48 protein-coding genes and 1 pseudogene (2 of these 49 only partly in view) are annotated in these 56,127 nt (G+C 71.6%); 24 read left to right on the top strand and 25 right to left on the bottom strand.

The window, feature by feature from the left end; translation table 11 throughout:
• Positions 1-622: the 3' portion of a GntR family transcriptional regulator gene (locus tag MTQ01_RS09720; protein ID WP_247488635.1), read on the top strand. 2 nt of this gene lie to the left of the window's left edge; the window shows 622 of its 624 coding nt (coding positions 3-624); only part of the start codon is in view: it crosses the left edge, with 1 base visible at position 1; the stop codon is at positions 620-622.
• Positions 623-1,057: 435 nt separating this feature from the next.
• A complete protein-coding gene (gene aceE / locus MTQ01_RS09715; protein ID WP_247488633.1) occupies positions 1,058-3,748 on the top strand; it encodes a pyruvate dehydrogenase (acetyl-transferring), homodimeric type in 2,691 nt (896 codons plus the stop codon).
• Between the two features lie 102 nt (positions 3,749-3,850).
• On the opposite strand, the gene MTQ01_RS09710 is transcribed toward aceE, so the two are convergent.
• A complete protein-coding gene (locus MTQ01_RS09710) occupies positions 3,851-4,060 on the bottom strand; it encodes a methionine/alanine import family NSS transporter small subunit (protein ID WP_247488631.1) in 210 nt (69 codons plus the stop codon).
• Positions 4,060-5,598 (bottom strand): sodium-dependent transporter, encoded by a 1,539-nt coding sequence (locus MTQ01_RS09705; RefSeq protein WP_247488628.1) that lies wholly within the window; start codon positions 5,596-5,598, stop codon positions 4,060-4,062. The genes MTQ01_RS09710 and MTQ01_RS09705 overlap by 1 nt, the downstream gene beginning before the upstream one ends.
• A 139-nt stretch (positions 5,599-5,737) precedes the next feature.
• On the opposite strand from MTQ01_RS09705, the gene MTQ01_RS09700 reads away from it, so the two are divergent.
• On the top strand, positions 5,738-6,808 hold the full coding sequence (locus MTQ01_RS09700) for a YafY family protein (protein ID WP_247488626.1): 1,071 nt from the start codon (positions 5,738-5,740) through the stop codon (positions 6,806-6,808).
• Between the two features lie 105 nt (positions 6,809-6,913).
• Here the strand turns inward: MTQ01_RS09700 and MTQ01_RS09695 are convergent, their stop codons facing one another.
• Positions 6,914-7,837 carry an SDR family oxidoreductase gene (locus tag MTQ01_RS09695; RefSeq protein ID WP_247488624.1) on the bottom strand — a complete coding sequence of 308 codons (924 nt, stop codon included), beginning with the start codon at positions 7,835-7,837 and terminating at the stop codon, positions 6,914-6,916.
• Positions 7,838-8,040: 203 nt separating this feature from the next.
• On the opposite strand from MTQ01_RS09695, the gene MTQ01_RS09690 reads away from it, so the two are divergent.
• The 5 genes from MTQ01_RS09690 (at position 8,041) to MTQ01_RS09670 (ending at position 13,855) form a co-directional block, all read left to right on the top strand.
• Complete coding sequence (locus MTQ01_RS09690) at positions 8,041-8,565, top strand: DUF4240 domain-containing protein (RefSeq protein WP_247489180.1); 525 nt, start codon at positions 8,041-8,043, stop codon at positions 8,563-8,565.
• Positions 8,566-8,836: 271 nt separating this feature from the next.
• On the top strand, positions 8,837-9,739 hold the full coding sequence (locus MTQ01_RS09685; RefSeq protein WP_247488622.1) for a TIGR01777 family oxidoreductase: 903 nt from the start codon (positions 8,837-8,839) through the stop codon (positions 9,737-9,739).
• Between the two features lie 292 nt (positions 9,740-10,031).
• Positions 10,032-11,384, top strand: coding sequence for an FAD-dependent oxidoreductase (locus MTQ01_RS09680; RefSeq protein WP_247488620.1), 1,353 nt, complete (start codon positions 10,032-10,034; stop codon positions 11,382-11,384).
• A gap of 316 nt (positions 11,385-11,700) precedes the next feature.
• Complete coding sequence (locus tag MTQ01_RS09675; protein ID WP_374207672.1) at positions 11,701-12,783, top strand: phosphatidylinositol-specific phospholipase C domain-containing protein; 1,083 nt, start codon at positions 11,701-11,703, stop codon at positions 12,781-12,783.
• A gap of 148 nt (positions 12,784-12,931) precedes the next feature.
• A complete protein-coding gene (locus MTQ01_RS09670) occupies positions 12,932-13,855 on the top strand; it encodes a polysaccharide deacetylase family protein (protein ID WP_247488615.1) in 924 nt (307 codons plus the stop codon).
• A 147-nt stretch (positions 13,856-14,002) separates the two neighbouring features.
• Here MTQ01_RS09670 and MTQ01_RS09665 read toward each other — a convergent pair whose 3' ends face one another.
• A complete protein-coding gene (locus MTQ01_RS09665) occupies positions 14,003-14,368 on the bottom strand; it encodes an arsenate reductase family protein (protein ID WP_247488613.1) in 366 nt (121 codons plus the stop codon).
• Positions 14,369-14,492: 124 nt separating this feature from the next.
• Here MTQ01_RS09665 and MTQ01_RS09660 point away from each other — a divergent pair, with 124 nt between their 5' ends.
• Together MTQ01_RS09660 and MTQ01_RS09655 are read left to right on the top strand one after the other, a co-directional pair.
• Positions 14,493-15,707 carry a serine hydrolase gene (locus MTQ01_RS09660; protein WP_247488611.1) on the top strand — a complete coding sequence of 405 codons (1,215 nt, stop codon included), beginning with the start codon at positions 14,493-14,495 and terminating at the stop codon, positions 15,705-15,707.
• A 300-nt stretch (positions 15,708-16,007) separates the two neighbouring features.
• Positions 16,008-16,760: a CPBP family intramembrane glutamic endopeptidase gene (locus MTQ01_RS09655; RefSeq protein WP_247488609.1), complete on the top strand. Its 753-nt coding sequence runs from the start codon at positions 16,008-16,010 to the stop codon at positions 16,758-16,760.
• Here the strand turns inward: MTQ01_RS09655 and MTQ01_RS09650 are convergent.
• The gene (locus MTQ01_RS09650; protein WP_247488606.1) at positions 16,690-17,646 is read right to left on the bottom strand and encodes a LysR family transcriptional regulator; all 957 of its coding nucleotides are present in this window, start codon (positions 17,644-17,646) and stop codon (positions 16,690-16,692) included. The genes MTQ01_RS09655 and MTQ01_RS09650 overlap by 71 nt on opposite strands.
• A gap of 93 nt (positions 17,647-17,739) precedes the next feature.
• On the opposite strand from MTQ01_RS09650, the gene MTQ01_RS09645 reads away from it, so the two are divergent.
• The 4 genes from MTQ01_RS09645 (at position 17,740) to MTQ01_RS09630 (ending at position 21,862) form a co-directional block, all read left to right on the top strand.
• Positions 17,740-18,462 (top strand): succinate dehydrogenase cytochrome b subunit, encoded by a 723-nt coding sequence (locus MTQ01_RS09645; protein ID WP_247488604.1) that lies wholly within the window; start codon positions 17,740-17,742, stop codon positions 18,460-18,462.
• A gap of 1 nt (position 18,463) precedes the next feature.
• Positions 18,464-20,518 (top strand): fumarate reductase/succinate dehydrogenase flavoprotein subunit, encoded by a 2,055-nt coding sequence (locus MTQ01_RS09640; protein ID WP_247488602.1) that lies wholly within the window; start codon positions 18,464-18,466, stop codon positions 20,516-20,518.
• On the top strand, positions 20,515-21,258 hold the full coding sequence (locus MTQ01_RS09635) for a succinate dehydrogenase/fumarate reductase iron-sulfur subunit (RefSeq protein WP_247488600.1): 744 nt from the start codon (positions 20,515-20,517) through the stop codon (positions 21,256-21,258). Before MTQ01_RS09640 ends, MTQ01_RS09635 begins: the two co-directional genes overlap by 4 nt.
• A gap of 151 nt (positions 21,259-21,409) precedes the next feature.
• Positions 21,410-21,862, top strand: a complete 453-nt coding sequence (locus MTQ01_RS09630) for a VOC family protein (RefSeq protein WP_247488597.1) — start codon at positions 21,410-21,412, stop codon at positions 21,860-21,862.
• Here the strand turns inward: MTQ01_RS09630 and MTQ01_RS09625 are convergent.
• The 4 genes from MTQ01_RS09625 to MTQ01_RS09610 all read right to left on the bottom strand — a co-directional run bounded on the left by MTQ01_RS09625 (position 21,822) and on the right by MTQ01_RS09610 (position 25,285).
• Positions 21,822-22,652 carry an alpha/beta hydrolase gene (locus MTQ01_RS09625; protein WP_247488595.1) on the bottom strand — a complete coding sequence of 277 codons (831 nt, stop codon included), beginning with the start codon at positions 22,650-22,652 and terminating at the stop codon, positions 21,822-21,824. The genes MTQ01_RS09630 and MTQ01_RS09625 overlap by 41 nt on opposite strands.
• Before the next feature lie 198 nt (positions 22,653-22,850).
• Positions 22,851-23,219, bottom strand: a complete 369-nt coding sequence (locus MTQ01_RS09620; protein ID WP_211039263.1) for a hypothetical protein — start codon at positions 23,217-23,219, stop codon at positions 22,851-22,853.
• A complete protein-coding gene (locus tag MTQ01_RS09615) occupies positions 23,216-24,235 on the bottom strand; it encodes a sigma-70 family RNA polymerase sigma factor (RefSeq protein ID WP_247488593.1) in 1,020 nt (339 codons plus the stop codon). The genes MTQ01_RS09620 and MTQ01_RS09615 overlap by 4 nt, the downstream gene beginning before the upstream one ends.
• 252 nt (positions 24,236-24,487) lie before the next feature.
• Complete coding sequence (locus tag MTQ01_RS09610) at positions 24,488-25,285, bottom strand: VOC family protein (protein ID WP_247488592.1); 798 nt, start codon at positions 25,283-25,285, stop codon at positions 24,488-24,490.
• Positions 25,286-25,726: 441 nt separating this feature from the next.
• Here MTQ01_RS09610 and MTQ01_RS09605 point away from each other — a divergent pair, with 441 nt between their 5' ends.
• Positions 25,727-27,349 carry an FAD-binding oxidoreductase gene (locus MTQ01_RS09605; protein ID WP_247488590.1) on the top strand — a complete coding sequence of 541 codons (1,623 nt, stop codon included), beginning with the start codon at positions 25,727-25,729 and terminating at the stop codon, positions 27,347-27,349.
• Positions 27,350-27,368: 19 nt separating this feature from the next.
• Here the strand turns inward: MTQ01_RS09605 and MTQ01_RS09600 are convergent, their stop codons facing one another.
• Positions 27,369-28,310 carry an alpha/beta hydrolase gene (locus tag MTQ01_RS09600; RefSeq protein ID WP_247488588.1) on the bottom strand — a complete coding sequence of 314 codons (942 nt, stop codon included), beginning with the start codon at positions 28,308-28,310 and terminating at the stop codon, positions 27,369-27,371.
• 260 nt (positions 28,311-28,570) lie between these two features.
• Between MTQ01_RS09600 and MTQ01_RS09595 the strand changes: the two genes are divergently transcribed.
• Positions 28,571-29,551 (top strand): helix-turn-helix domain-containing protein, encoded by a 981-nt coding sequence (locus MTQ01_RS09595; RefSeq protein WP_247488586.1) that lies wholly within the window; start codon positions 28,571-28,573, stop codon positions 29,549-29,551.
• Between the two features lie 93 nt (positions 29,552-29,644).
• Entirely contained in the window at positions 29,645-30,535 is an 891-nt protein-coding gene (locus MTQ01_RS09590; RefSeq protein WP_247488584.1) for a helix-turn-helix domain-containing protein, read from the top strand.
• Between the two features lie 29 nt (positions 30,536-30,564).
• On the opposite strand, the gene MTQ01_RS09585 is transcribed toward MTQ01_RS09590, so the two are convergent.
• Complete coding sequence (locus MTQ01_RS09585) at positions 30,565-31,047, bottom strand: MarR family winged helix-turn-helix transcriptional regulator (protein ID WP_247488582.1); 483 nt, start codon at positions 31,045-31,047, stop codon at positions 30,565-30,567.
• A gap of 109 nt (positions 31,048-31,156) precedes the next feature.
• On the opposite strand from MTQ01_RS09585, the gene MTQ01_RS09580 reads away from it, so the two are divergent.
• The gene (locus tag MTQ01_RS09580; RefSeq protein ID WP_247488580.1) at positions 31,157-31,948 is read left to right on the top strand and encodes an SDR family NAD(P)-dependent oxidoreductase; all 792 of its coding nucleotides are present in this window, start codon (positions 31,157-31,159) and stop codon (positions 31,946-31,948) included.
• A gap of 99 nt (positions 31,949-32,047) precedes the next feature.
• Here the strand turns inward: MTQ01_RS09580 and MTQ01_RS09575 are convergent, their stop codons facing one another.
• Positions 32,048-33,079: a right-handed parallel beta-helix repeat-containing protein gene (locus MTQ01_RS09575; RefSeq protein WP_247488578.1), complete on the bottom strand. Its 1,032-nt coding sequence runs from the start codon at positions 33,077-33,079 to the stop codon at positions 32,048-32,050.
• A gap of 250 nt (positions 33,080-33,329) precedes the next feature.
• Here MTQ01_RS09575 and MTQ01_RS09570 point away from each other — a divergent pair, with 250 nt between their 5' ends.
• Complete coding sequence (locus MTQ01_RS09570; RefSeq protein WP_247488575.1) at positions 33,330-34,703, top strand: glutamate decarboxylase; 1,374 nt, start codon at positions 33,330-33,332, stop codon at positions 34,701-34,703.
• Positions 34,704-34,940: 237 nt separating this feature from the next.
• Positions 34,941-35,405: a flavodoxin family protein gene (locus MTQ01_RS09565; protein WP_247488573.1), complete on the top strand. Its 465-nt coding sequence runs from the start codon at positions 34,941-34,943 to the stop codon at positions 35,403-35,405.
• A gap of 195 nt (positions 35,406-35,600) precedes the next feature.
• On the opposite strand, the gene MTQ01_RS09560 is transcribed toward MTQ01_RS09565, so the two are convergent.
• Positions 35,601-36,071, bottom strand: coding sequence for an ATP-binding protein (locus tag MTQ01_RS09560; RefSeq protein ID WP_247488571.1), 471 nt, complete (start codon positions 36,069-36,071; stop codon positions 35,601-35,603).
• Between the two features lie 25 nt (positions 36,072-36,096).
• Here MTQ01_RS09560 and MTQ01_RS25280 point away from each other — a divergent pair.
• Together MTQ01_RS25280 and MTQ01_RS09550 are read left to right on the top strand one after the other, a co-directional pair.
• Positions 36,097-37,115 (top strand): annotated as a pseudogene (locus tag MTQ01_RS25280) (Scr1 family TA system antitoxin-like transcriptional regulator).
• Complete coding sequence (locus MTQ01_RS09550) at positions 37,112-37,300, top strand: DUF397 domain-containing protein (protein WP_247488569.1); 189 nt, start codon at positions 37,112-37,114, stop codon at positions 37,298-37,300. The pseudogene MTQ01_RS25280 and the gene MTQ01_RS09550 overlap by 4 nt, the downstream one beginning before the upstream one ends.
• A 61-nt stretch (positions 37,301-37,361) precedes the next feature.
• Here the strand turns inward: MTQ01_RS09550 and MTQ01_RS09545 are convergent, their stop codons facing one another.
• The 8 genes from MTQ01_RS09545 to MTQ01_RS09510 all read right to left on the bottom strand — a co-directional run bounded on the left by MTQ01_RS09545 (position 37,362) and on the right by MTQ01_RS09510 (position 48,110).
• The gene (locus MTQ01_RS09545; RefSeq protein ID WP_247488566.1) at positions 37,362-37,679 is read right to left on the bottom strand and encodes a hypothetical protein; all 318 of its coding nucleotides are present in this window, start codon (positions 37,677-37,679) and stop codon (positions 37,362-37,364) included.
• A 43-nt stretch (positions 37,680-37,722) separates the two neighbouring features.
• Positions 37,723-38,577: an immunity 49 family protein gene (locus MTQ01_RS09540; protein WP_247488564.1), complete on the bottom strand. Its 855-nt coding sequence runs from the start codon at positions 38,575-38,577 to the stop codon at positions 37,723-37,725.
• Positions 38,578-38,666: 89 nt separating this feature from the next.
• Entirely contained in the window at positions 38,667-39,416 is a 750-nt protein-coding gene (locus MTQ01_RS09535) for an immunity 49 family protein (protein ID WP_247488562.1), read from the bottom strand.
• Between the two features lie 241 nt (positions 39,417-39,657).
• Positions 39,658-39,855: a hypothetical protein gene (locus MTQ01_RS09530; protein WP_247488560.1), complete on the bottom strand. Its 198-nt coding sequence runs from the start codon at positions 39,853-39,855 to the stop codon at positions 39,658-39,660.
• A 55-nt stretch (positions 39,856-39,910) separates the two neighbouring features.
• Complete coding sequence (locus tag MTQ01_RS09525; protein WP_247488559.1) at positions 39,911-40,759, bottom strand: immunity 49 family protein; 849 nt, start codon at positions 40,757-40,759, stop codon at positions 39,911-39,913.
• Positions 40,756-45,798: a toxin glutamine deamidase domain-containing protein gene (locus MTQ01_RS09520; protein WP_247488557.1), complete on the bottom strand. Its 5,043-nt coding sequence runs from the start codon at positions 45,796-45,798 to the stop codon at positions 40,756-40,758. Before MTQ01_RS09520 ends, MTQ01_RS09525 begins: the two co-directional genes overlap by 4 nt.
• Positions 45,799-45,995: 197 nt before the next feature.
• The gene (locus tag MTQ01_RS09515) at positions 45,996-46,457 is read right to left on the bottom strand and encodes a hypothetical protein (RefSeq protein ID WP_247488555.1); all 462 of its coding nucleotides are present in this window, start codon (positions 46,455-46,457) and stop codon (positions 45,996-45,998) included.
• Between the two features lie 153 nt (positions 46,458-46,610).
• Positions 46,611-48,110 (bottom strand): ATP-binding protein, encoded by a 1,500-nt coding sequence (locus tag MTQ01_RS09510; protein ID WP_247488553.1) that lies wholly within the window; start codon positions 48,108-48,110, stop codon positions 46,611-46,613.
• A gap of 125 nt (positions 48,111-48,235) precedes the next feature.
• Between MTQ01_RS09510 and MTQ01_RS09505 the strand changes: the two genes are divergently transcribed.
• On the top strand, positions 48,236-50,860 hold the full coding sequence (locus tag MTQ01_RS09505; RefSeq protein WP_247488551.1) for an NACHT domain-containing NTPase: 2,625 nt from the start codon (positions 48,236-48,238) through the stop codon (positions 50,858-50,860).
• A 65-nt stretch (positions 50,861-50,925) separates the two neighbouring features.
• Here MTQ01_RS09505 and MTQ01_RS09500 read toward each other — a convergent pair whose 3' ends face one another.
• A complete protein-coding gene (locus MTQ01_RS09500) occupies positions 50,926-51,852 on the bottom strand; it encodes a PaaX family transcriptional regulator C-terminal domain-containing protein (protein WP_308294377.1) in 927 nt (308 codons plus the stop codon).
• A 305-nt stretch (positions 51,853-52,157) separates the two neighbouring features.
• Here MTQ01_RS09500 and MTQ01_RS09495 point away from each other — a divergent pair, with 305 nt between their 5' ends.
• Positions 52,158-53,831 carry an acyl-CoA dehydrogenase family protein gene (locus MTQ01_RS09495; protein ID WP_247488549.1) on the top strand — a complete coding sequence of 558 codons (1,674 nt, stop codon included), beginning with the start codon at positions 52,158-52,160 and terminating at the stop codon, positions 53,829-53,831.
• Positions 53,832-53,945: 114 nt separating this feature from the next.
• On the opposite strand, the gene MTQ01_RS09490 is transcribed toward MTQ01_RS09495, so the two are convergent.
• The 3 genes from MTQ01_RS09490 to MTQ01_RS09480 form a co-directional block, all read right to left on the bottom strand.
• The gene (locus tag MTQ01_RS09490; RefSeq protein WP_247488547.1) at positions 53,946-54,596 is read right to left on the bottom strand and encodes a GNAT family N-acetyltransferase; all 651 of its coding nucleotides are present in this window, start codon (positions 54,594-54,596) and stop codon (positions 53,946-53,948) included.
• A gap of 258 nt (positions 54,597-54,854) precedes the next feature.
• Positions 54,855-55,766, bottom strand: coding sequence for a LysR family transcriptional regulator (locus tag MTQ01_RS09485; RefSeq protein ID WP_247488545.1), 912 nt, complete (start codon positions 55,764-55,766; stop codon positions 54,855-54,857).
• A gap of 300 nt (positions 55,767-56,066) precedes the next feature.
• Positions 56,067-56,127 carry the 3' end of a glycine C-acetyltransferase gene (locus MTQ01_RS09480; RefSeq protein WP_247488543.1) on the bottom strand. The gene runs 1,148 nt beyond the window's last position, so only the last 61 of its 1,209 coding nucleotides appear in the window; the start codon falls outside the window, past its right edge; the stop codon is at positions 56,067-56,069.

The following is a 56,127-nucleotide window of genomic DNA, read 5'->3' as shown; positions in this document are numbered from 1 at the left end:
GACACCGCCCGTCGTCCACTCGCTGCGCGAGCAGATCCACGAGCACCTGGTGGAGGGCATCGTCAGTGGGCGCTGGAAACCGGGCGAGCGCATCGTGGAGCGCCGTGTCGCGGCCGAGTTGGAGGTCAGCCAGACGCCGGTGCGCGAGGCTCTGCGCGAGCTGGAGGCGCTGCGCATCATCGAGTCGGTGCCGAACAAGGGCGTACGGGTACGGGCGCTGACCGCCGCGGACCTGGAGGAGATCTACCCCGTGCGGGCCGGGCTGGAGCAGATGGCGGCCGAGCTGGCCGCGCCGAGGCTGGCCGAGGACGTCTCGGTGCTGGAGCCGCACGTCGCGGCGCTCTACGAGGCGGACGCGGCGGGAGACGGCGAGGCACAGGTGCGCCACACGGTCGCCTTCCACCGCGAGCTGGTGCGGGCCTCGGGCAACAGCGTGCTGCTGCACACCTGGGAGTCGCTGGGCATCGAGGTGTGGACCGCGCTCTCGATCCGCTGGCTCGGCACCGTGCAGGAGTCCTACGCCGAGGAGCACGAGCAGGTGGTGGCGGCCTTCCGCGGCAAGGACCCGAACGTGGCGCGGCTGGTGAAGGACCACGTGCTCGGCTGCGCTCCGCGCGCCTGAGGCGCCCGCCCGCCGGCCGGCCGCCCGTCAGCCGGCCGGCCGCCCGTCAGCCGGCCGCGCAGGCCGTCAGCCGGCCGCGCAGGCCGAGCCCGCAGGTCCGGGGCCGGGCTCGGGCCCGTCGGCACCCGCGCGCACCGCACCCCGGTGTGCCGCGGTGGTGCCCGCTCGCGTCCCGCTCCACACAGAAGCAGAAACGGGCACTCGCACCCCTCCGCGAGTGCCTGTTTTCATTCGCTTTGCCCCTGCACTGCGTGCCCTCCACTTGGGCACGCCATGCCAATTTCGCTGCTCAGACAGGGTTTTACTCTTCCCCCTCTTTGATCGATCATCGATCGGGATTACAGTCACCAGCGCGGGGCCCACCCCTGTCCTGCCCCCGCTCGGCAACACCTGCCAAGACCACCCCTCACCGTCCCCATCCCGGAAGGCGGCCTCATGACCGACCCCGTAACGACGCGGGCGAGCGAGCTCGACCAGCTCCCGGACCGCGACCCCCAGGAGACCGCCGAGTGGCGCGAGTCCCTGGACGCCGTAGCCCGGGCCGCGGGTCCGCAGCGCGCCAACTACCTGGTGCGCAGGACCGTGGAGCACGCCCGGCTCAGTGATCTGGGTGTGCCGCCCCTGCTGGAGTCGGAGTACGTCAACACCGTCCCCACCGCCGCCGAGCCGGACTTCCCCGGCGACCAGGCGATGGAGTCGCGCATCACCGCGTGGAACCGGTGGAACGCCGCGGCGATGGTCACCCGCGGCTCCCGGTACGGCGTCGGCGGACACATCGCCACCTTCGCCTCCGCCGCCTGGCTGTACGAGATCGGCTTCCAGCACTTCTTCCGCGGCAAGGACGACCTCGCCGGCGGCGGCGCCTCGGGCGACCAGCTCTACATCCAGGGCCACGCCTCCCCCGGCATCTACGCCCGCGCCTTCCTGGACGGCCGGCTGAGCGAGGCTCAGCTGGACAACTTCCGCCAGGAGTCCGGCGGCAACGGCATACCCTCCTACCCGCACCCCCGGCGGCTGCCGTGGATGTGGGAGTTCCCCACCGTCTCGATGGGCCTCGGCCCGCTGTCGGCGATCTACCAGGCCCGGTTCAACCGGTACCTGGAGCACCGCGGCATCAAGGACACCTCCACCTCGCACGTCTGGGCCTTCCTGGGCGACGGCGAGATGGACGAGCCCGAGTCCACGGCCGCACTGGCCCTCGCCGGGCGGGAGGGGCTGGACAACCTCACCTTCGTCATCAACTGCAACCTCCAGCGCCTGGACGGACCGGTCCGCGCCAACTTCAAGATCGTGCGCGAGCTGGAGACCCAGTTCCGTGCCGCCGGCTGGAACGTGGTCAAGTCGCTGTGGGGCAGCGCCTGGGACGAGCTGTTCCGGCTGGACACGAACGGCGCGCTGCTGCGGCGCCTGCGCGAGGTGCCCGACGCCCAGTTCCAGACCTACGCCACCCGTGACGTCGCCTACATCCGCGAGCACTTCTTCGGCGCCGAGCCGGCGCTCGCGGAGCTGGCGAAGCTCGTCGGCGACGACCGGATCGTGGAGTGCTTCCACACCTCCCGCGGCGGCCACGAGCCGCGGAAGGTGTACGCCGCCTACCGCGCGGCCCTGGCCCACAAGGGCGCGCCGACGGTGATCCTGGCGCAGACCGTCAAGGGCTGGACCCTCGGCCCGGGCTTCGAGTCCCGCAACGCCAACCACCAGATGAAGAAGCTCTCCGGCAAGGAGTTCCGCGCCATGCGGGACCTGCTGGAGCTGCCGATCCCGGACTCCGCGCTGGACGAGGACCTCGTCCCGTACGCGCATCCGGGCGCGGACTCCCCCGAGGTGCGCTACCTGCAGGAGCGCCGGGCCGAGCTCGGCGGCCCCGCGCCGGCCCGCAAGGTGCATCCGGTGGCGCTTCCGGAGCCGGCGGAGCGGTCGTTCAAGTCCCTGGAGAAGGGCTCGGGTTCGCAGGAGATCGCCACCACGATGGCGTTCGTCCGGCTGGTCAAGGACCTGATGCGGGACAAGGAGACCGGCCGGCGCTGGGTGCCGATCGTGCCGGACGAGGCGCGGACCTTCGGCATGGAGGCGCTGTTCCCCTCGGCCGGCATCTACTCGCCGCTGGGCCAGACCTACGACCCGGTCGACCGCGACCAGTTGATGTACTACAAGGAGGCCAGGGACGGCCAGATCCTCAACGAGGGGATCACCGAGGCCGGCGCCATGGCGGACTTCACGGCCGCCGCCACGTCGTACGCGACGCACGGCGAGCCGATGATCCCCTTCTACATCTTCTACTCGATGTTCGGCTGGCAGCGGACGGCCGACCAGTTCTGGGCGCTGGGCGACCAGTTGGGCCGCGGCTTCGTCGTCGGTGCGACGGCCGGGCGCACCACGCTCACCGGTGAGGGCCTCCAGCACGCCGACGGCCACTCCCCGCTGATCGCCTCGACGAACCCGGCGGCGCTCTCCTACGACCCCGCGTTCGCGTACGAGATCGGTGTGATCGTGCGCGAGGGTCTGCGCAGGATGTACGGCCCGGACACCGGCGAGGACCAGAACGTCTTCTACTACCTCACCGTGTACAACGAGCCCAAGCCCCAGCCCGCCATGCCCGAGGGCGTGGAGGAGGGCATCGTCCGCGGCCTCTACCGCTTCAACGAGGGCGAGGCGCAGGCGGAGACGCCCAAGATCCAGCTGCTGGCCTCGGGCACGGCGATCCACTGGGTGCTGGAGGCACAGCGCCTGCTGGCCGAGCAGTGGGGCGTCAGCGCGGACGTCTGGTCCGCCACCTCCTGGGGCGAGCTGCGCCGCGACGCGATGGAGTGCGACGCCGCACTGCTGCGCGGCGAGGAGCGGACTCCGTACGTGACCAGGGCGCTGGAGGGTGCGCCCGGTCCGGTGCTGGCGGTCAGCGACTGGATGCGGCAGGTGCCGGACCAGATCAGCCAGTGGGTGCCGCAGGAGTACACCTCGCTGGGCACCGACGGCTTCGGTCTCTCCGACACCAGGGACAACGCCCGCCGCCACTTCGGCGTGGACGCCCAGTCCATCGCGGTGGCGGCGCTCGCCCAGCTCGCCCGTCGCGGCGAGGTCAAGCACGAGACCGTGCGGAAGGCGGCCCAGGAGTACGGGCTCGCATGATCGCCCGCGCGCACGCGCGAGCAGCAACCACACCACGGTGAAGGTGCCCCGGAACTCGGTGAGTTCCGGGGCACCTTCGCGTGTGCGTGGGGTGTGCGGCGGTCAGGGGCGCGGATGTGCGCCGTACCCCTTCGGCCCGTCGTACCCCTGCGGCCCGTCGCTGCCCTGCGGCCCGTCGTGGCCCGTGCCTCCCGGCTCCTCGTCGGGTTCGGGCTCCTCGGGGTGGCTGCGCAGTTTGAGGATGGCGGCGACCATGCCACCCCACAGCAGCAGGATGGCGAAGACCATCATCATGATCGCGCTGGCGCCCATCAGCTACCACTCCGCTCGTTCTTCTCGACGTCGGCGACGGAGACCGGCGGCGGTTCCGGTTCGCGCCGCCAGGGGATCAGCGACACGAGGATGCCGAAGAGCAGCGCACCTCCGGCGACTCCCCAGCCGGCCGCAAGGACGAAGCCGTCGCTGTACCCCTCGTAATTCTCGTTGAGTTCCTGGCGGACCGAGTCGACGAGGAAGACGGCCAGCACGATCGGCGTGATCACCCCGAGGCAGAAGCGCCACCAGCGGCCGAGCTGGATCGCCGAGGTGGCGTCCGCCTCCTCCTGCTGCTGCTTGAGCCTGCGCAGGATCCAGCCGACGGTGATCAGTACGACGAGGCCGGCGAGCGCGATGCCGTAGCGGTTGATGAACCGGTCCGCGATGTCCAGGAAGTAGAGCCCGCCCTCGCGCGGGTACACGAGCAGCGAGGCGAGCGCGGTCGCACCGCCGACGATCGCCACGGTGCGACCGCGCCCCCAGCCGGTGCGGTCCTCCACCGCGGCGATGATGACCTGCACGATGCTGATCAGCGAGGTCAGACCGGCGATGACCAGCGAGGTGAAGAAGAGGAAGCCGAAGAACGCGCCCGCGGGCATCTGCGAGATGATCGTCGGGAACGCCACGAAGGCCAGTCCGACCCCGTCGCTCACCAGCTCCTCGATCCGCAGCCCGGACGCCTGCGCCATGAAGCCGAGGGTGGAGAACACCCCGATGCCGGCGAGGAGTTCGAAGGAGCAGTTGGACAGGCCGGCCACCATCGCCGATCCGCTGAGATCGGAGCGGCTGCGCAGATACGAGGCGTAGGTGATCATGATGCCGAAGCCGACCGAGAGCGAGAAGAAGATCTGCCCGTAGGCGGCCACCCACACGTCCCCGTCGGTCAGCGCGTCCCAGTCCGGGGTGAAGAAGGCGTTCAGCCCCTCCACCGCGCCGTCCAGGGTCAGGGCCCTGACCACCAGGATCAGGAAGAAGACGACGAGCATCGGCATGAAGATCTTGTTCGCCATCTCGATGCCGCGCCGCACCCCGAGCGCCAGGATGACCAGGGTGATCACCCAGACCACCAGCAGCGGCCAGAAGACGCCCGAGACGAACCCGCCGAAGCTGCCCGGGGTGTCCGCCCGCTGGAGGAAGGTGTCGAAGAGGAACCCGTCCGGGTCGTCGCCCCACTTCTCGCCGAAGGAGAAGCCGATGAAGCGCACCGCCCACGCCAGGATCACCGCGTAGTAGGTGGCGATGACGAAGCAGATCGCCACCTGCCACCAGCCGATGAACTGGGCGGGTTTGGCCATCGCCCGGTACGCGGCTGGCGCGGACTTCCGGTAGCGGCGGCCGATCGTGTACTCCAGGATCAGCAGCGGCAGTCCGGCGGACACCAGGGCGATCAGGTAGGGCAGGACGAAGGCGCCGCCGCCGTTGCGGTAGGCCTCCGCGGGGAATCTCCAGATGTTCCCGAGCCCGATCGCCGAACCGATGGCGGCGATCAGGAATCCGTAGCGGCTGCCCCACTGTTCGCGGGGTTTAGTTGCCATAGTTTGCATCCTTGCTGACTGGCGGTGGCTGCACGTCAACTGCGTTGTCGGTCCGTCACATCCCCCGCCGGCGTTCGGTTCAGCGCAAGAGGGTAGTTGGTGGGCGAACGCTGTCAGCGGCTGCCCGCACAATGGGGCGATGCGTGCTTCTCGGCTCATCAAGATGGTGCTCCTGCTTCAGACCCGCCGCCACCTGACCGCCGCCGAGCTCGCGGCCGAGCTGGAGGTCTCCGAGCGCACCGTGGCCCGGGACGTGGCCGCCCTCTCCGAGGCGGGTGTGCCGGTCTACGCCGACCGGGGCCGACTGGGCGGGTACCGGCTGGTGGGCGGGTACCGCACCCGGCTGACCGGCATGGGGCGCGAGGAGGCGGAAGCGCTCTTCCTCTCCGGAGTGCCGAGCGCGCTGCGCGACCTCGGGCTCGCCGACGCCGCGTCGGCCGCGGCGCTCAAGGTGTCGGCAGCACTCAACCCCGAGCTGCGCGACGCCCGTACGAACATGGCGCAGCGCTTCCATCTGGACGCCCCCGGCTGGTGGCGCGAGCCCCAGGCGCCCGAGCTGCTGCCGACGCTCGCCGAAGCGGTGTGGGACGACCGGCGGGTGACGGTGCGCTACCGCAGGCGCCCGCCGGAGCCCGGGACGCCCGAAGCGGGAACGCCGGAGGCGGGTGGGGCGGGAACGCCGGAGGCCGGGACGCAGCGCGCCGGCACGCCGGAGGCGGGGAAGGAGGTGGTTCGGGAGTTGGAGCCGTACGGCCTCGTGCTCAAGGCAGGGGTCTGGTACCTGGCCGCCCGGGTCCCCACCGCGGCGGTGCGGATCTACCGGATCGACCGGATCGGCGGGGTCACGGTCGGTCAGACGGTGTTCGACCGTGACGAGGAGTTCGACCTGCCCGCGTTCTGGGCCGAGCAGTCGGCGGCCTTCGCCCGTTCGGTGCTGCGCGAGAGCGTCACCCTTCGGCTCTCCGAGGCCGGCGCGGCGCGGCTGCCGCATGTGCACGGCGACCGCACCGCGGTGGCGGAGGCTCTCGCCGCGGCCGGCCCCGCCGAGGGGGGTCGGCTGACCGTCACGCTCCCGGTCGAGACGATGGACGTGGCGTACGGGCAGCTGCTGGCGCTCGGCCCCGACGCGGAGGTGCTCGCACCGCCGCGGATGCGGGAGCGGATGGCACGGGCCGCGCGGGCCACGGCCCGGCTGTACGAGTGCGGCTGACGCACCCGTACACCCGTTCCGTGGCCCGCGGGCGCGGACGCCGCCGGGACGCACGGTCCGCGCGTCCCGTCTGCGCGTCCCGTCCGCGCGTCCCGGGGGATCGGCTCAGCGGTAGTCCTCCGGGTCGGTGGTCGGGTCCTTGTCCGCCGCCAACAGGTAGCGCCAGCAGTCCGGTTGGGAGCCGTCGGTGTCGGTGACGCCGTACTCCCCGGCAAGGTCGCCGCTGGAGAGCGAGGCCCGGTTGAAGCGCGCCTTGCGAGGGTCCGCCGCCAGGGCGGCCAGGCCGCGGGCGACGTAGGTGGGGCTCTCGGACACGGCGAAACCCGCGTCCTGCTCGATGCCCTCGCGCCAGTTCTCCTCGGTGACCTTGAAATGCGTGTCCAGCATCGCCTCGGAGCGCAGCCAGCCGGGGCTGACGCAGACAGCGGTGGCGCCGTGGCGGGCGAGTTCGCTGCCGATGCCGTACGCGAGGCGGATGGGCGCGCACTTGGCCAGGTCGTAGTAGACGTTCTCGCGGTAGTGGTCGGCGTTGTACTCCGCGGTCCCGTCGGTGACCTCCACGAGCAGTCCGCCCGGGTGCCGGATCAGCAGCGGCAGCGCGTAGTGGCTGGTCACCAGGTGTGCTTCGACGCCGAGCCGCAACTGCCGCAATCCCGCCTGCAGATCGTGCTCCCAGACGGGGGTGTCCCAGGAGAGCAGGTGGTCACCGCCCCAGAGGTCGTTGACCAGGATGTCGAGCCGGCCGTGTTCGCGGTCCACGCGGGCGAGCAGGTCACGCACCTGGTCGGCGACGAGGTGGTCGGTGGGTACGGCGATCCCGGTGCCGCCCGCGGCGGTGACCAGCTCGGCGGTCTCCTCGATGGTCTCGGTGGCCCGGCCGACCTCGCTGACGCGGGTGCGGGTGGTGCGTCCGGTGACGTAGACGGTCGCTCCGGCGCGGCCGAGTTCCACCGCGATGGCGCGGCCGGCGCCCCGGGTGGCGCCCGCCACGAGGGCGATTCTGCCGGTGAGGCTGGGTCGGGAGGTCATGTGTGCTCCGTCCGGATACGGGGCGTCGGCCCCGGTCGAGGTGTGGTTTCCGCACTGCGTCCCCCACGCTCACACCGCATCCCGACATCTTGTGTCCGGATTTCCGGCGGGTCGCGGCGCGGACGGGTCGCGACCCGCGGCGGACCGGAGGGACGCCTCCGCGTGCGGGCCGGTGCGGGAGGGCCGATGCTGGTGCCGTGACGATGCACGAGGACGAGTTCTGGGAGCTCATCGACGAGGCGCGCCGGGCCGCCGAGGGCGATCCGGAGGAGCATGCCGAGATGCTGGTGGAACAGCTGGTGCAGCTGGACCCCGACACCGTCACCGACTTCGCCCGGCACTTCGAGGCGCGGTTCCTGCGTTCCTACCGCTGGGATCTGTGGGGTGCGGCGTGGGTCCTGCTGGACGGCGCGGGCGACGACGTCTTCGACTCCTTCCGCTGCTGGCTCATCGGCCAGGGGCGGGCGGTCTTCGAGGGGGCGCTGCACGACGATCCGGACGCGCTCGCGGACCTGCTGGGCGACTTCGACGAGGAGTTCGACGGCGACGGCGACGAGATCGGCTTCGCCGCCGACGACGCGTACGGCATCCTCACCGGCGACGAGCTGCCGGACCTCGCGCTGCCCGAACCGCCGGACGAACCGACGGGCACCGCGCTGGACTTCGAGAACGACCGGGTGCTCGCCGAGCGCTACCCCCGGCTGTGGAAGCGCTTCCGCGGCACCTGACCCTCCCGACCGCCGCCGCCACGTACCTCGCCGCCAGGCACGCCCCGCCCGTACGCCTCCGCTCGTACGCCTCCGCCCGTACGCGCCGTCCGCCCGTACGCCTCCGCCCGTACGCCGCCTCCCGGACGCGCACCGCCCCGTACGCCGCTGCCCCGGCGCCGCACGGGGCGGTGCGCGTCCGGCGCCCCGCGTCGGTGCCGCCTCCCCCGCCCGTGCGGCGCCCCGTGGGCAGGGCCTCGCGCCGGGCCGGTGGTTGCCGCAGTATGGGGCCATGCGTATCGCGATCACCGGTTCCGGCGGACTCATCGGTTCGGCCCTGCGCCGTTCCCTGCTCGACGACGGGCACGAGGTGGTGCGGCTGGTGCGCCGCCCGGCCCGCGAGGGGGACGAGGTGGAGTGGCACCCGGGCTCGCAGGGCTCGCCGGGGCGGGTCGACACCGCGGGCCTGGTCGGCTGCGAGGGGGTTGTCCACCTCGCGGGCGCGGGCATCGCGGACAAGCGGTGGACGGACGCGTACAAGCAGGAGCTGCGGGACAGCAGGGTGCTCGGCACGACGACGCTGACCCGGGCGCTGGCCTCGCTGGACGTTCCCCCGCGGGTGCTGGTGTGCGGCAGCGCGATCGGCTGGTACGGCGACACCGGCGACCGCGCGGTGGACGAGAGCGACGGCGCCGGCAGTGGTTTCCTTCCCTCGCTGTGCGAGGAGTGGGAGGCCTCGGCGGCGCCCGCGAGCGAGGCCGGAGTGCGAACCGCGTTCGCGCGTACGGGACTTGTGGTCGCCCAGGAGGGCGGTGCGTGGGGCCGGCTGTTCCCGATCTTCCGGGCGGGGTTGGGCGGGCGGTTGGGCAGCGGCCGTCAGTACTGGAGCTTCATCGCGCTGCACGACCACCTCGCCGCGCTGCGGCATCTGCTGGAGACCGACGGCCTGTCCGGGCCGTTCAACCTGACCGCCCCCGATCCGGTGACCAACCGCGAGGTCACGGCGGCGATGGGCCGGGTGCTGCGGCGGCCGACCGTGGCGATGGTGCCCGCGGTCGCGCTGAAGGTGGCGCTCGGGGAGTTCTCCCAGGAGGTGCTGGGCTCCCAACGGGTCGTCCCCACAAGGCTGTTGGAGTCCGGCTTCACCTTCGCCTTCCCCGGTGTGGAGGACGCGATCAGGGCCGCGCTGAAGTAGCCGCGAACTCCCGGCCCGCGCACGGGGGTTGCGGCCCGGACCGCACGGGCGGTCCGCGCCCGGTCGCGCACACGGAACGTGTCCGGTCGTACGAGCTGTGCGACCGGTGTGCGACCACGCGCCGCCCGGCGTGCCCCCGTCGCCGCTCCCGACCGCCGCTAGGGTCGGGGCCGATTCGGGTATTTCCTGCGCCGGTTGGGGGCATGAGGGGTGTGTCCGGCCAGTCGCGCCGAGGTGGCGGGACGGCCCGGAGCCGCTCGTCCGCCAACGGCACTCACCTCGGGGAGGGCATGTGCTCAGTGCCGCGCCAGCGACTGCGTCAGGACGGTCCGCGGACTGCGACGTCGTCATCATCGGAGCCGGGCTCGCGGGTCTCGCCGCCGCCGTCCACCTGACCGGCGCGGGGCTGGCGGTCACTGTGCTGGAAGCCGGCGAGGGCGTCGGCGGTCGGATGACGACGGACCGGATCGACGGCTACCGGCTGGACCGGGGCGGCCAGTTGCTCTGCGCCGACAGCCCCGAGCTCGGGGCGCGTTCGGGACCGGCGCCGCTCGCCGCTCTCTCGCTGCGGCCGTTCGCGCCGGGTGCGGTGCTGCGCGGGGCGGAGCGCAGCGTACGGATCAGCGGCAGCCACGCGCTGCGCGTCGGAGGTGGCACGGGGGGCGCACGCACCAGAGCGCGCGCCCTGGCGGGTGCGCTGGACTCGGCGAGGCTGCGCCACCAGCTCTCCCGGCTCGCCTGCACACCGTTGGCCCGGCTCGAACTGCGGGAGGAGCTGCCGGCCGGCCGCGCGCTGACGGCACGCGGTGTCCCCGGTCGGACGGTCGACGGCCAGCTGCGTCCGCTGGTGTCGGCGCTGCTCGGCGACCCCGACCTCGGGACGTCGAGTCGCGTGGTGGACCAGGCGCTTCGGGCCTTCGCCCGCCGCGGTCTGTGCCTTCCCGCGGGCGGCGCGCAGTCCGTACCCGAGCTCCTGGCCCGGTCGCTGCCGGCCGGCACGGTGCGCACCGGGGTGCGCGCGGTGTCGGTGGCGGTCAACGCCGTCGAGACCGAGGCGCACGGCCGGCTCGGCTGCCGCGCGGTGCTGATCGCCACCGGTGCCACCGACGCCGCGGAGCTGCTGCCCGGCCTGCGCGTACCCGACTTCCACCCCGTCACCGTGCTGCACCACGCGGCCGATTCGGCGCCGCCGGGCTGCGACGCCCTGCGCACCTCGCTGCTGCTGGACGGAGAGCGGCGCGGGCCGCTGACGCACTCCTCGGTCGCCTCGGCCGTCGACCCCTCCCGCGCACTGCCCGGTCGCACCCTGGTCACCTCCGTGGTGCTCGGTCGCGCGGCGCACGAGCCGGTGGCGGCGCTCGATCGAGCCGCACGACCCCAACTCGCCGCGCTGCACGGTGCGTCGGCCGGAAGCTGGGAGCTGCTGGCCGCGTACCAGGACCGCAGGGCGGTGCCCGCGATGCCCGCTCCGCACGACACCGCACGCGCGGTACGGTTGCTGGCCGGCCTGTACGTGTGCGGCGACCACCGGGACACCAGCACCGCGCAGGGGGCGCTGCGGTCCGCACGCCGGGCCAGCGCCGCGATCTGCCGCGACTTCCGGCTGCCGGCGAACGCGCAGGCCGCCCTCCGGGTGGTCGCCTGAGCGGTCCGCGGCACGGCGGGCGAACGGGACGGGCCCGCCGTCGCGCCGACGGCCGCCTCCCGACGGGCGTCGACGCGACGGGCGCCCCGCGGGACGGCAGCCGCGGGGGCGGCGGGCGGTGTCTCGGGGCGCACTCGCGCGCGGGCGGTGTCGGGCACCTCCCGCGAAACGGCGTCTCTCGTACGCCCTCGCAGGACGCCCTCGCGGGACAGCCCGCGCGGGCGGCGGTCGCCGGGGGATCTCCGGGAGTTCATCCCGCACGGGTGGCAGATCCATCCAACTGCCTTACGCTGTGCGGCGATTGAGTCGCTCCCCCATGCGAAGGCGGTCCCCCGTGCGTCTCTTCCGCTCCAGATCCCGTACGACCGCGCTGCTGTCCACCGCCGCGCTCGCGGTGGTCGCCGCGACCGCACTGCACTCACCGGCCGGCGCCGCCCAGGCCGACCCCGGCCCCTACTCCGCCACCACCGGCGTGGGGGTGCACAACGCGTACGAGAAGGCGACGTTCCCCTACGTGGGGCAGGCCCTGGACTCCGGCGCGGGCCTGCTGGAGTTCGACGTCTGGACCAACAACTTCGGCGGCGGCTGGCGCGTCTCGCACGACAACCCGCTGGGCAACAACAACAACTGCACCAACGCCGCCACGCCCGAGGAGCTGGAGAACGGCGACCGCGACCGGGATCTGGCGGGCTGCCTGACCGATCTGCGCACCTGGAGCGAGGCCAACCCCGGTCACCGGCCGATCCAGTTGAAGATCGAGATGAAGGACGGCTTCAACGCGGTCGGCGGTCGCGGCCCCGCAGAGTTCGACGCCCTGGTCGCCGAGAAGCTCGGCGACGCGGTCTACCGCCCGGCCCAACTGCTCGGTGCGCACGCGACGTTGGACGAGGCCGTACGCACCGACGGTTTCCCGTCCCGGGAGGCGCTGGCCGGGAAGTTCCTGATCCACCTGATTCCCGGCACCGTCGAGCAGGGCAACCCCTTCGACGACCTGTGGACGGACGAGGAGTACGCCCGCCATCTGCACACCGCGGCCGGGGAGGGGAACCTCGACACGGCCACCGCGTTCCCCGCCGTGCTCGGGGCGGAGGCCGGCGATCCGCGGGAGGAGCGGTACGAGGCGGCGCTGCGGCCGTGGTTCGTGGTCTTCGACGGCGACGCCTCCGCCTACGCGGGCGGGGAGATCGACACCGCCTGGTACGCGGAGCGCAACTATCTGCTGGTGGCGACCTCGGCCCACGGGGTGGCGCCGGCGATCGACGCCCGGGAGCCGAGCCGGGAGGAGGCCGCGGGGCGGGTCGCGGAGCTGGCGGCGGGAGCGCACGCCACCACCGTGACCTCGGACTGGGCCGCGCTTCCCGAGGTGCTCGCCACCGTGCTGCCGCGCGGCGGCAACTGACGGCGCACGGCCGAAACCGGCGCGCCGAACACCGACACCCTAGACAGGGCCCCCGGGTTCGGCGCGCTGGGAAGGTCTTACGAGTGCAGTGGCCGGGACACGGTTCGCGGGGCGGGAGCGTGTCGGCGGGGCGTGAGAGCAGTAAGTCATGCAGTACGACAAATCAGCTCTGACGCGCCGTACGCTGCTCAGCGGCGCCACCTGCCTCTGTGTGTACGGCGCCTACCGTGCGCTGCTCGCCCCACCGGGCCCGACCGACGCCGCGCCGGAGGTGCCGGACGCGGCGGACGCTCCCGGCGCGGCCGCGGATCCGTCCCGCTCCCCCTCGCCCTCCGCCGGCGGTTCCGGTGCCCCGCGCGGTACCGGAACCGCCGACGCCCGGGGCACGCCGGACACGTACCGGATGCGCCCGCTGGCCGGTGACGCCCGGATGCCACGGGCCGAACGGCGTCTGCGGCGCTCCGCCGTGCCGCGCAAGCAGGCGCATCTGACGCTCGCCGACCCCGGCCGCAGCATCGCCCTGACCTTCGACGACGGCCCGCACCCCGTGCAGACCCCCGCGATCCTGCGCATTCTGCGCCGCCACGGCACGCTCGCCACGTTCTTCGTCATCGGGGAGAACGCCGAGTGGAACCCGGATCTGGTGAAGGCGATCGAGGCGGACGGCCATCTGATCGCCAACCACTCCTGGAGCCACCCCGAGCTCCCGAAGCTCTCGCGCGCCAGGGTGCGCAAGGAGCTCGGCCGCACCTGCGACCTCATCGAGCAGGCCATCGGCACCGCGCCCCGGTTCGCCCGCGCGCCCTACGGCGCCTGGCACGCGCCCTCGTTGCAGATCTGCGCCGAGCTGGGGATGGAGCCGATGGGCTGGTCGGTGGACACCCTGGACTGGAAGTCTCCCGGCACCGCCACGATCCGCCGCCGGGTACTCAACGGCGCGCACCCGGGCGCGATCGTCCTGGCGCACGACGGCGGCGGCGACCGGTCCCAGACCGTCGCCGCACTCGCGTACTACCTGCCGCGGCTGATCGAGCGGGGCTACTCACTGGTGCCGCTGGCCGAACCGCTCTGACGCCGCGGTCGACGCGGCCGGCACGCCCCGGGCACGGGCGCCGACCGGCCGCGCACCGCCGCGGGGCACGGGGCGCGAACCGTGGTGTGCCGAGCCGGGGCGCGGGGGACGCCCGACACCGTGCCCCGGCCGCGGGCGGCGCACCGGCTAACCGCTGCGCCGCATCGCCTCGCGCACCGCTTCCTCGCTCCGGCCGACCACCGCGCTGCCGTCGTCCGCGGTGATGATCGGGCGCTGGATCAGCTTGGGATGCTCGGAGAGCGCGGCGATCCAGCGCTCGCGTTCGCCGGGCTCGCGGGGCCAGTCGCCGATGCCCAGCTCCTTGCCGATCGCCTCCCCGGTCCTGGTGATGTCCCAGGGTTCGAGGCCCAACCGGTCGAGCACCGCCCGCAGTTCGTCCTCCGTCGGCGGGTCGTCGAGGTAGCGGCGCACGGTGTGCTGCACGCCCTCCTCGTCCAGCAGCGTCAGCGCGGACCGGCACTTCGAGCATGCGGGATTGATCCAGATCTCCATCCCCCCAACCTAGAGCCACCTGGAGGGGTGGTGCTGGCACCCCGTACGAGCGGGTGGCCACCACCATCGTGCGCCGGCCCGTCCGGCGGCAGGCTGTTCGCAGAGATCTTCGGGAGAGGAAGACATGACCAACACACGTATGCGCAGGCTCGGTTCGGCTGCGGCGCTGGCCGCGATCGTCGTGACGACCGCCACCACGGGAGCCGCCCACGCCGAGAACGGGGCCGCCCGGGACGCGTCGGCCGGAGCTTCGAAGGTGCTCCGGAAGGAGGCCCGACGCGCCCTGGAACAGGGGGAGTTCGTCTCGATCACCGCGGGTCTGCGGGACGGCCGCAAGCACAGCGAGACCAACCAGGGCCTGCGGGATCTGGACGGGGACGCCGCACCGCCGTCCGGCGCGAGCTACCGGATCGCCAGCACCACCAAGACCTTCACCTCCACCGTCGTCCTCCAACTCGTCGGCGAGGGAAGGCTGTCGCTGGAGGACACGGTGGAGGAGTGGCTGCCGGGGCTGGTCCGCGGCAACGGCAACGACGGCAGCGCGATCACCGTGCGCAACCTGCTCCAGAACACCAGCGGACTGCACAACTACACCGCCCAACTCCCCCTCGGCGACGCGGAGTCCTTCGAGCGGGACCGCTGGAAGCAGTGGACCCCGCGCGAGCTGGTCGGCCTCGCCGTGGCACAGAAGCCGAGCTTCCCGCCCGCGGCCAAGGACGACCCCGAGCCGGACTGGGAGTACTCCAACACCAACTTCGTACTGGCCGGCATGATCATCGAGGCGGTGACCGGCAACGACTGGCGCACCGAGGTCACGGACCGCATCATCCGCCCGCTGGGCCTGAAGGACACCTACGCCCCGGGCCGGGACACCGGCATCCGAGGGCCGCACTCCCGCTCGTACCAGCGGTTCGCGGACTCCGGGGAGTGGACGGACACCACCGAGTACTCCGTCACCTGGGGCGACTCGGCCGGTGAACTGATAAGCACCCACCGGGACCTGGACCGCTTCTTCACCGCGCTGCTCCGCGGGAAGCTGCTCGCCCCGGCGGAGCTGCGCGCCATGCGCACCACGGTGCCGATGCCGGAGGAGTTCACCGAGATCTGGCCGGGCGCACGGTACGGGCTGGGTCTGATGTCCCACCCGCTGAGCTGCGGCGGCAAGTTCTGGGCGCACCACGGCGACCTGGTCGGCAACACCGTGCGGCTGGCGTTCACCGACGACGGCCGGGTGGGAGTGGCCTCCACCGCCAACGGCATCAGTGACGCCACGCTCGTGGCCGGCGACCGGGCGATCATGCGGATGCTGGACCGCACCGTGTGCGAGGCCCGCGACTGACCTCCGGGCGGGCGGGGGTGCGTACGGTCGGGACGTCGGCGCCGAGCCGGCGGTCCGGCCGTACGCGCATGTCCCGGCGCTCCGTGTGGACGGGAGCCGGGACACGGCGTCGAGGGTCGGGGTACGGGCGCGGCGCGGACTTCGGCGGGGCTCGCCGGGGCGGGCTTGGGGCAGGGCTCGCGGCGCGGGCTTGGGGCGGGGCTCGCCGGGGCGGGCGCGCCGCGGGTCGCCCGGCTCACGGACCGGCGACGGGCCGGGCCGCTCCCCGGCCCGGGCCGGGGCTCTTCTACGCTCGCGGACATGAGCCTGTCACTGCACCGCTCCCCCGGCACCGCGTTCGGCATCGCCGTGGGGGTGCTCGCGGGCGCACACGTGTTGGACCACCGGCTCGGCCCGCCCGCCCATGTCCCGGTCTCGCTGGCCTCGACCGGGCTGCTGCTGCTCACCGCCCGCGGCGCGGGCCTCAGCGCCGCCGAACTCGGCCTGGGACGCGCCCGGTTGGGGCACGGGCTGCGGTGCGGCGCCACCGCCGCCGCGGGGGTGGGCGCGCTCTACGCCGCGGGTGCGCTGCTGCCCGCGACCCGGCCGCTCTTCGCCGACGGCCGGGCCGAGGAGCGGCTGCCGGGTCTGCTGCGGCAGATGCTGCTGGAGGTGCCGCTGGGCACGGTCCTGCTCGAGGAGGTCGGCTTCCGCTGCGTGCTGCCGGCCCTGCTGCGACGCTCCTGCGGTCCGCGCCTGGGCGAAGCGGTTCCGGTGGCGCTCTTCGGGCTGTGGCACGTGCTGCCCTCGGCCGCGCTCGCCGCCTCCAACCCGGCGCTGGCCGCCGCCTCCACCGGCAACCGGGCCCCCGGCGGGGACGGCGTCTCCCGGACGGCGGCGGCCTCGGGCTCGGTGGCCGTCACGGCGGCGGGCGGTGCGGTGTTCGCGGCGCTGCGGCGGCACACCGGCAGCGCGCTCGCGCCGGCGCTGCTGCACACGGCGTTCAACTCCCTCGGGTATCTGGCCGCTTGGTCCGTGAACCGGCGCTCCCGTCGCCGGACACGGAGGAGTTGACCGAGGCGGGAAGCCGTTCGGCGAGGATGCGGGAGAGTTCGCGCGCGGCGCGCGGGGGCGAGACGTCGCCCCGGTGCGCGACCGACACCGAGCGGTGCAGTCCGGGCGCGGCGAACCGGGTGACCCGCAGCCCGGAGCGGTCGGCGACCATGTGCGGTACGACCGCGACACCGAGCCCGGCGCGCACCAGGCCGAGCACCGCGTCCATCTCGCCGCCCTCGACTGACAGCACCGGCTCGAACCCGGCGGACCGGCACGCCCCCAGGGTCAGTTCGCGCAGATCGTAGCCGCGGCGGAACATCACCAGCGGCAGGTGCCGCAGATCCTCGACCCGGATGCGGCGACGACGCACCGGCGCGGCCTCCTCCGGCGCGGAGACCACCACCAGCTCCTCGCGCAGCAGGTCGGTCGTGGTGAGCGCCGGGGCCTGGACCGGCAGCGGTGTGATGACGAGCGCCAGGTCCAGCTCGCCGGCGGCGAGCACTCGTACCAGGTCCTGCGATCCGCCCTCGCGGACCTGCAGTTCGACGCCGGGATAGCGGTCGTGGAAGGCGCGCAGCACGTCGGGCACCAGGCTGGCGCACAGACTCGGCGGCGCCCCCAGCCGCACCCGCCCGCGCCGCAGCCGGGCGACCTCCTGCACCTCGCGGCGGGCGGTCTCCGTGTCGGCGAGGATGCGGCGCGCCAGCGGCAGCAGCGCCTCGCCGGCGTCGGTGAGGGCGATGTGGCCGCGGGCGCGGTGGAAGAGCTCGGTGCCCAGCTCCCGCTCCAGCGCCTTGATCTGCTGCGAGAGCGAGGGCTGGGCGACGAGTTCGCGTTCGGCGGCCCGGGTGAAGTGGCGGGTGTCGGCGACCGCCGTGAAGTAGCGGAGCTGGTGCAGCTGCATACCGGCAGCCTAGCGCCGCGATAGGTGTTGCCTATGGAGCGCAGACTTTCCATGTCTTGGACTGATGCACCCGCCGCTCCCTACCTTCGTTCCATGGCACAGGCGACTGCGAGGCGACACAGCGGCAGACAGGCGTCGACCGTGGACCTGCTGTGGCGGTCGACGATCGGCAAGAAGCTGGTGATGGCCGTCACCGGCGTGATGATGCTGCTCTACCTCGTCGGCCACATGCTGGGGAATCTGAAGATCTTCTTCGGGCCGGAGGAGTTCAACGGATACGCGCACTGGCTGCGCACCCTCGGCGAACCGCTGCTGCACTACGAGTGGTTCCTGTGGCTCGTGCGCCTCGCGCTGCTCGCCGCGGTGGTGCTGCACGGGATCGCCGCCTACCAGCTCAGCCGCCGCGATCTGGCGGCCAGACCGAAGCGGTACGCGCACCGGGGCGGCTCCGCGCGCCGCGGCGGCTACGCCGCCCGCACCATGCGCTGGGGCGGCGTGATCCTCGCGCTGTTCCTGGTCTGGCACATCCTCGATCTGACCACCCACACCGTGAACCCCAACGGCGAGGCCGGCAAACCGTACGAGAACGTCGTCGCCACCTTCGGCACCTGGTACGGGAACCTCATCTACGGCGTCGCGATGGTCGCCGTCGGCCTGCACGTGCGGCACGGGCTCCGCAGCGCGGCGCACAGCCTGGGCGCCGCCACCGCCGGACGCGACCGGGCGCTGCGGTTCCTCGGCGACGGCCTCGCGCTCGTGCTCACCGCGGGTTTCCTCTCCGTACCCCTCGCCGTCCAGATCGGAGTCGTGAGCTGAGATGACCACACCACCAGGGGCCGACACCGGCCGGGACGCCGCCGAGCGGGACGGACACGGCGAGCAGCCGCCTCCGGCCGACGCCGACGCGGGGCGCGCCGCCCCGTACGCCGACTACCGCGTGGGCGAACCGCTGGTGGACCGCAGCGCACCGGAGGGGCCGATCGCCGAACGCTGGGACCGCCGCCGTTTCGAGGCCAAGCTGGTCAACCCGGCGAACCGCCGCGGTCACACCGTCATCGTGGTCGGCACCGGTCTCGCGGGCGGCGCGGCCGGTGCCACCCTCGCCGAACAGGGCTACCGCGTACTGCAGTTCTGCTACCAGGACTCCCCGCGCCGCGCGCACTCCATCGCCGCGCAGGGCGGCATCAACGCCGCCAAGAACTACCGCAACGACGGCGACTCGGTGCACCGCCTCTTCTACGACACCGTCAAGGGCGGCGACTTCCGCGCCCGCGAGTCGGGCGTGCACCGCCTCGCGCAGGTCTCGGTGGAGATCATCGACCAGTGCGTGGCGCAGGGCGTGCCCTTCGCCCGCGAGTACGGCGGTCTGCTGGACACCCGCAGCTTCGGCGGCGTCCAGGTCTCCCGCACCTTCTACGCCCGCGGGCAGACCGGGCAGCAACTGCTGCTCGGCGCCTACCAGTCGCTCTCCCGGCAGATCGCCGCCGGACAGGTGGAGATGCGGGCGCGCACCGAGATGCTGGACCTGATCGTCATCGACGGCCGTGCGCGCGGCATCGTCGCCAGGGACCTGGTGACCGGGCGCATCGACAGCTACCTCGCGGACGCGGTGGTGCTCGCCACCGGTGGCTACGGCAACGTCTTCCACCTCTCCACCAACGCCAAGAACTCCAACGCCACCGCGCTGTGGCGGGCACACCGGCGCGGCGCGTACTTCGCCAACCCCTGCTTCACCCAGATCCACCCCACCTGCATCCCGCGGGCCGGCGACCACCAGTCGAAGCTGACGCTGATGAGCGAGTCCCTGCGCAACGACGGCCGCATCTGGGTCCCCGTCCGGGCGGGCGACGACCGGCCGCCGCGCGAGATCCCGACGAGCGAGCGGGACTACTACCTGGAGCGCCAGTACCCGGCGTTCGGCAACCTCGTACCGCGCGACATCGCCTCCCGCGCCGCCAAGAACGTCTGCGACGAGGGCCGCGGCGTCGGACCGGGCGGTCAGGGCGTCTACCTCGACTTCGCCGACGCGATCGCCCGGCTCGGCCGGGAGGCGGTCGCGGAGCGCTACGGCAACCTCTTCGAGATGTACGAGCGCATCACCGCCGAGAGCCCGTACGAGACACCGATGCGGATCTACCCGGCCATCCACTACACGATGGGCGGGCTGTGGGTCGACTACGACCTCCAGACCACGGTGCCCGGCCTCTTCGCGATCGGCGAGGCCAACTTCTCCGACCACGGCGCCAACCGGCTCGGCGCCTCCGCCCTGATGCAGGGCCTGGCGGACGGGTACTTCGTCCTGCCCTCGACCCTCGGCGACTACCTGGCGCGGCTGCCCCGCGACGCGGAGTTCCGCGACATCGACCGCGACCATCCGGCCGTGCACGCCTGCGTCGGCGAGGTCACCGACCGGCTCTTCGCCCTCCTGTCCAACAACGGCGACCGCAGCCCCGAGTCCTTCCACCGGGAGATCGGCGAACTGCTGTGGGAGGAGTGCGGGATGGCGCGCGACGAGGCGGGGCTCAAGCGCGCGCTGGAGCGCATCCCCGCGCTGCGCGAGGAGTTCTGGCAGCGCATCCGGGTGCCGGGCAGCGGCCGGGAGCTCAACCAGTCGCTGGAGAAGGCGAACCGGGTCTCCGACTACCTGGAACTGGCCGAACTCCTCTGCCTGGACGCCCTGCACCGCACCGAATCCTGCGGAGGCCACTTCCGCACCGAGAGCCAGACCGAGAGCGGGGAGGCGCTGCGCGACGACGAGTCGTACACCTACGCGGCCGGCTGGGAGTTCACCGGCGTCGGCCGGGCGCCGGTCCTGCACCGGGAACAGCTGAACTTCGAGTACGTCCACCCGACCATGCGGAGCTACGCGTGAAACTCCATCTGCGCATCTGGCGCCAGCCCGGTCCCGACGCCCCGGGCCACATGGCCCGTTACGAACTCGACGGCGTCTCCCCCGACATGTCCTTCCTCGACATGCTCGACACCCTCAACGAGCAGTTGATCGCCGAGGGTTGCGAGCCCGTCGCCTTCGACCACGACTGCCGGGAGGGGATCTGCGGGGCGTGCGGCGTGGTCATCAACGGCGAGGCGCACGGCCCCGAGCGCACCACCACCTGCCAACTGCACATGCGCCACTTCTCCGACGGCGACACCATCGACGTCGAGCCGTGGCGGGCGGCGGCCTTCCCGGTGGTCAAGGACCTGGTGGTGGACCGCTCCGCGATGGACCGGGTCATCGGCTCCGGCGGCTACGTCAGCGTGCCGACCGGCAGCGCACCCGACGCACACGCCACACCCGTGCCCAAGCCCGACGCGGACGAGGCCTTCACCCACGCCGAGTGCATCGGCTGCGGCGCCTGCGTGGCTGCCTGCCCCAACGGTGCGGCGATGCTCTTCACCGCCGCCAAGGTCGTCCATCTCGCCTCACTGCCGCAGGGCAGGGTCGAGCGCGAGAGCCGGGTGCTGGACATGGTCGGCACGATGGACGAGGAGAGTTTCGGCGGCTGCACCGTCACCGGCGAGTGCGCCACCGCATGCCCCAAGGGCATCCCGCTGACCTCCATCGCCGCGATGAACAGGGAGTACATGCGCGCGGTGCGCAAGCGCCACTGATCCCCAACCGGCCCGTGGCGCAGGGGTGTCGGGCCCCGTCCCGGCCGCCGGGCGCTCCAGCGCCGTGGCGAATTCCCGACGCGAGGGGTGGCGTTGTCATAGGTCTGCGGCACGCTGGCTGCACACGAGGCGGCCGATGTGAGGGAGAGCGATGGCGACCAGGCTTCAGGTGACAGTGGACTGCGCGGACCCCGGTCGGCTGGTCGCCTTCTGGGCGGAGGCACTCGGCTACGTCCCCGCGCCTCCGCCGGAGGGGTTCGCCGACTGGTACGCGTACTACCGCAGCATCGGTGTGGCGGAGTCGGAGCTGCCCGACGACGGGGATCTCACCGATTCGGTCGTCGACCCCTCGGGAGTTGGTCCGCGCCTGTGGTTCCAGCAGGTGGCGGAGCCCAAGTCCGGCAAGAACAGGCTGCATCTGGACCTTCGGGTGACCGACGGACGGCGGGTCCCGCTGCCCGAGCGGCGGCGGGAGGTGGACGGCGAGGTGGCGCGGCTGCGTGCGGCCGGCGCCCAGGTGCTGCACACCCTGGACGCCGAGGGGCTCGACCACTACGCGGTGGTCATGAGCGACCCGGAAGGGAACGAGTTCTGCGTGTGCTGACGATCTCGGTGGGCAGCGCGGCGAAGTCCGGGCCGAACGTGCCGCCCTGACCTCCCGCGGAGCCGCCGTCCGCACCGTCCGCACCGACGCTGCCGCTGCCGTTCGCGCCGCTGCCGCCGCCGTTCGCGCCGATCATTTCGGCGACCAGGCGTCCGACCCATTCGTGCCACACCGCGCTGCGGCGCAGCATGGCGTGGTCGCTGCCGGTGATCTGGATGCCGTGCGCCAGGGCGCCCTGCTCCCGGGCCCGCTCGACGAACGCCCAGGACGCCAGCGGGTCGGTCATCCGGTCGCGATCGGAGTGGAGCAGCACGGCCGGTTTGCCGGCGAGATGCGCGGTCGGCTCGTATTCCGGGCACCAGGGAGCGAGCGCCACCACCCCGCGCACCGCCGGGTGGCCGGCGATGTGCAGTGCTGCCCGGCCGCCCATGGAGTGGCCGAGCAGCACGACGGGCAGGTCGCCGTACCGGGCGAGCAGGGTGTCGAGCGCGGCCCGCGCGTCCTGCGCGGGGTCGGCACGTCGGCCGTTCCAACCGCGGCACCGGTACCGGGCCTGTGCGACGAGCGCGGGGACGCCCGCGGTCGCGCGCACGACGGTGGAGGCGAACGGGCGCAGTCTGCGCGAGGGCAGGTTGAGTGCCGTCGGCGGTCCGAGCCCCCGGGCCCGGCCGCCGTGCAGCATCAGCACCAGGGCGCGCGGCTCGGCGGGCGCGCGGTAAATCCTCGGCGGGAGGTGCTCGGAGGCCGGAAGGCTCGCCGACTCCCCCTCCGCGGGCTTCTCGACGGTCACACGCTGCTCACTCTCGCTGTCGACGGGCTCGGATGCCGCGGGGCATCCCGCGCAGCTCTCCGGGCCTGCGCCTCGTCCCTGATTCGTAGCCGACCGCACCGAGGATGGGTCGGTGCTCACGGCGCGCTCGGCAGCCGCGACGGGGCGGCTGCGGGCGGGACTGCCGTACGGGCCGCGATGCCGTACGGGCCCCGCGGCTCAGCCGCGGCTGCGGTGCACCAGCCCCGCGAGGGTCAGTGAGCCCCAACCCACCGCCACCGCCACCGCTTTGGCCCGGTTGCCCTTCGGGAGGGTGCCCGCGAGCAGCACGGCGTCACCGAAGTCCGCGGCCAGGCGGACCGCCGCCGCCGTGCGCAGCGCGGGGCCCTCGGGGGCGAGGGCCAGCGCCGCGCCCGAGGCCGCGTCGCGGAAGCCCAGCGGTCTCAGCGAGGTCGCGGTGTGGTGGGCGACCTCGCCCCTTCGGTCGACCAGCCCCGAGGGGCGGGCGAGGAGCTGTGGGCGGAGCGTCACCGCGAGGCCGTACGCGGCGGTCGCCACTCCCACGGTGCGCAGCAGTGCTGTGTTCATGGACGCTCTTCTTCCCCCGCACCCTGCACGGACACCTCCTCGATGAGCTCGGGCAGCCCGAACTTCTCGAAGAGCGCCAGATCGAAGAAGGCCACCACATGGGCGACCTCGGCACCCTCGAGCGTGAGCACATGGAGGTTCCACGGACGGAACGGCTGCCCCGCGCTCTCCCGCAGATACATCGCGAAGGCGTGCTGGCCGTTCAGCTCGGTCGCTATCAACCGCATGTCGCCGGGGCCCGCCGGGCAGTTCCGGCGGATCAGCTCACCGATGTGCACAGGACCCCTGAACCAGCTGAGGAAAGGAGGCATCTCCCACACGGCGTCCTGGGTGAACAGCCCGACGATGGCGTCGATGTCCTTCTTCTCGAAGGCCGTCACATAGCGGTCGAGCAGCTCCCGCTGGGCCGGGGTGGTCGGCTCGTCGACGGTCTCCTCGCTCGGAGTCACCGACTTGAGCTGAACCCGCGCCCGCTGGAGCGCGCTGTTGACCGAGGCCACGGTCGTGCCCATCAGCTCCGCCACCTCCGCGGCCCGCCATCTGAGCACGTCCCTGAGCAGCAGCACCGCACGCTGGCGGGGCGGCAGGTGCTGGAGCGCGGCGACGAAGGCGAGCCTGATGGACTCGCGCGAGGTGACGATGGCGGCCGGATCGGCGCCGTCCGCGCCGACCATCGCGTCCGGCACCGGCTCCAGCCAGGGCACCTCGCGCTGCTCCGTCAGCTCGTCCGCGGGCTGGGCGTCCGGGGTGCCCAGGCCGGTCGGCAGCGGACGCTTCTTGCGGCTCTCCAGGGCGTCCAGACAGGTGTTGGTGGCGATGCGGTGCAGCCAGGTGCGCATGGAGGACCGGCCCTCGAAGGCGTCGTACCCCCGCCAGGCCCGCAGATAGGTCTCCTGCACCAGATCCTCGGCGTCGTGCACCGAGCCGAGCATTCGGTAGCAGTGAGCGAGCAGCTCCCGCCGGAACGGGTCGGCCAGCCGTGGGAACTCCTCCCTGATCTCGTCCTGTTGAGTCATCGACAACCCTCTCGCTCGACCCGGCTGCGGCACGTTTCGTCATCGTGGCAGAGACCACTGACAATCCCGCCGCAACCGGACGGCACCCGTTCGGTCCGCCCTGCCCACTCTCCAGCTCACACCCGCACCGCCGGCTCCGCCACCCGGGCGACCCGCGGCGCCGGGGCATGGGCCGAGGCCCCGGTGCCGGGGGCGGGAGGCGTCAACGGGCAGGCCCCGCGCGGAAGGCGTCACGGGCGCAGGGGTGCGGCGCTACGGCGAGGTGCGGGGCGAGAGAGGCGGGGCTTCGCGTTCCTCGCCGCTGAGGACCCCGCACACCGCTCCCGCCGGGTCGGCGAAGACCGCCAGTCGCCCCGCAGCCGACTCCGTCGGCGGAAGAAGCACCGAAGCGCCCTGTTTGACGGCGGAGTTGAGCACGGCGTCGCAGTCGACGACGGCGAACCACGGCTGCCACTGCGACCGGGCGCCGGCCGCCCGGCTCTCCGCGGGCAGCTGGACGATGCCGCCGTGCGCCGCCCGTCCGACGGCCGCGACCGAGCGGTGGAGCCCGCCGCAGCCGCCGCTGTCCCGCACCTCCCAGCCGAGCACCGCCCGGTAGAAGGCGGCGGCGACGTCGGCGTCGGTCGAGCAGAGCTCGACCCGGGTCAGTGCCCCGGGCTCGTCGACCGTCTCCAGGCCCTCCCCGCCGGAACCGCCCAGCGTGAAGCGCCCGCCCGTCGGATCGTGGACGACGACGGTGTCGGTGACGGCTGTCGCCGCGGGGACCGGGTCGGCGGTTCCGCCGTTCGCCCGCACCGCCTCCAGCGCCGCGGCCGGGTCGGGCGCCCGGAAGCGTACGGTCCACCGGTCCCGCCGCGCGGACCGCCGGTGTTCGGTTCCGGCGACCCGGAGGCCGTCCAGGGTGAAGCGGCCCGCCTCCTCCGCGCCCCGGCCGGTCCGCCGGTGCCGCCAGCCGAACAGCTCGCCGTAGAAGGCCGCGGAGGCTGCCGCGTCCGAGGTCTCCAGGGCGATCCAGGCGGGCGCGCCGGGTGCCCGTTCGGTCCTTAACATGCTGGCCACTCCTTGTCGGCCGCGGTCGCCGCGGCCCGGCTTCCGGCCCGTTCGGCGCTGTGGGTGCCCTGCCGGCTCGGTGTGCCGACCGGCTCGGGTCGCCGGTCAGCCGTGGGCCGTGCGCCGGTGAGAGCCGCGCCCCGAGCCTCAGGCTAGGTACGGCCCGTCCGCCCCGCCTGTCGAGCGGCCACGGGCCGGGCCGGCCGCGACGGGACCACCGGGAGCCGGCGGACGGATGCGCGCCTCGCCCGAGCGCGGGCGGGCTCCGCGCGCGGGACGGCACGGGTGCGGACGGCGGCACCGGGGGTTCCCACGGACCGGCGGTCCACCCCCGCAGCCCTCTGGCGTCGACTGCTACCCGTAGGTAGGTTTCGAGCCCGGCAGGGCGGCGGTGCAGGCGGGAGCGTGCGTGCCCGCACGGGTACCAGGGAGCGTGGACACATGGCCGACGGACCGACCGACAGGTCCTGGTGGGGTTGGGGCAGGGAGTCCGAGCAGCTCGGCGACGAGGAGTGCGCCGCGCTCGGCGCGCTGCTGCCCGGACTGCGGGAGCACCCCGTACCGGTCCCGGACATCCACCGACTCGACCTGCCCGCGCCGAGGTTGGCCCCGCCCGGGGCGCTTGCCGAGCTGGTCCGCGCCGATCCCGCGCTGCGCGCCGCGCACACCTACGGCAAGGCGTTCCGCGACGTGGTGCGCGCGCTGGCCGGGGAGATGTCCGCCGCTCCGGACCTGGTCGCGCTCCCCCGCCGGGAGGCGGACGTGGTGGACCTGCTCGACTGGGCGAGCCGGGAGAACGTCGCCGTGGTGCCGTTCGGCGGCGGCAGTTCCGTGGTGGGCGGGGTGGAGTACCGGGAGGGCGACCACGCCGGTGTCCTCTCGCTCGACCTCGGCCGGCTCGACCGGGTGCTGGAGGTCGACCGCGAGAGCCGCGCCGCCCGCATCCAGGCCGGTGCGTTCGGCCCGGCCCTGGAGGCTCAACTGCGCCCGCACGGCTACACCCTGCGGCACTTCCCGCAGAGCTTCGAGTTCTCCACCCTGGGCGGCTGGCTGGCCACCCGGGCGGGCGGGCACTACGCCACCGGCCACACCCATATCGACGATTTCGTCGAGTCGATGCGGGTGGTGGCGCCGAGCGGCGTGCACGAGTCGTGGCGGCTGCCCGGCTCCGGAGCGGGGCCGTCGCCCGACCGACTCTTCCTCGGCTCGGAGGGCGCCCTGGGAGTGATCACCGAGGCGTGGCTGCGGGTGCAGGAACGCCCCGCGCACAGGGCCTCCGCCTCGGTGCTCTTCGACGACTTCCCGGCCGCTCTGCGCGCCGTCCGCACGCTGGCGCAGTCCGGGCTGAACCCGGCCAACTGCCGGTTGCTCGACCCCGGTGAGGCGATGCTCGGCGGGGCGGGCGACGGCAGCAGCAGCGTGCTCGTCCTGGGTTTCGAGTCGGCCGGACAGCCGGTGGAGGCGCTGCTCGAACAGGCGCTGGACCTCGTGCGCGGACACGGCGGCCGAGTCCCCACCGGCGGCGGATCCGGTGACCGCCCGGCCGCCGAGCGCCCCGACGGACCGGCCGCGAGCCCCGCCGCGGACCCCGCCGGGGCCTGGCGCTCGGCCTTTCTGCGGATGCCGTATCTGCGCGACGCGATGACGCGGATGGGCGCCGTGGTGGAGACCTTCGAGACCGCGCTGACCTGGGACCGCGCCCCCGAGCTGATCGAGGCGGTGCGCACCGGGTTGGGCCGGGCCGTCGAGGAGGTCACCGGCCGGCCCGGCATCCTCAACTGCCGTCTCACGCACGTCTATCCGGACGGCTGCGCGCCGTACTTCACCGTCATCGCCGCCGGGCGCGACGGCGCGCAGCGGGCGATGTGGGACGAGATCAAGGCCGCCGCGGGCGAGATCCTGGCGCGCCACCGGGCGACCATCACCCACCACCACGCCGTCGGCCGCGACCATCGTCCCTGGTACGACCGACAGCGTCCCGAACTCTTCGCCGACGTACTGCGCTCCGCGAAGAGTTCGCTGGACCCGGCCGGCATCCTCAACCCCGGCGTGCTGGTGGACTGAACCGCGCCGGGCCAGGGGCTCAGCCGTCCTCGGCCTCGGGCCGCTCCGCGGGGGCGTGCAGCGACTCCCGGAAGAAGGCGACGGCCTCCTCGACCGCGCGGTCGACGTACTTGGGTACGTCGTAGAAATCCATGTGCGCGCCGCCCTCCACGACCACCAGCCGCTTCGGTCCGCGCACCCGGCCGTGCAGTTCGGTGGTGTGCCACAGCGACCCGGCCTCGCTGCCCGCGACCATCAGGACCGGCTGGGTGAGCAGATCCTCGACGAGGTGGAAGGCGTCGAAGGCGAAGATCTTGGCGATACTGCGGGCGAAGAGCTTCCTGTTCTCCGCGTTGACGTGCCGGCCGCGCGGAGTGAGGTAGTACTCGGACGCCTCCACCAGGTCCCGCGGCGTACCGGCGGCCGGATCAGCCGGGACGTAGGGGATGTAGGCAGGGGCGCCGCCCTGCGATTCGGTGGTGCGCTGCTGCGCGGCGGCGACCAGGGTCGGTACGGCGGCGGCGTCCAGCCCGTTGCCCGTCCAGCCCCTGCGGTAGCCGCTGCCGATGTTGAGCGCGGAGACGGTGGTGACCGCCCGCAACCGGTGGTCGGTCATCGCGGCGTTGACCGCGTAGCCGCCGCCGGAGCAGACCCCCAGGACGCCCAGGCGCTCGGCGTCGACGCACTCCAGCGACTGGAGGTGGTCCACGGCCGCCCGTACGTCCTCCACTCTCGCCCCGGGGTCCTCCAGATGGCGCGGCTGCCCGCCGCTGGCGCCCTGGTAGGAGGCGTCGTAGGCGAGCGCGACGAAGCCCTGTTCGGCGAGCCTGGCCGCGTAGAGCCCGGCCGTCTGCTCCTTCACACCGCCGCCCGGATGCACGGTGACGACAGCCGGACGGCGCTCTGAGGCGCGGAGGTCGTCGGGGAGATGGAGGTTGCCTGCCATCGTGATCGGCCCGTTCGGGAAGGTGATGGCTTCCACGCCTGACTCCCTCTGCTCATGCCGCGCGCCCAGCCGATCGCGGCGGTGTCGACGATCAGGAAAACCGGTCGAGGAACGCGGTCGCACCGCACGCCAACACGGCTGCAAGGAACGGGCGTTCGGAGTTTCCCCGGGTTGCGGAAGGCTTCGGCCTCGGTCCGCGTCCCGCTTGCGGAGCAGAATCCCACCCGCGGAACGGCTCAGCCAGGGACGGATTCCTCCCTGCCACGGCAGCCCGCACCGGGCACAGACTGGCCGACATGAGTGACAGCGCACGCACCGACGGGCTCGGAGCCTTCCTGAGGGCTCGCCGGGGCGAGTTGAGCCCGCGCACCGTCGGTCTGCCGGAGGCCGGAGGCCGCCGACGGGTGAGCGGACTGCGCCGCCAGGAGGTCGCCGCGCTCGCCGCGATCAGCACCGACTACTACACCCGCCTCGAACAGGGCCGCGCCCGCCCCTCCGCCGCCGTGCTGATCAAGCTCGCCCGGGTGCTGCACCTGGACGACGATCGGCGGGCACAACTCTTCGCACTCGCCGGAGAGTTGGCCGAACGCCCGGTGCGGCGCGCCGCCCAGCAGGCCCGGCCGCGACTGCGCAGAGTCCTCCACGATCTGCACACCACGCCCGCCCTCGTCCTCGGCAGAAGCATGGAAGTCCTCGCCTGGAACTCCCTGGCCGCGGCGCTGATCACGGACTTCTCCCAAGTCCCGGAGAAACAGCGGAACTTCGTCCGCATCCTCTTCTGCGACCCGGCGATGCGGAAGCTGCACGCGGACTGGGAGCACGTCGCCCGCACCTGTGTGACGCAGCTGCAGACAGAGGCCGCGCGGGACCCGGACAACCCTCGGCTGACCTCCCTCGTCGGTGAACTCTCCGTCCGCGACGAGCACTTCCGCCGCTGGTGGGGTGCGCACGAAGCGCCGGCGCGCACCGTCGGCACCACCACGATGCACCATCCGATCGTCGGCGAACTCACTCTGGACTGGGAGTCGTTGGCCGCCATCGGCACCGACGGACAGCAGGTGCTCCTCTGGACGGCGGAACGCGGTACGCCCTCGCACGACGGTCTGCACATCCTCGCCTCCTGGTCCCGCTCCTCCGAAACAGGCTCGACCGGAGCGGAGTCGGCCGGAGCGGACTCGACCGGAGCGGGCTCGTCCGAAACAGAAGGGCCACGGAGCGGGCCGGATCCGTCGAACAGCGACCGTCGACGACCCGCAGACGGAAGCGACCAGCTCTGAAACGGCACCCGTCCGAACATCCGGACGGGGCGCCGAGTCGCCCAACTGTCGGGAAACCGCCCCTCGTTGGACGGTTCACGTCACACTGTGTGCATGACTAGTGGCAGCGGAGACGTGAAAGAGCTGGGCACCTTCCTCAAGACCCGCAGGGCCGAGCTGAGCCCCGCGGGCGTCGGCCTGCCCGACCTCGGAACTCCTCGCCGGGTGCAGGGACTTCGCCGCGAGGAGGTGGCACAGCTCGCCTCGATCAGCACCGACTACTACACGCGGATCGAGCAGGGCAGGATCGACGCGTCGATGCCGGTCCTGGAGAGCGTCAGCCGCGCCCTGCGTCTCTCGCCGGACCAGCGCACCTACCTCTTCCACTTGGCCGGAAAGCCCGCGCAGACGCGGCTCGCGCACTCGGCGCGCACCGTCTCCTCGCACACCCGCAGGCTTCTGGACACCCTCGGCGACTCCCCCGCGCTCGTCCTGTCCACCACCATGGACGTACTGGCCTGGAACCGGCTGGCCTCCGCGCTCTTCCTCGACTTCGGGAAGCTCCCCGAGGAGGACCTGAACTACGTCTGGCTGCTGTTCGACAGGCCGGAGATGCGGGACCTGTACGCGGACTGGGCGTCGGGCGCCCGGGCGTGCGTGGCGTATCTGCGGATGCACACCGCCGGCCGCCCCGAGACCCCCGAACTCGGCCGCCTGATCGCGAAGATGGCGCCGTACGAGGAGTTCACCCGCTGGTGGGAGGGGCACGAGGTCGCCGTCCAGGGCACCGGCAGCAAGGAGTTCGTCCACTCCGCCGCCGGCACCCTCGACCTGGACTGGGACACCCTGACCAGCTCGACCGACTCCGACCAGTTCATCGTCGTGTGGACCGCACCGCCCGGCAGCCCCTCGCAGGAGGGCCTGCGACGCCTGGCCGCCCACGCGGAGGCGATCGGGGCGACCGCCGGAGAGGCGGTGGCCCGCGAAACCGCCGGGCGGGCGTAGCGCGGCGCGGGCCCGGGAGCTGGGTGCACCTACGAAGTGGCCTTGGGGGGCAGCATCCAGCCGTCTTCGGTGCTGATGGCCGTCGTGATGCGGCGGCTGATATCGCGCAGTTGCCTCGCCTGGGCCATGGTCAGGGAATCGAAGACCAGCCGGTTGACGGTGGCCTCGTGTCCGGGGGTGGCCTGCTCGACCTTGCGCTCGCCGACGTCGGTGAGGATGGCGAGAGTGAAGCGGCCGTCGGTCGGGTCGGCCGCCCGGCGCATCCAGCCCTTCGCCTCCAGTCGGGCCACCGCGCGCGAGAGGCGGGACAAGGAGCTGTTGGAGTAGCCGGCCAGGGTGCTCATCCGTAGGGTGCGGTCCTCCGCGTGGGCGAGCGCGAACATCACGCCGTACTCGAAGTGTGTCAGTGCGGCGTCCCGCTGAAGCTGCGTGTCGAGAGCAGCCGGTAGCCATTCCAGGACGGTGGCCAGGGCCGACCAGGTTTCAAGATCGTTGCTGTTGAGTCGTGCCATCGCGCCACCCTAGCCATGATCACTTGACCAGGAAAGTCATCGCGTCCTAGTTTTACTTGACTGGGAAAGTCAAAACAGCCGGTACGGCACCACAGGAACGAGAAGCTCCATGGACCTGCGACTCAAAGACAAGACCGCCTTCATCAGCGGTTCGACACACGGCATCGGCTTCGCCGTCGCACGCGCGCTGCTCGGCGAAGGCGCGACAGTGATCATCAACGGGCGCAGCGAGAGCGGCGTCCAGGACGCCCTGCAGCGGCTCCGCGTCGAGCTGCCCGACGCCGAAGTCTCCGGACTCGTCGCCGACTTCAGCGATGCCGCCCAAGTCCAGCACCTGCTGAAGTCACTGGGTGATCTCGACATCCTCGTCAACAACGTCGGCCTCTTCGGCCTCAGCCGCTTCGTCGATGTCTCCGACGACGAGTGGCAGCACTACTTCGACGTCAACGTCATGAGCGGCGTCCGACTCTCCCGCCAAGTCCTGCCGGGCATGCTCGACAGGAACTGGGGCCGCATCATCTTCATCAGCAGCGAATCGGGAGTGAACATCCCCGCCGACATGGTGCACTACGGAGCGACGAAGGCAGCGATGATCGCCCTCGGCAACGGCCTCGCCAAGACCACCCGTGGAACTGAGGTCACCGTCAACACGATCCTCGGCGGACCCACCTGGTCGGACGGCGTCGCGGACACCGTCACCGGCATCGCCCGGGCCCAGAACATGCCGACCGACGACCTGAAGGCCGCGATCATCGGCGCCAACCAGACCACACTCCTGCAACGCTTCATCGAACCGTCCGAAATCGCACAACTCGCGCTCTACCTGGCCAGCCCGCTGTCGGCAGCCACCAACGGAGCCGCGGTCCGAGCCGACGGCGGCGTTCTCACGACAATGGTCTAGCGCGGCACAGGGTCAGCGCGGCACAGGGTCAGCGCGGAGCCGTCGCGGCGCGGCCCTCTCCGGCGCGGAACGGCCCGGCGCGGCCCGGCGGGCTTCGGTTCAGCCGATCGGGACTCCCGGGGTCGCGAGGCCGTCGCCGCCGGTCACCGTGTTGTCGGAGGCGATCGTCACCGGGCAGGAAGCGGCGTCGTAATTGGTGATCTCGAACGCGTACCGTCCGCTGCCGGTGGCACCGGCGAGGTCCGAGTCGTTGCCGCGGAAGACGGTGCCGCAGCCCCAGCCGGGCTGCGGACTGTGCGTCTGGTAACCGTCGTTGAGCGTGCCCACTCCGGTGTTGTTCTCGATGAGGTAGTCGTTGCCCTTCACGTCGACCCAGGAGTCGTCGTAGTGGACGTTCGCGAGACCGTCGCCGTGGAAGGTGTTCCCCGAGACGATTCCACCGGTGGTGCCCTCCTTGATGTCGACGTTCTCACCGCGCACCCGGGGGCCGATGGTGTTGTTCTCGATCCGCACGCGGTCGCTGCGGTCGTCCAGGGTGTTGGCCGAGCCGATGTACACGCCCTCGCCCATGCCGCGGCCGTCGGTGCCGGTGTCGCGAACCGTGGAGTTCTTCAGCACGCCGTGGCTGCTGGACCTGCGGAAGTGCACGCCCTCCATCGTCAGGTCGTGCACGGTGATCGAGTCGAGCACGACGTAGTCGCTCGCGTCGACCATCACGCCCTTCTGGCCGCCGGTGACGGTGACCCCGTGGATCGTCCAGTGGCTCGCGGAGTCGACGTGCAGCCCGTACCCGCCGCCGCTCGGCGCGGTCAGGACGGCGTCGGCGGAACCGGTGAGGATGATCCGGTTCTCGCGCTCGCCCGGCCGGTTGATCTTGAAGTTGCCCGCGTACACGCCGTCGGCCAGCTCGATCGTCTGCCCGGGCTCGGCCGACGCCAGCGCCTCCTTCAGCTCCCCGCCGTCCGCCACCCGTACGGAGGCGGCGGCGCTCGCCGCGCGCGGAGCGTTCGGGCCGTTCGGGCCGGGGGCGGCCGAGGCGCTGGTCGTGCAGACAACTCCCAGCACCACGAGGGACGTTGAGCAGGTCAGTACGGCGCGGCGGGCTCGGGCGGCACGGCGTCGGGACGGCATACGGCACTCCTGGGGGCGAGGCGCGGGCAGAGCAGGACAAGCCGGCGACGAGGCGCGCGGCGGGAGCGGACCGGGACAGCCCTGAACGCTGGTCCGGACCTTCACCGCTGTCAAGACCTCGCGCCTCGCCGCACCCGCTGCTCCCGCCGCACCCACCACCCGTTCGGCCCCCTCTCCTTCGCCCCGCCCCCGCCTCCGCTGCCAGCGTGGGACGGGCGGGGGCACGGGCGACGAGCAGAGAGGGCCGGCCATGGCGCTGCACCAGGTGGAACACGGCCGCGGCGACGAATCCGGCGACGTCTACAGCCATCCGCTGAGCCAGGAACCGCTGCCCAAACACCGGGTCCCCAAGCGCACTTCGCCACCGGAGACCGTCCACGCGCTGGTCCGCGACGAACTCGCGCTGGACGGCAACTCCTCGCAGAACCTCGCCACCTTCTGCACCACCTGGGCCGAACCCCAGGTCCACGCACTGATGGACGAGTGCCTCGACAAGAACATGATCGACAAGGACGAGTACCCGCAGACCGCCGAGATCGAATCCCGCTGCGTCCACATGCTCGCCGACCTCTGGCACTCCCCCGCGGGACGCGGCACCGCGGGCTGCTCGACCACAGGTTCCAGCGAAGCGGCGATGCTCGGCGGCCTCGCGCTCAAATGGCGCTGGCGCGAAAGCCGCCGCGCCGAGGGCAAACCGACCGACCGGCCCAACCTGGTGTGCGGCCCGGTCCAGGTCTGCTGGGAGAAATTCGCGAGGTACTTCGATGTGGAGCTGCGCCAGGTCCCGCTGGAGCCGGCCGCCACCGGCCTGCGCCCCCACCAACTCCGCGCGCACATCGACGAGAACACCATCGGCGTCGTCGCCATCCTCGGCGTCACCTACACCTGCGACTACGAGCCGGTGGCCGCGCTCGCCGCCGAACTCGACGCCGTGCAGAGGGACTTGGGCCTGGACATCCCGATCCACGTGGACGCGGCCAGCGGCGGCTTCGTGGCGCCCTTCCTCCAACCCGCGCTGCCGTGGGACTTCCGGGTGCCCCGCGTCGCCTCCATCAACGCCTCGGGCCACAAGTACGGAATGGCACCGCTGGGAGTGGGCTGGATCATCTGGCGCACCGCCGAACTGCTCCCGGACGACCTCGTCTTCCGCGTCAGCTACCTCGGCGGCGAGATGCCCACCTTCGCACTCAACTTCACCCGCCCCGCCGGGGAGATCGTCGCGCAGTACTACACGCTGCTGCGCCTCGGCCACGAGGGCTACCGCGCCGTACTCACCGCCTGCCGCCGCACCGCCTGCGCACTGGCGGGCGACATCTCCTCGATGGGCCCCTTCCGGCTGCTCTACGACGGCGGCACCGCCCTGCCCGCCGTCTCCTGGACACTCGCCGACCCCGACCGCGCGGGCTTCACCCTCCACGACCTCACCGACCGGCTGCGCCGACGCGGCTGGCAGGTGCCCGCGTACCCCTTGCCCGCCGACCGCGAACAGACGGTCGTCCAGCGGGTGTTGATCCGGCACGGCATCAGCCACGACAAGATCGCACTACTGGTCGACGACATCCGCGCCGCCGTGGACGACCTCACCGCCGGCACCCCGCCACCCCAACAGTCCTTCCACCACTGACAGCCCACCCGCCGTGCCCACAGCAGCCCCGGCAGCCCCGGCAGCCCCGGCAGCCCGCGTACGCGCACGCAGCGCCCGTACGCGCACACCCGACGCACCGACGCACCGACGCACCGACGCACCGACGCACCGACGCACCGACGCACCGACGCACCGACTGAAGCGTCCCCGATGTCACATCCGGCACTCGCGCTCCGTCATGCCTGTGTGAAGCAGGCAACCGAAGGGACCCCCGCCATGAGGACCGTCATCGTGTGCACGTCCGTGTCGCACGGCAACACCCGCAAGATCGCCGAGGCCATGGCGGCGGAGCTCGACGCGAGGGTCGTCACGGCCGAGGAGGCGAACGCGGACCCCGCGCTGCTGGCGGAGGCAGACCTCGTCGGCTTCGGCTCCGGCGTCTTCTACGCCAGGCTCCACCCCAGCCTCCTGGACGTGGCCAAGGCGCTTCCAGTCGGACCGGGCCGCACGTTCGTCTTCGCCACCAGCGGGTTCCCGGAGCTGCCGCCGGCGCCCTTCTTCCGGCCGCTGGTGCGGCTGCTGGAGTCCAAGGGCCGTACGGTGCAGGGCCGTTACTCCTGCCGGGCCTTCGACACCTGGGCGCCGCTGCGGCTCGTCGGCGGCGTCAACAAGAACCGGCCGAACGACGACGACCTCGCCGAAGCCCGCACCTTCGCCCGCCACCTCAAACAGACCACCTGACCGCCGTGGAGCACTGACCAGCAGGACGGCGTCCACCGGCGCACCCGTGAGTCCGGCGTCCACTGTGGGACGCAGAGGAGGAGCCACAGCGCCGATGCATACGGACCTCCGACCCAGCCGCCCGAAACGCCTCACGTACAGCTCACCGAGCCTGCTCCGACGGACGCGGGCCCGGGCCTGAACCGGGGTTGGCCTTCAGGTCGGGCGCGGGGTCGGGGCCGTGCACAGCGCCCAGACTGTCTTGCCCGGCCCAGGCCGGGCACGTACGCCCCAGTCCCGGGCGTACGCCTCCACCAGCAGCAGCCCCCGACCGTACGTCTCCTCGAGCGGATCGGCCGGTACGGCGAGCCGGGCGGGCAGCGCCGGGTGCGGATCGCAGACCTCGATCCGTACGGATGTGGGCACGCCCGCCACGTCGTCGGCGTACTCCAGCCGTACGGCGAAGTCCCGCCCCGGCACCCGCCCGTGCACCACCGCGTTCGCGGCCAACTCGGCGACCACCAGCAGCACTTCGTCATGCAGACGCACGCCGCGCGGCAGCCCCCACGCGTCCAGCTGATGCGCGGTGAGCAACCGGGCGAGCCGCGCACCCCGCGGCGTGGCGGAGAACCGCTGCTTGAACGTCCGGCACGCGCCGGTTGGTTGGAGATCCTCAGAAACCTTCACGGCGTCAGCTTTGAGCCAACTACACATGGTTCGACAGGTTCACCGCTGGTACAGATCATCTTGTACGGGTTCACGCACTGGACTGGGCGGGTTGCGGCGAGTAACCATCACGTGTGGAACGGGGGTTCTGCACAGGGCACTTCAGGTGCGCACCGTCTCGCGAAAGGCGACCGCAAATGCCAGCGGAGATGCACGAAACGACCAACGGCGACGACCCCGCCGCCGGCGCACCGGAACCCGAACTCTCCGACGCCTCAAGACGTTCGGCGCCGTGCTCAAGGCGCTGCGGGACGAGGCGCACCTCACCCAGGAGCAGTTCGCGCCCAGGGTCGGCTACTCGCCGCACTACGTGGCCAAGATCGAGCAGGGCAAACGCTTCCCACCGTCCGACCTCGCCCCGCGCGCCGAGGACCCGCTCGGCCCCGTCGCCTCCCGAGTCCTCACCGCCGCCATCCGCAGCCTGCGTCGCAAGGCGGGCCTGGCCACCTGGTTCCACCAATGGGCCAACATCGAGGAGGAAGCGAATGCCCTCTACGCGTACGAATGCCGGGTCGTGCCGGGGCTGTTGCAGCCGGAGCCGTACATCAGAGCCGTGTTCGAGCGCCACTTGCCCCGTCTGTCAGAGGACCAGATCGAACGCCAGGTCGCGGCTCGCCTCGAACGTCAACGGCTGCTCACCGAACGCCCGAACACTGACTTCTGCTTCATCATCGAAGAAGCACTGCTCCTGCGGAAGCTGGGTGGCCCGGAGGTCAACCACGCCCTGCTCGACCATCTGCTCGCACTCAGTCGCGCACGCAACATCGAGATCCTCGTCATGCCGGTCGAGCAGGAGGATCAGCAGGCGCAGAAGGGCAGCTCTATCTCGCCGAGATGACTGACCGCACCTGGGTCGGCTACGCCGAAGGCCACGGCAGCAGCACCCTCGTAACCGACGCGAAAGCGGCCAGCTCAATGCTCCATCGCTATGGGAAGATGCGTTCACAGGCCCTGAGCCCCCGTGCGAGCAGGAGCCTGCTGGAGCAGATGCGAGGAGACTCATGACCGACCAAAGGCTCAGCTGGCTCAAGAGCAGCTACAGCGGTGGCGGCGGCGACAACTGCGTCGAGGTCGCGATGGGGCAGAACGCCGTGCACGTACGCGACTCCAAGGAACGCCACCGCGCCGCGCTCACCCTCACCCTCACGGCCTGGTCGCAGTTCACCGCGCACCTCACGACCGAGCGCTGAGCACCTCACCTCCGCGACAACACCCGTACGGCCCGGCCGCAGGCAGCGCCTGCCGGCCTCCTCAACCGGTAGGCGCGTCCCCGCTTCGGTAGAAGCGCTCGAACACCTCGATCGCCTTGGCCGGCGGATAGTTGGGTACAACCCCGATCTCGCCGTTGTCCTTGGCAACCACGTAGTTGCTGCCACCCGGCTCAGCCGGCTGCGGCACTCCATTGATCGGCTCGGGCAACGGGAACGACGGGTAGACCACGTACCCGCTCTCGAACTCCTCCACATGCATCGCAGCAGGCACCCCGTCCGGCCCTACCGGACGCCCGTACTGCTCCAGCACCCTCTCGAGCGCCTCCGCACCCGACGCGGGCGGCTCCACCACACTCATCGTCACTCACTCCTCAACTTGCCACGACCGTAACCGAGTTCGGTCAGGTGGGGAACTCGTTCAGCCAAGAGCCCTCGAGCAGATGCTTCGGCAAGTACTCCGACTCCACCTCAACCGGCAAACCAGAATCCCGCGCCATACACGCCACCGCCAACGGCGCGAAGGCTACATAACCTGCATCATCGAGGCGTCGGTCATCACTATCCGTATCCCAGTACTGCTTATGCCACTTCAGGGAATCCGCCAACGCCTCATTGAAACCCTCAACATCACGTTGCAGAAATCTGATGAACACAGGGATCACAGGGGACATCAAATGCACCACAGGCTCACGACTCCCCGGACGAAGCTCCTCCGGGGCAGACAACTCCATTGCCCTCATCAACGACTCCACCACATCACCACGCCGCAGCCAATACCCCTGCAACGCATCCACCCACGGGTAGATGTACTCATCAAACCCACTTGGCGAACTCTGACGCAACAAATCAATCGGGACTTCACACAATGCCGTAACTCGATCCGCTTCGCGGCAAATTACAGCCAGCCAGAAGGCGTCCAACCAATTCCCGGCATTCGTATAGTACTGCGGAGGACTCACTTCGACAGGGCGAAGCTGATGCCCAATCATGACTTCAAGACCCAGATCCTCGGTCATCACCGACGCGAACATGGCAGAACCAATCTGCATCGCGACAGTTAGAGCCTCCCAGGATTCGAACTCCTCGGCGGTCGGATCGTTCACAGTGTGCGCAGCAGCGAAATCCTTCGCGGAACTCAAGCCAAGCGAAAGACCGCTGTAGCCAATGCTGCCATGAACGTTTATGAACCCCTCCCTATCATCGCGAAGAAATTCCGGCGACGGAGCTGTGACTTGGTGCCTCTCCACGTGAAACATCAAGGCATCCCCTTATCTTGCCGTCGGGATTCATCCAGACTTGATCGAACCTGCGATCTCCCTTGGCCCCTCCTGCGACCGCGACCAGATCAGGTGGGGAACTCGTTCAGCCAAGAGCCCTCGAGCAGATGCTTCGGCAAGTACTCCGACTCCACCTCAACCGACAAACCAGAATCCCGCGCCATACACGCCACCGCCAACGGCCCAAGCGCAAAGTTCCCGTCATCGTCATTGAGACGCTCCTCGACACTCCAATACGCCTTGTGCCACCTCAGGGAATCCGCCAACGCCTCGTTGAAACCCTCCGCATCACGCTCCAAGAACCTGATGAAGAGAGGAATCACCGGATACATCAAGTGCGACACAGCCTCGCGAGCCCCCGACTGAAGCTCCTCCGGAGCAGACAACTCCATCGCCCTCATCAACGACCCCGCCACATCACCACGCCGCAACCAATACCCCTGCAACGCATCCACCCACGAATAGATATATGCATCAAACCCAGAGCTAGCCCGCAACAAATCAACCGGCACCTCACACAACTCATCCAGGCGCCCAGACTCACGGCAAACCATCGCCAACCAAAAAGCCTCCAACCAATTTCCAGCGTTCGTATAGTACTGAGGCGGACTCGCCTCGATCTGTCGCCCCTCGTGTGCGATTACACGCTCGACCGATCCCTCATTCAGCAACACAGAAGAGAACATGGCAGAACCGATTTGCATTGCCACCACGAACGAGTCCCAAGTCTCGAAGATTTCCGAATTAGGATCTCCCGCAGAGAGAGAGAGAACGCCAACCTCTTGGCGTCCATAAAAGGCATGGAAAAATCTCCGCATCCGAGACTACGCGGGAGATCACCAACCGCCTCTCGATTTAAGTTCAAGAATTCTTCTGGCAGTGGAACTACCCGATGTCGGTCAATTTTGATAATCACGGCATCCCCTTATAGGCATTAAACTTGGACATTATATACCCGGCGTACGCCCCATGCTTCACGCCGGGCTTCACTGAGATATATTGCACCGCAATTGGATCGGAATCCAAAACTTTCTTCAGCGAGTCCGCCAATTTTCCTTCCTAGAACGCTGCATGCCGTGTTTGACCGTCCATGCTTCTACCTTCGTTCTGACTGCATTCCTTCATGTCATTGATGATCGTTTCGAAGTATTCGCAGGTACCTTGGCTGACGCTTTGGCCGGTGTGGCCGTAGCGCTCGCCGATATCTGCGCTCGGGCCCTTGACCTCGACCACGATGAACGTGCCGTCGGGGTTCATCCAGACTTGATCGAACCTGCGGTTTCCCTTGCCCCTTCCCGCGACCGCGACCAGATCAGGTGGGGAACTCGTTCAGCCAAGAGCCCTCGAGTAGATGCTTCGGCAAGTAATACGACTCCACCTCAACCGACAAACCAGAATCCCGCGCCATACACGCCACCGCCAACGGCCCAAGAGCAACGTTTCCGTCATCGTCATTAAGGCGCTCCTCGACACTCCAATACGCCTTGTGCCACTTCAAGGAATCCGCCAACGCCTCGTTGAAACCCTCCACATCCCGCTCCAAGAACCTGATGAACAAAGGAATCACCGGATACATCAAGTGCGACACAGCCTCGCGAGCCCCCGGCTGAAGCTCCTCCGGAGCAGACAACTCCATCGCCCTCATCAACGACCCCGCCACATCACCACGCCGCAACCAATACCCCTGCAACCCATCCACCCACGAATAAATATACGCATCAAACCCACTCGAACTACCCCACAACAAATCAACCGGCACCTCACACAACTCATCCAGACGCCCAGCTTCGCGGCAAACCATCGCCAACCAAAAGGCGTCCAGCCAATTGCCTGCGTTCGTATAGTACTGAGGCGAACTGGCTTCGATCAGTCGCTTCTCGTGTGCAATCATTCGCTCGATTGGCTCCTCATGCGGCAACACCGACGCGAACATCGCAGAACCAATCTGCATCGCCACCGCGAAAGAATTCCATGTCTCCAGAGCCTCTACCTCCGGATCTCCCGCACAAAACGAGAAGGCCGCACCTTTAGCCGACATAAACGACAGTGAAAAATTACCGCACCCGAATTTCTTGGAGAGGTTATTCATCTTGCTCCTGCGCCGATCGAGGAACTCTTCCGGCAGTGGAAGAACCTTGTGTCGATCAATGTGGATAGTCATGGCATCCCCTTGTCGATATTGAACTCTGATAGCACATATCCAGCATATGCGTCCTGCTTCACCCTGGGCTTTACAGCAACGTACTTGACTGCAAGTGGTTCGGCATTGAGGGCGCTCTCCAGTGCATCCGCCAGCTCATCTTCCTTCAGTGCTGCTCCACGCGTTTCCTTGTCAGTACTCCTCATTTGATCCCCGCTACGCTTCTTCATGTCCTTGATGATCGTTTCGAAATACTCGCGCGTGCCTTGGCTGACACGTTGGCCGGTGTGGCCGTAGCGATCATCGAGACTTGCACTCGGGCCCTTGGCCTCGACCACGATGAACGTGCCGTCGGGGTTCATCCAGACTTGATCGAACCTGCGGTTTCCCTTGACCCCTCCCGCGACCAGCGTAGCTTCCGGGTGCTGCTCCGCCATGGCGTGGGCGGAGGCGGTGAGCTCGCCGAACTCCTCACCAATGTCGGTGACCTTCTTGTTCGCTGCGCTGCGGACAGCTGTGGCTGCCTCCTGCTGCTTCAGGTTCTCCGGAGTCTCGTCGGCTTTGTAGGCATCGTCGGCCCGGTTCTTGTTCGCTTTGGCCTTGTCCAACTGCTCAAGCGCCCTGGCTCGTTCGCGCACCATCTCTTCCAACTTGGCGCGGTTCTCCGGGCTGAGGCTGTCGATGTTGGTGTACTCCAGCCTATGGGCGTGGTACGTGGGCTGGATCGCGGGCGGGACATCGGAGGCTGCGATCCACATGGGTGGTGGCTGCCCGTTCTTGCAGATCTGCGGGATGAGATTGCCGTTCTCGTCACGAGAGTTGACGCGAAGTCGGTAACCGTTGTTTTGCCGGTAGTACTTGTTGTAGAACTCGTCGTTCGGGTCGTTCACACGTTTCAGCTGGCGGTGCACGATGCTCATGCCGGCTTCGTCGCGTTCGCGGTCTCTGCGCTCTTGCTCGGTCTCGGCCCGCTGCTGTTGGGGCCTTGCCGCGGGTTCGGCGGGGCCGATGGGATGACGCCCGTAGGTCGGGCCGTTGAGGTCGACCGATTGGGTGAGGTAGCGGGCCGCGGTGGCTTCGCGGGACGGCACGGGCGAGTGCGGGGCGGCGGGGTGCGGGGCGGTGTGAGCGGGGGTCGCCTGGTCGAGGGTGAGGTCGTTGTGCCGGTTCGGCGTCGGCTCGTTCGGCGGCGTGCGCTGGGCGTCGTGGTGTTCCGGCCGGTCGACGTGCGGGCTGTCGCGGTGCGGGTCGGCCGGCGGTGTGTGGGTGCGGTCCGGTCCGTTTTCGTTGCGGGGACGGGTGGTTGAGCCGTCCTGGTCGCGGATGGGAGACGGGTCGCGGGGTGGGCCGGTGTCGGGGCGGTGCTGCTGTGCTGGGTCGGGGTCCCTGCGCGGGGTCTGCCCGTCGTTCGGCCGGTGTGCGTTCGGGTCGGGGTTCCGGTCCGGGTCCCGGGGACGGTCGGCCTGCTGGTCGGGACGTTCGTGGTTCCGGCGGGCAGCGTCCTGGCCGTTGGACTCCTGGCGGGTGGGGTCGGCGCGGGTGGGGTCGGGTCGGTTGGTGTCGGTGGGGGTGTTGTGCGGTGGGCGCGCGGTGTCGGTGCGGCTGTCGGGACCGGCGTCGGGGCGCGGGACGCCCGAAGGTACGGCGTCCTGTCGCCGGGCATCCGGGGTTTCGGGGTCCTGGGTTGTTCGGTCCGGGCGCGGCGGTTCGGCGTTCGGGGGTTGCTGGGGCGGTGTCGTGCGGTCGGTGCTGGGGTGTGCCGCGCGGTTGTCTCCGGCGTTGGCGTCGGAGGTCTCGCGCTGGGTCGGTGTGGCGTCGTGCGGTTGGCCGTCGGCGCGGTTCGGCGGGGTGTGCTGCTCTCCGCTCTGTTCGCCGCGCTGTTCTGGGGCTGGGTAGAGGGGACGCTGGTTGGCGTCGAGGGGGATGTGGAAGACGTCGGTGGCCTGCGCGGTGTGCAGCGGTGAGTCGCTGACCTCTCCGGACTGGGTGTCGACCCAGACGATCCTGCCGTTGTGGTTGACGGCGTTGAACGCGTGCCCGCCACCGTTGCGCCAGTTGACCTGCACCACTGCTGCCGAGCCGGGGCCCGCGCGTCGTAGGTCGTCGGCAATGCGCTGGTAGCCGGCTTCGCCGCGTCCCGCGTACTGGTGGGGCGCGCCGGCCCAACGGATCATGTTGGCGTTGGCGTCGCGCTCGGGCGACTGTCGGTCGAGAGTGCCGTCGCGGTTGCTGTCGAGGGTGCGCGGCGCGGAGACCTGCGGGTCGCCGAACCAAGTGGAGAGGAACGAACGGGAGCAGTCCGCGCAGTTGTTGCTGCGGCCGGGGACTCCGATCCCGCCGTCGTTCTGGAGCCTCGACCACGACTGGTACGGGTCGGGGAAGCGTTGGGGCGCACCGTTGGGGTCGCGCGGTACGGCGGCGTCCAGGCGCTGCTGGTCACCGGGGTCCACGCGGCCGAGCCCGCCCGGCCGTACGTCCAACTGCGCGCGTATGGAGTCGAGTTCACCCCTGGCCGGACGTTGCGCGGGGCCGTTCGGGTCCTGCTCCGGCCTGTCCTGGTTCGGTGCGTCCTGGTTCGGTGCGTCCTGGTTCGGTGCGTGATCCGTCCTGTTCCGGTCGGGCGTCCGTGAGAGGTCGTGCCCGGCGGAGTCGTCGCGTTGACGGGGGTCGGTCGGCTGCTGCCCGGGTTCCTGGCTGGGTGACGTGTCGGAGCGAGGGGTGCCGTCGGGCCGGTCGGGGGTGGACGGGGTGTCGCCGGGGCGTTGCGGAGTCGGCCGGGACGGTTGGGCGGCCGGGTCGTCGACGCGCGGCGTACGGGCGGCTGTCGGTGGCGTGTGCGGGGGCTGCTGGGGTGCGGCGTCGCCCGGGCGGCGCGGCGCCGGTACGGCGGTGTCGCGGGGAGGAGTGTCGCGGGGCGGGGTGTGCGGAGGTCCGGTGTCGCCGGGTGGCTGGGCCGTCCGGGACCGGTTCTCCTGCGCGGGCGGACGGGCGGCTTCGCCGGGCCGGCGCGGGGAAGTGCCTCCGGAAGCCGGAGGGTTGGGGGCGGCGGGCGCGTTGGGGGGTGGGGGTGGTGCGGTGCCGGCATGTGGTGCGGCCGGCTGTTGTGGGGCGGGGGCGACGGGTTGCTGCGTCTCGGGGGCCGGGACTCGCGGAGGCGCGACGGTCGGTGCGGTGCTCTGGAGATCGACGCTCTCGCGGTTCGGGTCCGGGCTCGGGCCGGGGTCCGGTGTGGCCGGGTGTGCGTGTTGTACGGGCTGCGTACGGTCCGGGCCCGAGGGGCCGGCGGCGCTCGGTGCGGTGGGGCGGCCGGTCGGCGTGGTCCCGCCCGTCTCGCCGGAGGGCGTACGGGCGTCGCCGGTGGAGGGTTGTGCGGTGGACGGCGACGAGGGGGCCGGGGCGGGATGCGACGAGGACGCGTCGGGTGTTCGCTCCGGGGCCGGAAGGTCCGGGCGGGCGGTGTGCGTGGCCTCGGGTGCGCCCGAACTCTCCGTGCGGGTAACGGGGTTGACCTCGCCGGTGTCCGTCCTCGGCGGCGGTGGTGCCTCCCCGCCGGGTGCGGGACTCGGTGGCGCAACACCGGTCTGGGGTGGCTGCTCGGTGCGGCCGGGCGCCTCGGAGGGCACATCGGGTCGGCCGGGGCCCGGGGTGCCTGGGTCCGGGGCGGAGGGGGCGTTGCCTGGTGTGTGACCGTCCGCCGCCGGGGGTGCGATGCCCGTGTCGGGGGCGTTGGGAACCGGAGCCGGGCCCGGGGCTGGGTCGGGAGCCGGTGCCGGGGTGGGGTCGGGAAGCGGTGCCGGGGCGGGGCTTTCGGGGCGGGGCGCGTCAGGGGTCATCCCCGGCGGGCTCTCGGGCGGCCGGCCGGAGGCGCGCTCCTCGCCCTGGCGGGGTGCGTCGAAGGGGTTGTCGCGGTAGGGCTGGTGGGAGGTGTCGGCGGGGCGGGGGTAGTTCGCGGCGGCGTCGGAGCTGTCGGGTCGGGAACCGGGGCCGGTGCTGTCGGAGGGCGAAGTGCCGTCCGGCGCAGTGCCGTTGGGCGCGGAGCCGCCGGGGTTGTTGCCGCCCGTGGAAGGGGCGCCGCTCCGACCGCCCTCGCCACCGCCGTCACGTGTGCCGGTGCCGGGGGTGGAGCCGGTGCCCGAAGTTCCGCCGGTGCCGGAGTCGTTGCCCGAGCCGGCGTTGCCGGAGCTGTCGCCGCTCGTACCGCCGTCGTCCGAACTTCCCTGCCGCGTACCGCCGTTGTCCGAACTGCTGTTGTCCGAGCCGCCGTTGTCGGAGCCGCCGTTGCCGCTTCCGCCCGTGCCGTCGTCGCCGCCGGACCGGTCGGCGGCGGATTCGAGACCGCCTCGGGCGCCGCGGCCCGCTCGGCTGCCCGCGCCGTCGCGCAGACCTTCGCCGAGCGCGGTGCCGGCGTTGTCGACGCCCTCCTTGAAGCCCTCCTTGCCGGCCTGCACGGTCCGTCCGGCGTCGTAGCCGTCCTGTGCGCCGAACTTCTGGTTGACCGTCTGGGCCACCAGATCCGTGGTCATCTTCTGCAGCGCGGTGACGAACGGCTCCTTCGCCGCCTGCAGCACGGCTTGCAGCATGACCTGGGCGGCTTCCTTGAGCAGGCGCCGGACGGTGATGCGGGCCAGCTGGGTCGCCGCGGCGCCGGCGGCGCTCGACGCTCCGAAGGTGAACGGTGCCGCGGCGGCTGCGGCGGCCAACTGGACGGCCAGTGCGATGAGTTGGATGATCACCGCGATCTTCAGCATGGTGACGATCATCGCGGCGGCGTCCAGGGTCGCGGCGATCAGCTCGGCGCCGCGCTTGGCGTCGTCGAGGTAGCCCGAACCGTTGCCGCTGAACTTCTTCCAGGACTCCTGGAAGCCCTCGATGGCGTCACCGCTGTTCTGCGAGAGGACGTTGCCGGCGGCGTGGACGCCCTGGACCTGGATCTCGTCGACGCTCGCGGCGAAGTTCCGCCAGACCATGGCGCAGGAGCGGAGCTTGTCCTCGTCGCCGGTGGGCCACCGGTAGCCGAGCATCTCCAGGACCCACTCGAGCTTGGGGTCGAGCATCATCATCTGCGGAGTCCTCCGGGGACCTCACACGACGGCAGCGCCACACCGGGCGGCCGTCGGGGCGTACGGGGAGCCGATCGTTCTCAACGGGGCGGGGCGGGACAGGGCGGGACGGGAGGTGTCGGGCCGGCTCCCGGGAGCCCGACGCAGGTCCGCACTGTCGGCCGGCAGGGCATGCCGGCGGGCCAACGACCCGTGTTTCAGGCCGGGTTGGCGCGCTTGCGTGCCATGCTTCCGGTCGGCTCGATCATCGCGTTGTCCACGCTCTGGCGCACGATGGCCTCGTTGAAGTCCTCGCCGCTCGCATGGTTCTTCCCCATGCTCTCCAGCGCCTTCCCGATCTCCTGCATCTGTGCCGCGAGATGGCCCATCGACTCGTACATTCCGTCGCGCAGGCCCTCGTAGACGACACCGAACTTCTCGCCGATCTCGTCGTCGCCCCACGGCGGGCGGTTGCTCTTGCCGTCGAGTGTGGTCAGCCCCGTCGTGAACTGCTCGACGAAGGACTTGTCCTCGGGCGGAGCGCCGCCTCCGCCCTCCAGCTCGCTCAACGCGCTCTGGAGCCCCTTGGCGGCATCCTCGAAGCTTCTGCCGATGCGGACGAAGTGCTTTCCCTCGTCCTTCAGCACGTCGACGTCGGTCGTGAACCCGTCGGCGGCCATGCCGGTCCCCCTGGTCGCGGTGCGATTGTCAGGTTGCTGTCATTCCGAAGAGTAGCCCGTGCCTCTGACAGCGGTTCAAGAGCACGCCTGACGCGCGCAGTTGGCGGCTCGTCGCTCCCCGGGACCGGTGGACGCGGCGCGAGCAGCGCGAGTTCAGGCGACCAACGCCCGTACGGCGGCGGCGTGTTGCGGCAGGCCGTCCTCGGTGAAGGCCGCCTCCAGCAGCCGGGCACGGGTACGGGGCGGCACTCCGCCGTCCGCGGTGAGCCGCGGGGCGATCCGCAGATAGGTGCGCGCGGGGGCGTCCAGCGTGTCGGCCGCCACGGCCTCCACGCAGGCGCGCAGCACCACCGGGTCCGCGTGGGTGAACAGCCCGGGGTCGGTAAGCAGTCGGGGCAGCAGACCGGCGGCGAGCGCATGGGCGGCGATGCGGTCGCGGACGTACGGGAGCGCCCGGGACCAGTCCTGGTCCGGCACGGCCTCGAGCAGCGCCACCGCGATGCGCCCCTGCACACCTGCGGTCTCCTCGCCCATGCCCTCGCGCACCGCGCGGGCGAGGGCCGGGTGGGTCAGGCGCACCGATGCCGACGGCTCGCCCTCCCGCTCCCGGTCCACCACGGCGGAGAGGAAGGGATCGAGCACCGTCAGGCAGCGCTCGGCCTCGGCACGCAGATCGCGGCCCGCCGCCGCGCTCGCCAGCGGGGAGATCAGCTGGGCGGGCAGGGCGCCGCCCTCGGCCAGTGCGATCGGGGTCAGCACCGTGCGCATCGTGGCCGGGTCCACCCCGGCCCGCGCGGCATGGCGGTCGAGCAACTCATTGATGGTGCAGGGCAGTTCGGACGGATCGAGCGGACTCTCCACCGGGATCGGCAGCAGCGTCAGGGACCGCACCGCGAGCTCCGCGGTCAGCCTGCTGCCGTCACCCGCACCGATCCGGGAGACCAGCGCCTCGGCGACCGTGCGCCGCAGCGCGGGGTCGGTGGCATACGGCGGGACCGGGTCGCCGGTCGGAGCCGTGTCCATCAGGGCGAGCGTCTGGAGCACCAGCCCCTCGGGGTCTGCCCAGCGCGCCTCGGCGAGGTCGATGACTCCCGCCTCGCCCTCGGGCAGCGCGGCGACCAGCTCGGCGGCAGCCGAGCGCCCGGCCTCCAGCACGATCCGGGTGCGGGGCAGCTCGGCCAGCGGGATCAGCACCTCCCGCACCAGGCGGGTCTCCTCGTCCAAGTGCCGCACCGGCCCGGCACGGTCCGCATGCGGCACGAAGAGCGGCAACGGGTCTTCCAGCACAGCGAGTTGGGCGAAGAGGTCCCCGGTGGGTGCGGCCGGCAGCCGGTACGCCTGCGCCAGCTGCTCCCGCACCCGGTGGATCGGCTCGCCGGTCGGGTCAAGGACGAGCGGGGCGGGCAGCTCGGGCGGCACCGTCGCCGGATCGAGCACGTCCAGGCGCAGTCTGCGGCGGAACTCCGGGTCGCAGAGCATCAGGAAACCGTCCAGCAGACGCGAGCGACCGCTGCCGTCGGCGCCGGTCACCACGACGACCCGGGGTGTGCCGGGCCGGGCCGAGCGCCAGGAGGCGAGTGCGCGGAGCGCGGCGCCGCGACCGCCGAGGTGGGGGTGCGGCTCGTATGCGGGGCCGGAGGCTTCAGTCGTCACGGGGTCGATCGTATGCAGAGGCTATGACGGGGCGCGGCCGAACAGCTTCCGGAGCAAGCGGGCGCGGTGACGCGCGCCCGGCCAACCGACCGTGTGGGCGGGCGAGTTGGCCTAGGCTCGGAGGCATGGAGCCAGCCGTCGCCGCGCGTCTCGCGGTCACCGCACTGACCCCGCTGCTGCGGAAGCTGTTCGTCTCCGAGGGGCCCGGTGCGGGCATCGTCGACAGGCCGGTGCGGCTGTCCGGCCTGGTCTCCTTCCGGGGTACGAAGCAGGTGCTCCGGCAAGGGGACCTGCACCGGCTCGTCGCCGAGCTGGTGCGCCGCGCGGCGGCCGGGCGGGGCCCGCGGGAGCAGCCGACCGCCGAGGTGCGGACCGAGCTGGCGAACGCACTGTTCGTCGCCCTGCGCAGTGTCGGCGACCTGCAGATGGACGATGTGCAGGTCGCCGGTCTCGAACCGTCGCGGTTCGCGCGGGAGTTGGCGAGTCCCGGCGCCCTGTCCAGCGAGGCCGAGGCGTATTACGGCCCGCTTCTGGAGGCCGCGTGCGAGCAGATCCTGCACTTCTTCACCCAGCGCTCCACCTTCGTCGCCCGCACACTGGTCGAACAGACGCGTGCGCTCGGCGAGTTGGACACCAAGGTGGACCGGCTCCTGGACCGTACGCCTTCCGCTGTCGCCGAGGACGCCCGCTTCGAGGAGCGGTACGCGGCCCATGTCGCGCAGCGCCACGGCGAGTTGACCATCTACGGACTCGACTCGGCGCACACCCGTGAATGGCCGCTGGACGCCGCGTATCTGACGCTGGAGGCGACCGACCGGTGGGACACTCCGCTGCGGTCGGACGATGTGCTCGCGGACCGGGACCGGGTGCTGCTGCGCGGGGCGGCGGGCTCGGGCAAGACGACGCTGATCCAGTGGCTGGCGGTGGCAGCCGCACGCCAACCCGAGCGCGGCCACGAGGACTTGACGTACCTGGTCGGCCGGGTGCCCTTCGTGCTTCCGCTGCGCCGGGTGCTGCGGGACGGCGAGCCGCCGACGCCGGACCGGTTTCTGCACGCGGCGGGCAGCAATCTGGCGGGCGCCCAGCCGGCGGGCTGGGCCGACCGGGTGCTGGCGGGCGGCCGGGCGCTGCTGCTGATCGACGGCATCGACGAGATTCCCGCCAACTCCCGTGCGGCGACGCGCCGTTGGATACGCGAGCTGGCGCGCGACTATCCGGGGAACCTCTGGCTGGTCACCGCCCGCCCGGCGTCCGTGGACGAGGACTGGCTCTCCGCGGACGGGTTCGGCGAGCTGTCGCTGGCGCCGATGTCACGGACGAACGTCCTGGCGTTCGTCAAGCGTTGGCACCGCGCCGCGGACGCCGACCGCGAGTTGGCGGACGCGCTCATCGGCTCGATCCGCGCCGGCAGCGACCTCGGAGCGCTCGCCGTCAACCCCCTGATGTGCGGTCTGCTCTGCGCCCTGCACCGCGATCGGCGCGGCTTCCTCCCGCACAGCCGCAAGGACCTGTACGAGGCGGCGCTCGCCATGCTCCTGGAACGCCGCGACCTGGAACGGGGCATTCAGCGCGACCAGGGCCTGCGGCTCTCCCGCGAGGTACAGGTGCAGCTCCTGCAGAAACTCGCCCACTGGCTCATCCGCAACGACCGCGCCGAGATGGACCGGGACGACGCGCGCGCCCAACTCGCCCGCGCGCTCGGCCACATGCCCGACCTCGGCACCGACGCGGAGGGCGTGCTGCGCCATCTGCTGAGCCGCAGCGGGCTGCTCCGCGAACCGGCGTACGGGCGCGTCGACTTCGTCCACCGCACCTTCCAGGACTACCTCGGCGCCAAGGCGGCGGTGGAGGAGGGCGACTTCCCACTGCTGCTGAACAACGCGCACAAGCCGCAGTGGGAGGACGTGCTCCGGATGGCCGTCGCCCTCGCCCGGCCCGCCGAACGGGCCCGCATCCTCACCGGGTTGATCGACGCACTCCCCACCTCCGACGCCCCGGAGGACCGGCGGCGCCGGGTGCACGCGGTGCTGCTGGCGACCAGCTGCCTCGACCAGGCCACCGAGCTGGACCCCGACGTGCGCCGCAGGGTGCGCGATCGAGCGACCGCGCTGGTGCCGCCGCGCGACGGCAACTCCGCCCGGCGTCTCGCCGAGCTGGCGGGACCGCTGGTGCTCGGTCTGCTGCCCGGCCCCGACGCCGTCAGCGACGAACAGGCGCGCCACATCGTCGTCACCGCGGCCCATCTGGGCACCGACGACTGCCTGGCGGTGCTCGCCCGCTACCGCGACCATCCCTCGCTCGCCGTGCGCTCCCAACTCGCCTGGTCCTGGCACCGGTTCGACACCCGGCAGTACGCCGAGGAGATCATCGGGCACCTCGATCCGGCCAACCTCTACTTCCCGGCCCACAACGACGCACATCTGCGCGCGCTCCAGCTGCTCGGCGGACGCCCCCGCGTACAGGTCACGGCTTCCTACTGTCCGGAGAAGCTCGCCGCGCGCCTCGACCCGGCGCAGCTCAGGGGGATCTGGCTGCGCGGCCAGAACAGGGCCGGCGAGGACTGGGAGTGGCTGACCCGCTTCCCGCACCTGGAGACGGTCCTGATCGAAGGGCCGCACACCCATCTCCGGCGCTGCCTGCCCGACCACGTCACCGTCATCAGTCCGAGCGAACGCCGGCAGCAGGAGCGGCTCACCTCGTCCGCTGTCGGCATCCCGATCCCCGTGCTGCACGGCGATTCCGAGACCTGACCGGCTCGCAGGGCCGCACGGTCGCTTCGCACTCGCCTGCCGGGAGAGAGCTGCCTGCCGGTGAATCAGTCCAGGGCGTCCTGGGCGGAGACGATGATGTCGGCGACTTCCCGCCGGTAGTAACGGAAGGCGGAGCGCAGCGCCTCGGCGGGCCAGTCCGGCGGCAACAGCGCCTCGGGCAGTACGGGGTCGGCGAGCAGATGCCGCACCGAGGCGGCGGCGAGGGTGAAGCGTTCCGCCGGGCCCTCGGCGGCTGCCAACCGATCGGTGAGCTCTGCGGCGCGCTCGGCCCACTCCTGAAGGTCCCACAGCGAACGCACCAGGTCGGCCGGATCGCCCTGCGGCGTGCCGTCGAAACGTGCGGCCACCTCGTCCAGGTCCGGCGGCAGGGGACGCAGGAGATTGGCCGGGCGCAGCCACAGGCCCTCGCGCAGCTCGGCCAGGCGCAGCCCGGCCAGACGCACCCGCAGCGCGGCGCGGGCGGTGGCGCCGCGCCCCGCGACCGTGACGGCGACCAGCTCCCACCCTCCGTCCCACTCCCGGGTGCGCGGGCTGACGGCTTCGTCCTGGCGGCGCTGGCGCTCCAGCAGTCGGGCGCTCAACTCGTACGTGCCGTCGGCCCGTTGGAGATCGCCGGAGGCGACCATCCGGGTCAGTGCGACGCGCAGTGCGGTGTCGCTGATGCCGAAGAGTTCGGCTATCCGCACCAGATCGCGCACGGGCAGCGCGGGCGGATGGGAGCCGAGCAGCAGGCTGAGCACGACCGATCGGGCGGTGAGCGGACGCAGCTCCAGGGGCGGACGGTCCGAGGACCGGCGGGTCGGGCCGCCGCTCCTCGGCGAACCGTCCGGCTGCCGCCGGGAGGCGGTCGATCCCGCGCCGCCGCCCGAGGCCGTACCGCCGTCCGAGGCCGTACCGCCGCCCGATTCCGTACTGCGGGAGGTTCCCGTGCCGCCGGATCCTCCGGTGCCGCCGGTGGTGCCGCCGCTCATGCTGGTTCCGCCCTTCCGGCCCTTCCGGCCCTTCTCCGGGCTGCCGGGTGGCAGCCCGAAGCCTTCGGATCTCCGCCGACAGGGTCCCCCCGAAGCACTGACCCGCGCACCTGCAAAGGCCGGACCGGCCCCGCGCGAGCAGTGGCGAGCGGGTCAGTGGACGCCGGGCCCCGGAGCTGAAGGGCCGGTGCCGGCCAGGGGGGGGAGTTGGCCGGCACCGGCGGGGGTCGGCGTTCGAGGAACCCGACCCGCGGCCCGACATTACACTCTTGCCGCATCCGCACGCTCGGCGTAATACTCGATCCATGGCCTCCGCACCGGAAACGCAGCAGCTGGGCAAGCAGTCGTGTGCCACGCACGACGTCACCAACCAGCCCCCGCCGCTCACTCCCTACGACGCCTCCGACGACGCCGCGCTGCTGGAGGGCATGGAGCGCGAGGGCGCCGGTTGGGCCGTCGAGGAGGTGCGTCGTCTCGGGGCGCGCGCCGGCGGCGAGGAGGCCCAGCGCTGGGGCGAGCTGGCCAACACCGTCGAGCCGGTGCTGCGCACCCACGACCGGTACGGCAACCGGATCGACGAGGTGGAGTTCCACGACAGCTGGCACCAACTGACCCGCGTCGCGGTCGAGTCCGGGGCAACCGGCGCGGCCTGGCTGGACGAGCGCCCCGGCGCCCACGTCGCCCGCTACGGCGCGCTGCTCACCTGGGGCCACACGGAGGCCGGGCACGGCTGCCCGATGGCGATGACGTACGCGGTGATCCCGGCGCTGCGCCACCAGCCCGACCTCGCAGAGGTCTACACGCCGCTGCTGGCAAGTCGCTTCTACGATCCGGGACTTCGGGTCCCGACCGAGAAGCGCGGGCTGCTCGCCGGGATGGGGATGACCGAGAAGCAGGGCGGTTCGGACGTCCGCACCAACACCACGATCGCCGAGCCCACCGCCGAGGAGGGCGTGTACACCCTGCGCGGGCACAAGTGGTTCACCTCGGCGCCGATGTGCGACCTCTTCCTCGTCCTGGCGCAGGCGCCCGGTGGTCTCTCCTGCTTCCTGGTGCCGCGCGTGCTCCCGGACGGCAGCCGCAACACCTTCCGCATCCAGCGGCTGAAGGACAAGCTGGGCAACCGGTCGAACGCCTCCTCGGAGCCGGAGTTCGACGGCACCGTCGCCTGGCGGGTCGGCCCCGAGGGCCGCGGTGTGAAGACGATCATCGAGATGGTCAACTGCACCCGACTGGAGTGCGTCGCCGGTTCCGCCACCCTGATGCGCAAGGCGCTGGTGGAGGCCGGCCACCACGTGCGGCACCGCTCGGCCTTCGGCGCCCGGCTAATCGACCAGCCGCTGATGCGCAACGTACTGGCCGACCTCGCGCTGGAGTCCGAGGCGGCGACGACGCTGACGATGCGGCTGGCGGGCGCCGCGGACCGGGCGGCGCGCGGCGACGAGGGCGAGCAGGCGTTCCGGCGGCTGGCGACGGCGGTCGGCAAGTACTGGGTGACCAAGCGGACCCCGCCGTTCACCGCCGAGGCGCTGGAGTGCCTGGGCGGCAACGGGTACGTCGAGGAGTCCGGCATGCCGCGCCTCTACCGCGAGGCGCCGCTCAACTCCGTCTGGGAGGGCTCCGGCAACGTCAACGCGCTCGATGTGCTGCGCGCGCTGGCCAAGGAGCCCGCTGCGGTGCAGGCGCTGATGGACGAACTCGCACTCGCCCGGGGCGCGGACGCCCGGCTGGACGCGGCCGTCGCCGAACTGTGGTCGGACCTCTCGGATATGGCGGGCGTCCAGATGCGCGCACGACGGGTGGTGGAGCGGATGGCGCTCGCACTCCAGGGCTCGCTGCTGGTGCGGCACGCTCCCGCGGCGGTCTCGGACGCGTTCTGCGCGACGAGGCTGGGCGGCGAGGGCGGTCTCGCCTTCGGCACCCTCCCCCGCGGCGCGGACCTCGACGGCATCCTCGACCGCGCCCGCATTCCGGGTTGAGGAGGCGTCAGGGACTTTGAATACAGGGCGAGTTGGCGTACCGACATGCACAACGGCCGCTTTGACGCGCGGAGTCGGGCTGCGTGGCGCGCCGCTGCGGCGGGGTCCGTCGCGTCAACTCGTCGGCGCGGGCGCGGCGTAGCACCGCAGGGTCACCAGTTGCTCCGGCCCCCAACGCCTGTGCACGGTGCCGAGCAGCTCCCAACCGAGGCGTTCGTAGAGTGCGCAGGCCGCGGTGTCGGTGGCCACCACGTCGAGCAGCGGTTGCAGCCCGAGCTCCCGGGCGCGTGCCACCGCGCGCCCCAGAAGCAGCGCGCCCAGGGCGTGCCCTCTTGCGTCCGGAGCGACGAAGAGCCTGCTGACGACCGCGAGTTGAGGACCTTCGCCCCCGGCTGCTCCCCCGCCGGACACCGCCGGACGGTCGGTGCCGCGCTGCGGGTGGGGAGCGGTGCCGCGCTGCGAGTGACCGCCCGCGGGGCGGTCCGCCCAGAGACCGGCCGCCGCGAGGTCCTCATCGGCGGCGCCCAGTCCGATGTGCCCGACGGTGCGGCCGTCCAGCAGCGCGACCCAGGCGCCGTACTCGGACACCTGGCCGAGCCAACCGGCAGCGTCCTCGGGCCAGTTGACCGGGTAGCCGTCCTGTCGGTGAACCTCGGCGAGGGCCAGAGCACACTGCGGCAGATCCGTCGGCCGCCGCGTCCGCACCCCGACCCGGGCCGGGGACGAACCGCCGGTCCCCTCGCCGCACTCGGTGTCGCTCTCCATGCCCGCAAGCCAACCACAGCCCGACCGCCGCACCGCACGACGCGACGCTGACCGGCACGACACGGCGGGACGGGGCGGACGGGGCGGGACGGGGCGGCGCCAACGTCCGTACGCAATCAGGCAGTTCGGGGGATCACCACGGTGGGCGAGCGCCCGTTCCCGACGGCGTCCCATCCGCCGCGGGGCTCGTTCGCGCGGAGCCGTCGCCGCGGCGCTCGTCGGCGCTCGTCGGCGCGGATCGTCGCCCCGCGGGGGCGGTCAGTCGCCGAGGGCGTCGGCGGTCTCGCGCAGGGCCGTGAGCACGGGGCGGATGAGCGGATGTGTCTCGCCGCCCCGGCGCACCGCGGCGAAGACCCGGCGGGTGGGTGCGGGGCCCTGAACCGGGCGAACGACGAGGTCCTTCAGTTCGATGCCGCGCAAGGCGGAACGCGGTACGAGCGCGACGCCCGCGCCCGCCCCGGCAAGCGCGACCACAGCCCGGAAGTCGTCCGACTGATGCGTCAACTGCGGCTTGAATCCGGCAAGTTCACAGGCGAGGAGGGTCACGTCGTGGCAGGGGTTGCCGGGATAGGGGGTGATCCAGTCGTCGTCGGCCAGACCCTGGAGGGTGATGTCGGGGCGCTCGGCGAGCGGATGGGCGGCGGGCAGCACAGCGTCGAACGGCTCGGCGTACAGCGGGAACCGGGTCAGCCGTACGTCCCCCTCCTCCGGAGCACCGCGGTACTCGACGGCGAGCGCCAGATCGGCGCGGCCGTCCAGCACCAGAGGCAGGCTCTCGTCGCCCTCCGCGTCCCGGATCCGCAGCCGGATGCCGGGCCGGCCGGCGGCGAGCCGGGCGTAGACCGGGGCCAGCACCTCGGCGATACCGGTGGCGAACGCGGCCACCGTCACCTCGCCGGAGGCCCCGCCCGCGTACGCGGCGAGTTCGGCCTCGGCCCGCTCCAGCTGGGCCAGCACCTCGTGGGCGTGACCGAGCAGTATCGACCCGGCGGCGGTCAGCCGTACGCCGCGGCCGGTGCGGTCCAGCAGCACGTGGCCGGTCTCCTGCTCGAGCGCGGCCAGCTGCTGCGAGACGGCGGAGGGCGTGAGGTAGAGCGCGGCAGCCGCGGCCGTCACCGTCCGGTGGTCAGCCACGGCCCGCAGCACACGCAGTCGCCGGGGGTCGATCACCAGGCCATTGTCGCAGCTCCCGGCCTCTTCCCACCTCTGGCGGAGTCGCGCTCGGCAACCGGCGCCGGACCACGACCCGCCTCCCGGCCGCCCCGGACGGACCTCGGGCGCGTCCGTTGTGATGCCCGACACCCGGGCCGCCGACCCGCGCCCGACAGCCCGACGCCGCCCCACACACGAGGCCCGACAACCGCCGACCGACAGCCGGCACCCGCACCCGACCGACACCCGCCGACCGGCGACCGGGCCGCGGCCCGGTGGCCGGCGCACCGGGCGAGGCCCGGGTGCCGGCCGTCCGGGTCAGGCGTCCGCCGTGTCCTGGCGCAGCGCCTCGCGGGCGTCCACGAACGCGGCGACCGCC

It is taken from the genome of Streptomyces sp. XM4193 (assembly GCF_023072595.1).
Taxonomy (GTDB): Bacteria; Actinomycetota; Actinomycetes; order Streptomycetales; family Streptomycetaceae; genus Streptomyces.
The sequence above is the reverse complement of the archived record's forward strand: the minus strand, read 5'-3'. Positions and strand labels throughout refer to the sequence as shown.

What these genes read in the sequence shown, in the direction of transcription:
- MTQ01_RS09505 (WP_247488551.1), top strand. Translation starts at nt 48,236, where the DNA reads ATGGAGCCAGCCGTCGCCGCGCGTCTCGCGGTCACCGCACTGACCCCG.
- MTQ01_RS09500 (WP_308294377.1), bottom strand. Translation starts at nt 51,852, where the DNA reads ATGAGCGGCGGCACCACCGGCGGCACCGGAGGATCCGGCGGCACGGGA.
- MTQ01_RS09590 (WP_247488584.1), top strand. Translation starts at nt 29,645, where the DNA reads ATGACTAGTGGCAGCGGAGACGTGAAAGAGCTGGGCACCTTCCTCAAG.
- MTQ01_RS09645 (WP_247488604.1), top strand. Translation starts at nt 17,740, where the DNA reads ATGGCACAGGCGACTGCGAGGCGACACAGCGGCAGACAGGCGTCGACC.
- MTQ01_RS09565 (WP_247488573.1), top strand. Translation starts at nt 34,941, where the DNA reads ATGAGGACCGTCATCGTGTGCACGTCCGTGTCGCACGGCAACACCCGC.
- MTQ01_RS09660 (WP_247488611.1), top strand. Translation starts at nt 14,493, where the DNA reads ATGACCAACACACGTATGCGCAGGCTCGGTTCGGCTGCGGCGCTGGCC.
- MTQ01_RS09610 (WP_247488592.1), bottom strand. Translation starts at nt 25,285, where the DNA reads ATGTTAAGGACCGAACGGGCACCCGGCGCGCCCGCCTGGATCGCCCTG.
- MTQ01_RS09585 (WP_247488582.1), bottom strand. Translation starts at nt 31,047, where the DNA reads ATGGCACGACTCAACAGCAACGATCTTGAAACCTGGTCGGCCCTGGCC.
- MTQ01_RS09520 (WP_247488557.1), bottom strand. Translation starts at nt 45,798, where the DNA reads ATGATGATGCTCGACCCCAAGCTCGAGTGGGTCCTGGAGATGCTCGGC.
- MTQ01_RS09630 (WP_247488597.1), top strand. Translation starts at nt 21,410, where the DNA reads ATGGCGACCAGGCTTCAGGTGACAGTGGACTGCGCGGACCCCGGTCGG.
- MTQ01_RS09570 (WP_247488575.1), top strand. Translation starts at nt 33,330, where the DNA reads ATGGCGCTGCACCAGGTGGAACACGGCCGCGGCGACGAATCCGGCGAC.
- MTQ01_RS09640 (WP_247488602.1), top strand. Translation starts at nt 18,464, where the DNA reads ATGACCACACCACCAGGGGCCGACACCGGCCGGGACGCCGCCGAGCGG.
- MTQ01_RS09595 (WP_247488586.1), top strand. Translation starts at nt 28,571, where the DNA reads ATGAGTGACAGCGCACGCACCGACGGGCTCGGAGCCTTCCTGAGGGCT.
- MTQ01_RS09540 (WP_247488564.1), bottom strand. Translation starts at nt 38,577, where the DNA reads ATGTTTCACGTGGAGAGGCACCAAGTCACAGCTCCGTCGCCGGAATTT.
- MTQ01_RS09530 (WP_247488560.1), bottom strand. Translation starts at nt 39,855, where the DNA reads ATGAACCCCGACGGCACGTTCATCGTGGTCGAGGTCAAGGGCCCGAGC.
- MTQ01_RS09545 (WP_247488566.1), bottom strand. Translation starts at nt 37,679, where the DNA reads ATGAGTGTGGTGGAGCCGCCCGCGTCGGGTGCGGAGGCGCTCGAGAGG.
- MTQ01_RS09605 (WP_247488590.1), top strand. Translation starts at nt 25,727, where the DNA reads ATGGCCGACGGACCGACCGACAGGTCCTGGTGGGGTTGGGGCAGGGAG.
- MTQ01_RS09700 (WP_247488626.1), top strand. Translation starts at nt 5,738, where the DNA reads ATGCGTGCTTCTCGGCTCATCAAGATGGTGCTCCTGCTTCAGACCCGC.
- MTQ01_RS09705 (WP_247488628.1), bottom strand. Translation starts at nt 5,598, where the DNA reads ATGGCAACTAAACCCCGCGAACAGTGGGGCAGCCGCTACGGATTCCTG.
- MTQ01_RS09580 (WP_247488580.1), top strand. Translation starts at nt 31,157, where the DNA reads ATGGACCTGCGACTCAAAGACAAGACCGCCTTCATCAGCGGTTCGACA.
- MTQ01_RS09665 (WP_247488613.1), bottom strand. Translation starts at nt 14,368, where the DNA reads ATGGAGATCTGGATCAATCCCGCATGCTCGAAGTGCCGGTCCGCGCTG.
- MTQ01_RS09550 (WP_247488569.1), top strand. Translation starts at nt 37,112, where the DNA reads ATGACCGACCAAAGGCTCAGCTGGCTCAAGAGCAGCTACAGCGGTGGC.
- MTQ01_RS09670 (WP_247488615.1), top strand. Translation starts at nt 12,932, where the DNA reads ATGCAGTACGACAAATCAGCTCTGACGCGCCGTACGCTGCTCAGCGGC.
- MTQ01_RS09490 (WP_247488547.1), bottom strand. Translation starts at nt 54,596, where the DNA reads ATGGAGAGCGACACCGAGTGCGGCGAGGGGACCGGCGGTTCGTCCCCG.
- MTQ01_RS09575 (WP_247488578.1), bottom strand. Translation starts at nt 33,079, where the DNA reads ATGCCGTCCCGACGCCGTGCCGCCCGAGCCCGCCGCGCCGTACTGACC.
- MTQ01_RS09685 (WP_247488622.1), top strand. Translation starts at nt 8,837, where the DNA reads ATGCGTATCGCGATCACCGGTTCCGGCGGACTCATCGGTTCGGCCCTG.
- MTQ01_RS09535 (WP_247488562.1), bottom strand. Translation starts at nt 39,416, where the DNA reads ATGCGGAGATTTTTCCATGCCTTTTATGGACGCCAAGAGGTTGGCGTT.
- MTQ01_RS09495 (WP_247488549.1), top strand. Translation starts at nt 52,158, where the DNA reads ATGGCCTCCGCACCGGAAACGCAGCAGCTGGGCAAGCAGTCGTGTGCC.
- MTQ01_RS09675 (WP_374207672.1), top strand. Translation starts at nt 11,701, where the DNA reads ATGCGAAGGCGGTCCCCCGTGCGTCTCTTCCGCTCCAGATCCCGTACG.
- MTQ01_RS09515 (WP_247488555.1), bottom strand. Translation starts at nt 46,457, where the DNA reads ATGGCCGCCGACGGGTTCACGACCGACGTCGACGTGCTGAAGGACGAG.
- MTQ01_RS09655 (WP_247488609.1), top strand. Translation starts at nt 16,008, where the DNA reads ATGAGCCTGTCACTGCACCGCTCCCCCGGCACCGCGTTCGGCATCGCC.
- MTQ01_RS09615 (WP_247488593.1), bottom strand. Translation starts at nt 24,235, where the DNA reads ATGACTCAACAGGACGAGATCAGGGAGGAGTTCCCACGGCTGGCCGAC.
- aceE (WP_247488633.1), top strand. Translation starts at nt 1,058, where the DNA reads ATGACCGACCCCGTAACGACGCGGGCGAGCGAGCTCGACCAGCTCCCG.
- MTQ01_RS09620 (WP_211039263.1), bottom strand. Translation starts at nt 23,219, where the DNA reads ATGAACACAGCACTGCTGCGCACCGTGGGAGTGGCGACCGCCGCGTAC.
- MTQ01_RS09695 (WP_247488624.1), bottom strand. Translation starts at nt 7,837, where the DNA reads ATGACCTCCCGACCCAGCCTCACCGGCAGAATCGCCCTCGTGGCGGGC.
- MTQ01_RS09525 (WP_247488559.1), bottom strand. Translation starts at nt 40,759, where the DNA reads ATGACTATCCACATTGATCGACACAAGGTTCTTCCACTGCCGGAAGAG.
- MTQ01_RS09690 (WP_247489180.1), top strand. Translation starts at nt 8,041, where the DNA reads ATGCACGAGGACGAGTTCTGGGAGCTCATCGACGAGGCGCGCCGGGCC.
- MTQ01_RS09650 (WP_247488606.1), bottom strand. Translation starts at nt 17,646, where the DNA reads ATGCAGCTGCACCAGCTCCGCTACTTCACGGCGGTCGCCGACACCCGC.
- MTQ01_RS09710 (WP_247488631.1), bottom strand. Translation starts at nt 4,060, where the DNA reads ATGGGCGCCAGCGCGATCATGATGATGGTCTTCGCCATCCTGCTGCTG.